The 57,671-nt window shown below is 40.5% G+C and carries 54 protein-coding genes and 1 tRNA gene (2 of these 55 running past the window's edge); 36 read left to right on the forward strand and 19 right to left on the reverse strand.

What is annotated here, in order from left to right; translation table 11 throughout:
* From asnS to FCR2A7T_RS01070, 3 genes are all read left to right on the forward strand, one after another.
* Window positions 1-366, forward strand: partial view of an asparagine--tRNA ligase gene (gene asnS / locus FCR2A7T_RS01060; protein ID WP_023569410.1) — the final stretch only. 1,068 nt of this gene lie to the left of the window's left edge; only the last 366 of its 1,434 coding nucleotides appear in the window; the start codon falls outside the window, past its left edge; its stop codon occupies window positions 364-366.
* A gap of 86 nt (window positions 367-452) precedes the next feature.
* Window positions 453-1,919 (forward strand): RNA polymerase factor sigma-54, encoded by a 1,467-nt coding sequence (rpoN, locus tag FCR2A7T_RS01065; RefSeq protein ID WP_023569411.1) that lies wholly within the window; start codon window positions 453-455, stop codon window positions 1,917-1,919.
* Window positions 1,920-2,080: 161 nt separating this feature from the next.
* Entirely contained in the window at window positions 2,081-2,695 is a 615-nt protein-coding gene (locus FCR2A7T_RS01070; RefSeq protein WP_023569412.1) for a hypothetical protein, read from the forward strand.
* On the opposite strand, the gene FCR2A7T_RS01075 is transcribed toward FCR2A7T_RS01070, so the two are convergent.
* From FCR2A7T_RS01075 to FCR2A7T_RS01095, 5 genes are all read right to left on the reverse strand, one after another.
* Window positions 2,690-3,370 (reverse strand): porin family protein, encoded by a 681-nt coding sequence (locus FCR2A7T_RS01075; protein ID WP_023569413.1) that lies wholly within the window; start codon window positions 3,368-3,370, stop codon window positions 2,690-2,692. The two genes, FCR2A7T_RS01070 and FCR2A7T_RS01075, sit on opposite strands and share 6 nt — an antisense overlap.
* A gap of 67 nt (window positions 3,371-3,437) precedes the next feature.
* Window positions 3,438-3,524 (reverse strand) — tRNA-Ser (locus FCR2A7T_RS01080).
* Window positions 3,525-3,585: 61 nt separating this feature from the next.
* Window positions 3,586-4,614: an asparaginase gene (locus FCR2A7T_RS01085; protein ID WP_035116801.1), complete on the reverse strand. Its 1,029-nt coding sequence runs from the start codon at window positions 4,612-4,614 to the stop codon at window positions 3,586-3,588.
* Window positions 4,604-5,740, reverse strand: a complete 1,137-nt coding sequence (locus tag FCR2A7T_RS01090; protein WP_023569415.1) for a 1-acyl-sn-glycerol-3-phosphate acyltransferase — start codon at window positions 5,738-5,740, stop codon at window positions 4,604-4,606. The genes FCR2A7T_RS01085 and FCR2A7T_RS01090 overlap by 11 nt, the downstream gene beginning before the upstream one ends.
* A gap of 63 nt (window positions 5,741-5,803) precedes the next feature.
* Window positions 5,804-6,571, reverse strand: a complete 768-nt coding sequence (locus FCR2A7T_RS01095) for a TatD family hydrolase (protein ID WP_023569416.1) — start codon at window positions 6,569-6,571, stop codon at window positions 5,804-5,806.
* A gap of 87 nt (window positions 6,572-6,658) precedes the next feature.
* Here FCR2A7T_RS01095 and FCR2A7T_RS01100 point away from each other — a divergent pair, with 87 nt between their 5' ends.
* Complete coding sequence (locus tag FCR2A7T_RS01100; protein ID WP_023569417.1) at window positions 6,659-7,096, forward strand: retropepsin-like aspartic protease; 438 nt, start codon at window positions 6,659-6,661, stop codon at window positions 7,094-7,096.
* A gap of 2 nt (window positions 7,097-7,098) precedes the next feature.
* Here FCR2A7T_RS01100 and FCR2A7T_RS01105 read toward each other — a convergent pair whose 3' ends face one another.
* Complete coding sequence (locus FCR2A7T_RS01105) at window positions 7,099-8,313, reverse strand: TCR/Tet family MFS transporter (protein ID WP_035116978.1); 1,215 nt, start codon at window positions 8,311-8,313, stop codon at window positions 7,099-7,101.
* Window positions 8,314-8,750: 437 nt separating this feature from the next.
* Here FCR2A7T_RS01105 and FCR2A7T_RS01110 point away from each other — a divergent pair, with 437 nt between their 5' ends.
* Window positions 8,751-10,154, forward strand: a complete 1,404-nt coding sequence (locus FCR2A7T_RS01110; protein WP_023569419.1) for an RCC1 domain-containing protein — start codon at window positions 8,751-8,753, stop codon at window positions 10,152-10,154.
* A gap of 42 nt (window positions 10,155-10,196) precedes the next feature.
* On the opposite strand, the gene FCR2A7T_RS01115 is transcribed toward FCR2A7T_RS01110, so the two are convergent.
* A complete protein-coding gene (locus FCR2A7T_RS01115) occupies window positions 10,197-10,604 on the reverse strand; it encodes a hypothetical protein (RefSeq protein WP_023569420.1) in 408 nt (135 codons plus the stop codon).
* Between the two features lie 138 nt (window positions 10,605-10,742).
* The gene (locus FCR2A7T_RS01120) at window positions 10,743-11,276 is read right to left on the reverse strand and encodes a hypothetical protein (protein ID WP_131473131.1); all 534 of its coding nucleotides are present in this window, start codon (window positions 11,274-11,276) and stop codon (window positions 10,743-10,745) included.
* Between the two features lie 266 nt (window positions 11,277-11,542).
* On the opposite strand from FCR2A7T_RS01120, the gene FCR2A7T_RS01125 reads away from it, so the two are divergent.
* Window positions 11,543-13,744, forward strand: coding sequence for a S8 family peptidase (locus tag FCR2A7T_RS01125; protein WP_023569422.1), 2,202 nt, complete (start codon window positions 11,543-11,545; stop codon window positions 13,742-13,744).
* A gap of 149 nt (window positions 13,745-13,893) precedes the next feature.
* Here the strand turns inward: FCR2A7T_RS01125 and odhB are convergent, their stop codons facing one another.
* Together odhB and FCR2A7T_RS01135 are read right to left on the reverse strand one after the other, a co-directional pair.
* Window positions 13,894-15,117 (reverse strand): 2-oxoglutarate dehydrogenase complex dihydrolipoyllysine-residue succinyltransferase, encoded by a 1,224-nt coding sequence (odhB, locus tag FCR2A7T_RS01130; protein ID WP_023569423.1) that lies wholly within the window; start codon window positions 15,115-15,117, stop codon window positions 13,894-13,896.
* A 53-nt stretch (window positions 15,118-15,170) separates the two neighbouring features.
* On the reverse strand, window positions 15,171-17,942 hold the full coding sequence (locus FCR2A7T_RS01135; protein WP_023569424.1) for a 2-oxoglutarate dehydrogenase E1 component: 2,772 nt from the start codon (window positions 17,940-17,942) through the stop codon (window positions 15,171-15,173).
* A 108-nt stretch (window positions 17,943-18,050) separates the two neighbouring features.
* Between FCR2A7T_RS01135 and FCR2A7T_RS01140 the strand changes: the two genes are divergently transcribed.
* Complete coding sequence (locus FCR2A7T_RS01140) at window positions 18,051-18,605, forward strand: hypothetical protein (RefSeq protein ID WP_023569425.1); 555 nt, start codon at window positions 18,051-18,053, stop codon at window positions 18,603-18,605.
* Here the strand turns inward: FCR2A7T_RS01140 and FCR2A7T_RS01145 are convergent.
* Both FCR2A7T_RS01145 and FCR2A7T_RS01150 read right to left on the reverse strand, forming a co-directional pair.
* Window positions 18,589-18,939 (reverse strand): hypothetical protein, encoded by a 351-nt coding sequence (locus FCR2A7T_RS01145; RefSeq protein ID WP_023569426.1) that lies wholly within the window; start codon window positions 18,937-18,939, stop codon window positions 18,589-18,591. The two genes, FCR2A7T_RS01140 and FCR2A7T_RS01145, sit on opposite strands and share 17 nt — an antisense overlap.
* Before the next feature lie 47 nt (window positions 18,940-18,986).
* Window positions 18,987-19,961 carry a polyprenyl synthetase family protein gene (locus FCR2A7T_RS01150; RefSeq protein WP_023569427.1) on the reverse strand — a complete coding sequence of 325 codons (975 nt, stop codon included), beginning with the start codon at window positions 19,959-19,961 and terminating at the stop codon, window positions 18,987-18,989.
* Window positions 19,962-20,105: 144 nt separating this feature from the next.
* Between FCR2A7T_RS01150 and FCR2A7T_RS01155 the strand changes: the two genes are divergently transcribed.
* The 5 genes from FCR2A7T_RS01155 to FCR2A7T_RS01175 all read left to right on the forward strand — a co-directional run bounded on the left by FCR2A7T_RS01155 (window position 20,106) and on the right by FCR2A7T_RS01175 (window position 27,555).
* On the forward strand, window positions 20,106-21,200 hold the full coding sequence (locus FCR2A7T_RS01155) for an MBL fold metallo-hydrolase (RefSeq protein WP_023569428.1): 1,095 nt from the start codon (window positions 20,106-20,108) through the stop codon (window positions 21,198-21,200).
* 142 nt (window positions 21,201-21,342) lie between these two features.
* A complete protein-coding gene (locus tag FCR2A7T_RS01160) occupies window positions 21,343-21,939 on the forward strand; it encodes a TetR/AcrR family transcriptional regulator (RefSeq protein WP_023569429.1) in 597 nt (198 codons plus the stop codon).
* 10 nt (window positions 21,940-21,949) lie between these two features.
* The gene (locus FCR2A7T_RS01165) at window positions 21,950-23,287 is read left to right on the forward strand and encodes a TolC family protein (protein ID WP_023569430.1); all 1,338 of its coding nucleotides are present in this window, start codon (window positions 21,950-21,952) and stop codon (window positions 23,285-23,287) included.
* Window positions 23,288-23,294: 7 nt separating this feature from the next.
* Window positions 23,295-24,368 carry an efflux RND transporter periplasmic adaptor subunit gene (locus FCR2A7T_RS01170; RefSeq protein WP_023569431.1) on the forward strand — a complete coding sequence of 358 codons (1,074 nt, stop codon included), beginning with the start codon at window positions 23,295-23,297 and terminating at the stop codon, window positions 24,366-24,368.
* A gap of 13 nt (window positions 24,369-24,381) precedes the next feature.
* Entirely contained in the window at window positions 24,382-27,555 is a 3,174-nt protein-coding gene (locus FCR2A7T_RS01175; RefSeq protein ID WP_035116804.1) for an efflux RND transporter permease subunit, read from the forward strand.
* 51 nt (window positions 27,556-27,606) lie between these two features.
* Here the strand turns inward: FCR2A7T_RS01175 and FCR2A7T_RS01180 are convergent, their stop codons facing one another.
* The 3 genes from FCR2A7T_RS01180 to FCR2A7T_RS01190 form a co-directional block, all read right to left on the reverse strand.
* Window positions 27,607-28,233, reverse strand: a complete 627-nt coding sequence (locus FCR2A7T_RS01180) for a dienelactone hydrolase family protein (RefSeq protein WP_023569433.1) — start codon at window positions 28,231-28,233, stop codon at window positions 27,607-27,609.
* A gap of 10 nt (window positions 28,234-28,243) precedes the next feature.
* Window positions 28,244-28,879 (reverse strand): phosphoribosyltransferase, encoded by a 636-nt coding sequence (locus tag FCR2A7T_RS01185; RefSeq protein WP_023569434.1) that lies wholly within the window; start codon window positions 28,877-28,879, stop codon window positions 28,244-28,246.
* A gap of 200 nt (window positions 28,880-29,079) precedes the next feature.
* The gene (locus FCR2A7T_RS01190; RefSeq protein ID WP_023569435.1) at window positions 29,080-29,427 is read right to left on the reverse strand and encodes a toxin-antitoxin system YwqK family antitoxin; all 348 of its coding nucleotides are present in this window, start codon (window positions 29,425-29,427) and stop codon (window positions 29,080-29,082) included.
* 211 nt (window positions 29,428-29,638) lie between these two features.
* On the opposite strand from FCR2A7T_RS01190, the gene aspS reads away from it, so the two are divergent.
* The 18 genes from aspS to FCR2A7T_RS01280 all read left to right on the forward strand — a co-directional run bounded on the left by aspS (window position 29,639) and on the right by FCR2A7T_RS01280 (window position 46,600).
* The gene (gene aspS, locus FCR2A7T_RS01195; RefSeq protein ID WP_023569436.1) at window positions 29,639-31,393 is read left to right on the forward strand and encodes an aspartate--tRNA ligase; all 1,755 of its coding nucleotides are present in this window, start codon (window positions 29,639-29,641) and stop codon (window positions 31,391-31,393) included.
* Between the two features lie 170 nt (window positions 31,394-31,563).
* On the forward strand, window positions 31,564-31,764 hold the full coding sequence (locus FCR2A7T_RS01200) for a cold-shock protein (protein WP_023569437.1): 201 nt from the start codon (window positions 31,564-31,566) through the stop codon (window positions 31,762-31,764).
* Window positions 31,765-31,995: 231 nt separating this feature from the next.
* A complete protein-coding gene (locus FCR2A7T_RS01205; RefSeq protein ID WP_023569438.1) occupies window positions 31,996-32,361 on the forward strand; it encodes an NADH-quinone oxidoreductase subunit A in 366 nt (121 codons plus the stop codon).
* 12 nt (window positions 32,362-32,373) lie between these two features.
* Window positions 32,374-32,925 (forward strand): NADH-quinone oxidoreductase subunit B, encoded by a 552-nt coding sequence (locus FCR2A7T_RS01210; protein ID WP_023569439.1) that lies wholly within the window; start codon window positions 32,374-32,376, stop codon window positions 32,923-32,925.
* Window position 32,926: 1 nt separating this feature from the next.
* Complete coding sequence (locus FCR2A7T_RS01215; RefSeq protein WP_023569440.1) at window positions 32,927-33,448, forward strand: NADH-quinone oxidoreductase subunit C; 522 nt, start codon at window positions 32,927-32,929, stop codon at window positions 33,446-33,448.
* Window positions 33,449-33,476: 28 nt separating this feature from the next.
* On the forward strand, window positions 33,477-34,712 hold the full coding sequence (locus FCR2A7T_RS01220; protein WP_023569441.1) for an NADH-quinone oxidoreductase subunit D: 1,236 nt from the start codon (window positions 33,477-33,479) through the stop codon (window positions 34,710-34,712).
* Window positions 34,713-34,717: 5 nt separating this feature from the next.
* Window positions 34,718-35,248: an NADH-quinone oxidoreductase subunit NuoE family protein gene (locus FCR2A7T_RS01225; protein WP_023569442.1), complete on the forward strand. Its 531-nt coding sequence runs from the start codon at window positions 34,718-34,720 to the stop codon at window positions 35,246-35,248.
* Between the two features lie 2 nt (window positions 35,249-35,250).
* Window positions 35,251-36,603 carry an NADH-quinone oxidoreductase subunit NuoF gene (gene nuoF, locus FCR2A7T_RS01230; RefSeq protein WP_023569443.1) on the forward strand — a complete coding sequence of 451 codons (1,353 nt, stop codon included), beginning with the start codon at window positions 35,251-35,253 and terminating at the stop codon, window positions 36,601-36,603.
* Between the two features lie 47 nt (window positions 36,604-36,650).
* Window positions 36,651-37,679 carry a 2Fe-2S iron-sulfur cluster-binding protein gene (locus FCR2A7T_RS01235; protein WP_023569444.1) on the forward strand — a complete coding sequence of 343 codons (1,029 nt, stop codon included), beginning with the start codon at window positions 36,651-36,653 and terminating at the stop codon, window positions 37,677-37,679.
* A 3-nt stretch (window positions 37,680-37,682) separates the two neighbouring features.
* Window positions 37,683-38,723, forward strand: a complete 1,041-nt coding sequence (nuoH, locus tag FCR2A7T_RS01240) for an NADH-quinone oxidoreductase subunit NuoH (protein ID WP_023569445.1) — start codon at window positions 37,683-37,685, stop codon at window positions 38,721-38,723.
* A 3-nt stretch (window positions 38,724-38,726) separates the two neighbouring features.
* Entirely contained in the window at window positions 38,727-39,269 is a 543-nt protein-coding gene (gene nuoI / locus FCR2A7T_RS01245) for an NADH-quinone oxidoreductase subunit NuoI (protein ID WP_023569446.1), read from the forward strand.
* A 2-nt stretch (window positions 39,270-39,271) separates the two neighbouring features.
* Window positions 39,272-39,781 (forward strand): NADH-quinone oxidoreductase subunit J family protein, encoded by a 510-nt coding sequence (locus FCR2A7T_RS01250; protein WP_023569447.1) that lies wholly within the window; start codon window positions 39,272-39,274, stop codon window positions 39,779-39,781.
* Between the two features lie 4 nt (window positions 39,782-39,785).
* Window positions 39,786-40,106: an NADH-quinone oxidoreductase subunit NuoK gene (gene nuoK, locus FCR2A7T_RS01255; protein WP_023569448.1), complete on the forward strand. Its 321-nt coding sequence runs from the start codon at window positions 39,786-39,788 to the stop codon at window positions 40,104-40,106.
* Window positions 40,107-40,112: 6 nt separating this feature from the next.
* A complete protein-coding gene (gene nuoL / locus FCR2A7T_RS01260) occupies window positions 40,113-41,999 on the forward strand; it encodes an NADH-quinone oxidoreductase subunit L (protein WP_023569449.1) in 1,887 nt (628 codons plus the stop codon).
* A gap of 12 nt (window positions 42,000-42,011) precedes the next feature.
* Window positions 42,012-43,445 carry a complex I subunit 4 family protein gene (locus FCR2A7T_RS01265; protein ID WP_023569450.1) on the forward strand — a complete coding sequence of 478 codons (1,434 nt, stop codon included), beginning with the start codon at window positions 42,012-42,014 and terminating at the stop codon, window positions 43,443-43,445.
* Window positions 43,446-43,460: 15 nt separating this feature from the next.
* The gene (locus tag FCR2A7T_RS01270) at window positions 43,461-44,828 is read left to right on the forward strand and encodes an NADH-quinone oxidoreductase subunit N (protein WP_023569451.1); all 1,368 of its coding nucleotides are present in this window, start codon (window positions 43,461-43,463) and stop codon (window positions 44,826-44,828) included.
* 78 nt (window positions 44,829-44,906) lie between these two features.
* A complete protein-coding gene (locus FCR2A7T_RS01275) occupies window positions 44,907-46,172 on the forward strand; it encodes a Y-family DNA polymerase (protein WP_023569452.1) in 1,266 nt (421 codons plus the stop codon).
* Entirely contained in the window at window positions 46,163-46,600 is a 438-nt protein-coding gene (locus FCR2A7T_RS01280; protein ID WP_035116816.1) for a LexA family protein, read from the forward strand. Before FCR2A7T_RS01275 ends, FCR2A7T_RS01280 begins: the two co-directional genes overlap by 10 nt.
* Here FCR2A7T_RS01280 and recJ read toward each other — a convergent pair whose 3' ends face one another.
* Genes recJ through FCR2A7T_RS01300 form a run of 4 tightly spaced genes read right to left on the reverse strand, consistent with a single transcriptional unit; the run spans window position 46,601 to window position 50,494 of the window.
* A complete protein-coding gene (gene recJ / locus FCR2A7T_RS01285) occupies window positions 46,601-48,289 on the reverse strand; it encodes a single-stranded-DNA-specific exonuclease RecJ (RefSeq protein WP_023569454.1) in 1,689 nt (562 codons plus the stop codon). It abuts the gene before it with no gap.
* Between the two features lie 56 nt (window positions 48,290-48,345).
* Window positions 48,346-48,771, reverse strand: a complete 426-nt coding sequence (locus FCR2A7T_RS01290; RefSeq protein WP_023569455.1) for an OsmC family protein — start codon at window positions 48,769-48,771, stop codon at window positions 48,346-48,348.
* A 28-nt stretch (window positions 48,772-48,799) separates the two neighbouring features.
* Window positions 48,800-49,477 carry a 16S rRNA (cytidine(1402)-2'-O)-methyltransferase gene (gene rsmI, locus FCR2A7T_RS01295; protein ID WP_023569456.1) on the reverse strand — a complete coding sequence of 226 codons (678 nt, stop codon included), beginning with the start codon at window positions 49,475-49,477 and terminating at the stop codon, window positions 48,800-48,802.
* On the reverse strand, window positions 49,478-50,494 hold the full coding sequence (locus tag FCR2A7T_RS01300) for a hypothetical protein (protein WP_023569457.1): 1,017 nt from the start codon (window positions 50,492-50,494) through the stop codon (window positions 49,478-49,480). It lies immediately after the preceding gene.
* Between the two features lie 100 nt (window positions 50,495-50,594).
* Here FCR2A7T_RS01300 and FCR2A7T_RS01305 point away from each other — a divergent pair, with 100 nt between their 5' ends.
* From FCR2A7T_RS01305 to FCR2A7T_RS01330, 6 genes are all read left to right on the forward strand, one after another.
* Window positions 50,595-51,218, forward strand: coding sequence for a thymidine kinase (locus FCR2A7T_RS01305; RefSeq protein ID WP_023569458.1), 624 nt, complete (start codon window positions 50,595-50,597; stop codon window positions 51,216-51,218).
* A gap of 3 nt (window positions 51,219-51,221) precedes the next feature.
* Window positions 51,222-53,657: a bifunctional UDP-N-acetylmuramoyl-tripeptide:D-alanyl-D-alanine ligase/alanine racemase gene (locus FCR2A7T_RS01310; protein ID WP_023569459.1), complete on the forward strand. Its 2,436-nt coding sequence runs from the start codon at window positions 51,222-51,224 to the stop codon at window positions 53,655-53,657.
* 84 nt (window positions 53,658-53,741) lie between these two features.
* On the forward strand, window positions 53,742-54,167 hold the full coding sequence (gene mscL / locus FCR2A7T_RS01315; protein WP_023569460.1) for a large-conductance mechanosensitive channel protein MscL: 426 nt from the start codon (window positions 53,742-53,744) through the stop codon (window positions 54,165-54,167).
* Window positions 54,168-54,323: 156 nt separating this feature from the next.
* Window positions 54,324-55,313 carry an aspartate-semialdehyde dehydrogenase gene (locus tag FCR2A7T_RS01320; protein WP_023569461.1) on the forward strand — a complete coding sequence of 330 codons (990 nt, stop codon included), beginning with the start codon at window positions 54,324-54,326 and terminating at the stop codon, window positions 55,311-55,313.
* 82 nt (window positions 55,314-55,395) lie between these two features.
* A complete protein-coding gene (locus FCR2A7T_RS01325) occupies window positions 55,396-55,746 on the forward strand; it encodes a hypothetical protein (RefSeq protein WP_023569462.1) in 351 nt (116 codons plus the stop codon).
* 54 nt (window positions 55,747-55,800) lie between these two features.
* Window positions 55,801-57,671 carry the 5' portion of a TonB-dependent receptor gene (locus FCR2A7T_RS01330; RefSeq protein ID WP_023569463.1) on the forward strand. Its footprint extends 334 nt past the window's final position, so the window shows 1,871 of its 2,205 coding nt (coding positions 1-1,871); the start codon lies at window positions 55,801-55,803; the stop codon falls past the right edge of the window.

The following is a 57,671-nucleotide window of genomic DNA, read 5'->3' on the forward strand; positions in this document are numbered from 1 at the left end:
GTGGAAAAACACTTCAAGTGTCCGGTAATTTTATTCGATTATCCGGCAAACATCAAAGCGTTTTACATGCGTTTGAACGAAGACGGGAAAACCGTACGTGCCATGGATATTCTTTTCCCAGGCATTGGAGAAATCGTTGGAGGTTCTCAAAGAGAAGAGCGTTACGACGTACTTTTGGAAAAAATGAAAGCATTGGGTATTGACGAAAAAGAATTGTACTGGTATTTAGACACAAGACGTTTCGGAAGTGCCGTTCACTCCGGATTCGGATTAGGTTTCGAGCGTTTAGTATTGTTCGTAACCGGCATGACCAACATCCGTGATGTGATTCCATTCCCTAGAACTCCGCAAAACGCCGAGTTTTAATAAAATTTAGTTTATAGTTTACAGTTCCAAGTTTCGAGTTTTTTAGTAACTTTAGACTTGGAACTTTTACATAAAATCCACTGTAAATGCTCAAACAGAATCTACAATTCAAGTTATCCCAAAAATTATCGCCCCAGCAAATCCAACTGATGAAGCTGATTCAATTGCCCACGCAGGCTTTTGAACAACGACTGAAAGAAGAATTGGTGGAAAATCCGGCATTGGAATCCGGAAAAGAAGATGCATTGGAAAACGACGATTACGAAGCGGAAAACGATTACGATGAGTATGATGATTTTGACAACGAACAAATTGACGCCGATGAGATCAACATCGATGAATACCTGAGCAACGACGAAACCCCGGATTACAAACTTCAGGCGAACAATTACAGCGACGACGATGAAGACCGAAGCTTGCCTTTCGCAGCACCGGTAAGTTTTCATCAGGATTTGATCAATCAGTTGAACACCTTTATCTTATCCGATGATGAGCGTGAAATCGCCGAATTCCTCGTAGGAAGCATTGACGACATGGGTTACATCCGCAGAACCGTTCAGGACATTGTGGACGACATGGCGTTTACCCAAGGTATTTATACCGACGAGAAAAACGTAGAGCGTATTTTACACATCATCCACCAACTGGAACCTACCGGTGTGGGCGCCCGTGACTTACAGGAATGTTTACTGTTGCAATTGCGTCACAAAACCCCAACCGATTCGGTGAGTTTGGCCATTGCGATTATCGAGCAGCAATTTGACGCCTTTACAAAAAAACACTACGATAAATTACTACAGAAATTTGATGTTTCTCAGGAACAGTTGCGCAAAGCCATTGACGAAATTGAAAAACTGAACCCGAAACCGGGTGGCTCATTCGAAAGCAGTTCCAAAACCGTGGAGCATGTGGTGCCTGATTTTTCGATTCGCGTAGTAGACGGCGAATTACAACTGACCTTAAACGGCAGAAATGCGCCGGAATTACATGTTTCCAAAGATTATCAGGAAATGCTGCAAACCTATAAGGATTCGAGAGAAAAATCGAATGCCCAAAAAGATGCGGTGCAATTTATCAAACAAAAACTAGATTCGGCCAAATGGTTTATTGATGCCATCAAACAGCGCAACGAAACGCTTTTGGTAACCATGAACGCCATTATGCATTACCAGCAGGAATATTTTATCGACGGCGACGAATCGAAGTTGAAACCAATGATTCTAAAAGATATTGCCGATATGATTGGTCTTGACATTTCGACGATTTCGCGTGTAGCCAACAGCAAGTATGTGGAAACGCCTTACGGCACAAAACTGATTAAGGAATTCTTCTCGGAAGCAATGAAAAACGACCAGGGCGAAGACGTTTCTACGATAGAAATCAAAAAAATACTGAAATCGGTAATTGAAGAAGAAGACAAGCAAAAACCGTTACCGGACGATAAATTAGCCGAAATCCTAAAAGAAAAAGGCTATCCGATTGCCCGACGCACCATTGCGAAATACCGTGAACTGATGGACATTCCGGTCGCACGCATGCGCAAGAAAATATAGGTAACCCGATAAAAAAAGACGAAAACCGTCCAGCCCTGATGGAAGTGGCATCCTTTTTTTGTTGGCTGAGGCTCTCGAAGCCAACAAAAAAAGATACAGCGTACAGCAGGAATTGCGAAACCAAAAAGACACCAAGCCACTCGCTTCAAAAAAACAACTAAATGGATTTAAAAAAAATACTTCCGTTTTTTTCCTATCTCTTTCATCCGTTGTTCATTTCGGTGTATGCGGCCTTGTTTTATTTTTTTGTCACCAAGGACTTTTTCTATCCCTACGAAATTTTCCTGATTTTGTTCCAGATTGCCATTCTAACCGTTTTTTTACCGATTTCAATGTATTTCCTTTTAAAATCTCTGGGATTGGCCAAATCCAGCATCATGCTGCACGAAAAAAAGGAACGGCGTTTACCGTTGGCTTTTCAGGCAATGTTTTATCTGGTATTGATTGAACACAGTTTTTCTACGGTAGTGGTTCCCGAACTGTATTATTTCTTTCTGGGAGCGTTAATCAGCACCATTTTAACGCTAATTCTTATTGTCCTTCATTTTAAAGCGAGCATCCATATGATTGCCATGACCGGCATGACGTTGTTCATTATCGCAATCTCGATGCATTACGGCATCCCTTTTGTGAGCCTGATTGCTTTCCTGATTATAATGGTTGGTTTTGTCGCCTCTTCCCGTTTGTACATGCAGGCGCATACAATGAAAGAACTATTGGTGGGAATTCTGGTGGGAACCCTTCCTCAGATTGCGCTTTGGCATTTTTGGCTATAAGATATAAAACATGAAGCCAATGTTCAGATCCGACAGTTTCGACCCGTTTTTAAATATTGGGTTTAGACCGTAATAAACATGAATATTCCAGGTATTGTAACCCGTGGAAACATACATCCCATATTGCCATTTATTGATATTATTGTCGACATTAGATGTTTCACTCCCAATAGAAGTCGACTCTAGTTTCAGATTGGTATTGAAAACATAACGCGCCTTAAGACCGGTATAAACCCTCCAAAACTTATGACTATCGTAGGTTGCATTTCGCCAACGAATTTCCAAAGGAACCTCAATACTGTGCGACACTATTCTGGTTTTAACATCCTCTGAAGGAACCGGAGGATTATCTGAAAAAAGATCGTTGGTACTGATAAACTGTTTAATATTATTATAAGAATAACCGATACCGGGAGCTATAGCCCAATGTCTGTTTTTGGAAATCGGAAAATCCCTCATAAAACCAGCCGAAATACTCGGAGAAAAAGAAAACTGTTTGAAACCGTCAGGACTGTTCTGAACCAGATTATAGCTTAAGGCTACATAAAACTGATCTTCTCTGAATAAAGAATCAACCACTTTTACATTTTCTGTCTTGGTTGCAGCACCAACCTCCTGAGCAAAAACATAATGAGGTACAATTACAAATAAAGTCAACAATAAAAACTTATGCATACTGTTTGATTTTCTCTACTAAGGTAATAAAAAAAGGCAATCCGCAGATTGCCTTTTTATTTTTTCGCAGAGAGGAAGGGATTCGAACCCTCGATACAGTTACCCATATACTAGCTTTCCAGGCTAGCTCCTTCAACCACTCGGACACCTCTCTAAATTGAGATTGCGAAATAACGACTTTATTTTGTTATTCTAAAGCTTTATTTCAAAAATTTTTAGGTCAATTCACCTTGAACCGCTGTTTCGAAAGCATTTTTAAAATCCGAAGAAGAAACCTGTTGCCCCAAAAGGTACATCAGTTTAGTAATTGCCGCTTCAGTGGTGATATCATGACCCGAAATCACACCGATTTTTTTCAGCTCCATCCCGGTTTCATATTTATTCATATTTACACTTCCGCCGGAACATTGCGTCACATTGATTACATGAAGCCCTTTGTTGATTGCTTTTTCCAGAATGGTTATAAACCAGTCTTCCGTTGGGGCGTTACCGGCGCCATACGTTTCCAATACGACACCTTTTAAATTCGGAATGTGCAAGATGGCATGCAAAACACTTTCGTTAATGCCCGGAAACATTTTTACCACTACCACATTATCATCAAAAGTTTTGTTGACTTTTAGTTTTTCTCCCGTTGTTTTCTTTAGCAACAAATCTGTATTTACTTTCAAATCCACACCTGATTCGGCTAATTCAGGATAATTGGGTGAGGAAAAAGCATTGAAATGTTCGGCGCTTATTTTAGTGGTACGGTTACCACGGTATAATTTGTATTCAAAATACAATCCGACTTCTGTAACGATAGGCTGGTTGTTGTTTTGGAGCGAGGCAATCTGAATCGCGGTAATCAGGTTTTCTTTGGCATCAGTACGCAAATCGCCAATCGGCAATTGAGACCCCGTAAATATGACCGGTTTGGTCAGATTCTCCAGCATAAAACTCAGTGCCGATGCAGAATACGACATCGTATCCGAACCGTGCAGCACTACAAATCCGTCAAAAAAATTGTAATTTTCTTCAACAGCTTCCGCTATGGCCACCCATTTATCGGGATTCATATTGGAAGAGTCAATCGGATCTTTAAACGAAAACGTTTCGATATCGCAATCCAGCAATTTTAATTCGGGGATATTGTGCAGTAATTCGTCGAAGTTGAATGCTTTCAGCACACCGGTTTCGAAATCTTTCACCATTCCGATTGTCCCACCCGTGTAAACCAACAGTATTTTCGGTTTATTCGACATTCTGATATTTCAATTTATTAACTACCGGATTGGCATACATCGCCAAAAAGCTTTCTTTCAAAGCATTCACTTCGCTTCCCAAACGCATTTCCAAGCGACGTTCGAAAAGTTGCTTTTCTTTCTCGGTATATTGATTTGAGAACTGATTGGTATTGTGAATCAAATCGTAGGCAATGAAATTCGTAGGCCATAACTTGTAGGTCGACAAAATAGAATCGTCAATTACCTGTGCCAAGGCCTGAATTTGTTTGTTATTATTGTCATTTTCAGACATAATCTTGTCCAATTCGGTATCCAAAACATCACCCACATGAATATGGATTCGCTTTTTCTGACCGATGATTCCACTGATTAACGTGATAAAATCCTCATTTTTTTCTTTAATGTAGATTTCATCATTGGCTTCCGCCATAAGTTGCGGCATTTTTAAAGCATCGGTGGGATCGTATTCGTAGGAAATGGAAACCGGAACAATTCTGATTTTCTTAAAATAATCCATCAGATTTTCTTCATCCGAAGCCATCGCCAACATTTTCAACACTCCTTGGTGGGTAGCATCATTCCCGTCTTTGGTTCTTCCTTCACGCTGTGCAATCCAAACCGAACGGTTTTCTTTGGAAAGCAAATGATAAATGAACTCCGACATTAGTTTCGAGCTTTGCAACAATTCCCTTGGCGACAAGCCACGGCGAACCAAAAAGTTTCTGTTAAGTTTAGAAAGCGTCAACAAAAAAGATTTCTGTACCAAATTATCCCCGATTGCCGAAGCTGTCATAACCAATCCGTGATCAAACAAACTCACATTCAGCAAGGAAGTATCCAAAATGATATCGCGGTGGTTGGAAATGAAAAGATACGAAGTGTTGGGCTCCAGTTTTTCAAAACCGGAAGTAGTCAATCCGTCCGAACTGCGTTCCAAAACGCGCTGGATGGACTGGTAAATGAAATTAACCTGAAAATCACGAATGGAATGTGTTCTTTTCAACTGTTCCATCCAAACTGATTCTTCCACATCGGGAAAAGTAAAACTCATCAGCGCTTTCATCATTGGATGATTGGCAACGCTTTGAATGGCTGTATTTACTTCGCTGTCATAAAACTGGCGAATCGAGTCGAACTTTGGCATTAGTTAATTTTTTAACAATTCACAAATGAACGAAATTTTTATGAATCAAAGGGCATTTCTTTGTTAAATCCCGAAAATTTCACGCGAATTTTCGGTTGTAATTCGGGCAATTTCGGCTACGGGCAATTGATAAATTTCAGAAAGCTTTTCGGCTACCAAGGTTACATAACTGCTTTCGTTGCGTTTTCCGCGGTACGGCACGGGCGCCAAATATGGCGAATCGGTTTCCAAAACGATGTGTTTAAGGTCGATTTGACGCAAAAACTGATCGATTTTTCCGTTTTTAAACGTTACCACTCCACCAATTCCCAATTTCATATTGTAGGAAATAGCTTGTAATGCCTGCTCGTACGTTCCCGAAAAACAATGAAAGATCCCAAATAAATCGTCGGATTTTTCCAACTCCAACACTTCAAAAATTTCGTCGAAAGCTTCACGACAATGAATGTTAATTGGTAATTTGTATTTTTTTGCCCATTGAATCTGTTTCTGAAACGCGATTTTCTGGATTTCTAAAGTCGTTTTATCCCAATACAAATCAATCCCGATTTCACCGATGGCGGTAAACTTACGCTTGGCCAATTCGGTTTCCACATGCGCCAGTTCGGCTTCGTAGTTTTCCTTTACATAACAAGGATGCAAACCCATCATCAGGAAAATATTGTCGGGATACTGTTGTTCCAAATCGTACATTTTCTGGGTATACGAGGCGTCGATTGCCGGAATAAAAAACCGTTTTACTCCATTATTTATGGCGCGTTCGATCATCTCGGTGCGGTCTTCGGCAAATTCTTCGGAATACAAATGGGTGTGGGTATCGGTAAAAATCATTTTCAGTAACTATATTTCAAAGCCGCAAAGTTACAAAGTTCCCTTTTGATAATCGGATAATTGGATAATTAAGATTATTTTTGAGTTATGGAAAACCTACACAAACTGCTAAAAAAGGAAGGCTACAAAAAAATAAAATTCAAAGTCTCCAAAACCCAACATCTTTTAATAAAAGCTAAAGTGAATGGCATTTTAGGGGATTTTATTCTAGACACGGGAGCCTCCAACAGTTGCATCGGTTTTGACAGTGTGGATTATTTCAATATTATCGCCAAAGATTCCCCCACCAAAGCCGCCGGAGCCGGGGGAACCGGAATGTACACCCAAATGGCAACCAACAACTTACTACAGCTCTCGCATTGGAAAACCACTGATTTTTCGTTGGTTATTTTCGACATGAGTCACGTGAATCTGGCCCTGCAGCAATACAATGCCAAAGCGGTTCATGGGATAATCGGGGCCGACATCCTGTTACAAGGAAAAGCAATTATTGATTATTACAATCATTATTTCTATTTAAAATAAAATCAGAAATTCTTTTTGAGGGTTCGATAGGCAATGACGCTGCTGGCAATCATTAAGATTCCTCCTAAAATAAAATGCGCTCCCGCAAACTTAAACGGTGCCTCATCGTGGGTGAAAAAGTAAAACGTATTCGCCATTAAAGGTGGCCCGATAATAGAAGTGGCGCTCATCAGACTGGCCAACATTCCCTGAATTTCGCCTTGTTCCGAAGCCGGAACCGTAGACGAAATCACTGATTGCAGTGCCGGTCCCGCAATTCCACCCAAGCAATACGGAATCAGAAACACAAACATCATCCAGCCCTGTGTGGCGAACGCAAAAAGAAACATTCCAACCGCATATAAAAACAATCCGACATAAATACTTTTACTGTTGCCCAATTTGGGATTAATCCATCGAATTAATCCGCCCTGCACAATACCGACCAATAAACCGATGACGCCCAACGAAATCCCCACCATCCTTTCGTTCCAATTAAAACGGTACATAGTGAAATAACTCCAGTTGCTCTGCACGGCATGTCCGCCGATGTACACCAATACCAAGGCGGCCACTAAACCAATTAGAGACGGGTATTTTTTCAGATTTAACAAAGCGCTTACCGGATTGGCACGTTTCCAACTGAAGTCTCTTCGATTGGCTTTAGATAAGGATTCCGGCAGAATGAAATACCCGTATAAAAAGTTTATAAAACAAAGGAAAGCAGCGGCGTAAAACGGAATACGCGACCCGTATTGCCCTAAAATCCCTCCGATTACCGGCCCGATGATAAATCCTAAACCGAAGGCTGCCCCAATCATTCCGAAATTTTTGGCGCGATTGGTTTCGTCACTCACATCCGCAATATAAGCGGTTGCCGTGGTAATGCTGGCACCTGTTAATCCAGCCAGAATTCTTCCGATAAACAACCAGGCAATTGTGGGCGCAAAAGCGAGCAAAAGATAATCCATGGCGAAAAAGAAAAGCGAAAATAAAATAATCGGTCGGCGTCCGAATTTATCGCTCAGATTGCCGATTAACGGCGCAAACAAAAACTGCGTCATTGCATAAGCAAAAGTCAGCCAGCCACCGTATTGGGAAGCCACGCTGATGTCGCCATGAATCAATTCGGCAATTAATTTCGGAATTACCGGAATGATGATACCCCATCCGATAATATCGATTAGCATGGTTATGAATATAAACCCTACAGCGGCCGATTTTTTGTTTGCTTTCATAAAAAATTTTAAAAAAGTAAACCTACAAAAAACTTGTCTGAAAACCGCCTGCTCGCTGTAAAATATGAATTCACCAAATGGCGGGGGAGTATTGGCATAGCAACTAAAATTACGAAACGATTGTTTTTTCATTTTCTCAACTATAAAATTTTTAAAACGTGTTTTTTGATTAAAAGCATTACTTACTTTTTTTGTCATTTCGAGGGACGAGAAATCACATCAAGTTATTCCGTTATGAGATTCCTCCTTCATCGGAATGACAAACGGGCTGAAAATACTTTTCAAAATATCACCAAATTTGGTGATTGTGTAGGTGTTTTTTTATGTTTAGGTTTGTGGACATAAAATTGCCCACCAAAATAACCCTATTATTTAAGCGTTAAGGAGAATTTTAATCCAACTTTACCATATAGAACCTGTCCTTGAATTAATTGTAAATGAAAGAAAAAACAATCAGCCTATTTTTAACCACAACTCTTATTCTCATTGTAGGTTTCACTAATAATGGCAACGCTCAAAAAATAGCCGCGGGATTCAATCATACTCTTTTTAGTTGTACGAGTGGAACACCCCAAGCTGTAGGTACTAATACCATTGGGCAACTTGGTATTGGGAACTATGTCAGCCATAGCACTCCTGTACAAGTATCCGGACTCAACGGAATAGTGGCAGTTGCGGCAGGCGATTTTCATTCACTTTTCCTCAAAAATGACGGAACCGTTTGGGCTGTGGGCGCTAATGGAAACGGACAACTGGGTGATGGAACTACTGAGAATAAATTAAGTCCAGTTCAAGTAGCAGGACTGACCGGAATTACAGCAATAGCAGCTGGCAGTAACTTTTCACTTTTCCTGAAGAATGATGGAACCGTTTGGGGCGTTGGAAATAACACCGGAGGTCAGTTGGGCGATGGAACCGATGCCAATAAAAGTACGCCTGTGCAGGCCATTGGGCTTACAGGAATTACCGCTATAAGTGCGGGTCAGTTTCATTCACTTTTCCTTAAAAATGACGGAACCGTTTGGGCTACAGGTGGCAATTATTACGGACAGATAGGTAATCACCCTTACGCTGGCAATTTAAGTCCGGTACAAATACTAGGGCTCAGCGGGATTACAGCTGTATCTGCAGGTGGAACACATTCACTCTTCCTGAAAAACAATGACACTGTTTGGGGAGTTGGATCTAATTACTATGGCCAACTTGGTAATGTAAGCGTAGGCAGTTATATTTATAATCCGTTTCAAATAACAGGTCTTAGCGGAATCACGCAACTATCAGCTGGATATCTTCATTCTCTTTTCCTCAAAAGTAATGGAACGGTTTTGGCATCGGGAACAAATACTTATGGGCAGCTTGGAGATGGTACTACAGTGGGCAAGAGCACACCTTTTGTTATACCCGGACTTACTGCAGTCATTGCAATTGATGCCGGGGTGCACAACTCTTTTTTCTTAAAGAGTAATACTACTGTTAGAGCGGTGGGTAATAATAATTCAGGTCAACTTTGTGACGGAACCACAATTGAAAGACATACTCCTGTTCTTGCAACTAATCTTTGTACAATTAATTTATCCGTAGAAGAAAACATCCTTGAAAACACAGTAGCCGTCTATCCAAATCCTTGCAATGAACAATTGTTTATAGATATAACCAGTATTAATGTAGATTGTACGAGCACCATTGCTGAACTACATAATATGCAAGGACAACTATTGTGGAGCGTAGCAGTAAAAACGCCTATTACTTCATTCCAGGTCGGTGATTTAAAGGAAGGAATTTATTTTATTAGTATAAAAAACACTAAAGGAACATTCGTAAAAAAAATAATTAAGGAGTAAACATAAAAAAATCCCGCTTAGTTTTAAGCGGGATTTTTTTTATTACAAAGTATTCCTATGCGCCGTAATGGCTGCTATAAAAACATCGACTTCGGCTATTTCTTTATTGAGGCGTTCCAGGTCGAGTTCATTTTCCAGTAAGGCCACTACACCATAACTTTCTCTTCGGTTTTCCAGCATGAACTTTTTGTATTCCAGGCGGTATTTCTTTTTCTCGTGCTCTTCTTTCGTTTTCCCCTCGGGTAAAATAGTGATGATAGATTCTTCTGCGGCAATTTCCGTAAGCACGCCTTGTAAAACCGCATCAATCTCTATGGATGTTTCGCTGTAGTTGGTACTAAAGCGTTCCTCGCCGATGCGTTTGTAAGTCAGGTTTGCTTTTTCTTTTGTTGCCCATGTTAATAATACATCGCAATCGGCTACTGTGGTAATTCTGTTTAATGAATACATAATGTTATTTTTTAAAAGTTCATATTATTCTTACGGTTTTCAAAAGTGATGCCAAAAAACAGAAAATCATTTTCCATTTGAAATTTTAACATTTTGTAAGAAAATATTTTATTTAAAAACATCTTGTACTCGATTGATTTACAGTTCGTTTTTACTTTCTTTTATTTTTTGCTCCAATTTATTTTTTAACATTTCGAGTTGTTCTTTTTTGAGCTGAAGCGACGCTACTGCATACAGATGATGCTTTTTTAGGATGTTCGTAGCTCTTATCCGAATATTTCTGATTAAAGTTGCCCTGTTTTCATATTCCTTTTGTTGCTCTAAAAACGCAGCGACCTCCAAAGCGGCAAAAGCTTCGGTTCGTATCTTTTCGATCTGATCGAGTTCTTTAGCAATCTTAAGCAGTTTGAGTTGTATCCCGGCATAGTCGTACTGCCATTTTTCCTGAAGCCGCTGCTGCTCGGCTTGGGTAATGGCGTGGCTTTCTTTGCAAACGCTTTTCTTTTCCTTTAAATGGGTCAGCACTTTCGTTAACTGTTCCGTGGCGGATAAAGGCAGCGCACGCTTTCCGGAAACATACATCGACCATTGTCCGTCGCCTATGCCTAACATAAGCGCGGTATCTTCGTGTGTTAAACCCAATATATTTTTATAAATGTTCTCTTTTTTCATTGGTTTGATTTTTTCAAAACAAAAACATTTCAAACAAAATCTGTTCCAGTTTTTCAAAAATTAAAATTTTCAAACGGTTTTGGTTTGAAAATTTTAAAAATTATTTTTTTGAAACAGGTTTTATTACGCACTGAAAAGATTTTTGAATATCACTAAATTTGGTGATTGTGTAGGTGTTTTTTTATGTTTAGGTTTGTGGAGATATTTAGACTAAAACTATATGTATTTACGAGTTATTTCCAACGTTAAATATAAATAACAAAAAAATGGCAGAAGATAACTTCCACTATCAAATTCCTGATAGAAATATCAGAAAGGAAAAATATGATAAATTTGGATTTTCACCCTCAGTCCAGAGAGTTAGTTATGCGGAACATGGCTCGACTTTAAAACAGCAAGCGACTACTTTTAAAGAAAAAGAATTTACAAAAAAAGACATTGCATACTCGAGTCAGCTTTTTATTCAAATTGAAACACCTGAAAAAGTTTCAGTAAAGAGTCAAAAACAAAAAATAGAAAATTTAGGTTTTGAATTATTTTCTTTTTCGGCAAATAATGAATCAATCGCAAATGCGATAATCACTAAAGAGAAATTTAATGAATTTGAACAAAGATTAGAAAACTATATCAACACTGAAGATCATGTTGGAAAAACTTACTTTGCTCCCATTGAGAGAATTTCTAGTATACCGCCAGAAAATAAAATTGATGATCAGATTAATTATGAGTCTGAGGACAGTATGGAAATTATCATTAATTTATATTCTACAATTAATCCTAAAGAATTATTAGCTATAAGTAATACGCTAGAAATAGATTTACGTAATTACACGAATGAAATATTGAAGAGGACATTTAAAAATGGAATAACATCATTATTCTGTAGTATTGCTCCTTTACATTTGACAAAAATAGCGGCAGAATTTTCAACTATTAAAGAAATAAATTTAAGCCAAACTTTTACAGTACCACAAGCCATTGAAGTTGACCCAATGCCAACTGATATAAAAATTAATTCAATACAGTCTTCTTCTACAATTTGCATTGTAGACTCTGGAATTTATCCAAATGAAATCCTTAAAAATTTCATTAAAGAACAAGTAGGTTATCCTAATCCCGCAGCAATTGATTTTGAATATAATCATGGAACATTTGTTGCAAGCAGGTGTATTTTTGGTGATGAAATAGATCATTGTTTAGCGACAAAAGAATTACATCCATATTGCAATGTTCTTGATTTATCGGTTTTTGGTATAAACTCTCTAAATCAAACTGTAGGACCTTCTGATTTCACCCTTAGATGCGCTATTGAAGATATTGTTCTAAAATATTATGAAACAATCAAAGTCTATAATCTTTCACTAGGAGTACCGGTTTCAATTCAGAATTACAAATTTTCAGACTTAGCCAAACTATTAGATTATTTAGCCAAAGAATATAAAGTTCTTTTTGTTGTTGCAGCCGGCAATATCAATAGACTTTTGGGTGATTATCCCGCACTACATTTTTCAAATCCAAATTCAAGAATTGGAAGTCCAGCGGAATCATTGTTAAGTTTAACAGTAGGTTCTGTAGTAAAGCATTCCACAACACACTCTTTGTCTGAAAATGGATTCATTTCTCCATTCTCTAGAAAAGGACCTGGTGCTGATAATGGAATTAAACCCGAAGTTGTAGCCCATGGAGGTAACTTAATTTCACCTTATGCCCAAATACCAAGAATTTCCACTTATGGAATTTCTAAATCAGGTCAAAACCTTTCTGCCGATGTTGGTACTAGTTTTGCTGCACCATTAATATCTCAATATGCTCAAAGGCTTTTTGATTTCTATCCTAGCAGTGACGCAAATTTAGTAAAAGCACTACTATGCCACTTTACAGAAAACAGAAACAAACCAGACGAATTACTCGATGATAACATTTACTATGTAGGCTTTGGAGAGCCTAATATTGAACTTGCATTAAGGTCAGCGAAAAATAACTCAGCTTATATTTACGAAGGATATTTAGACCAAGAAAATTATCAATTTATCACTTTTCATATTCCACAAAAATTTGCTGATACAACGGTTGATTCTAAACTTCGAATAAAAGTTACCATAACTTATGATCCAACTGTCAATCCAGATAATGAAAAAGAATATTCTGAGTCAAGAATATCAGCCACTCTAATTAAAAATAGCGTAAATGGGATGAAAGAAATATCATTATCTGATGAAAAATATAATTTACCTTGGAATCCAATCATACAATTTGAAAAATCTTTCACGAGAGGCTTTCTTGCTGGTGCATGGGAACTTCGGTTAAGACTTTACACGCGAGGAAAAACTAGTGAAAATTACCTTCAAAACTATGCCACAGTGATTGAAATTATTGATGATAATAAAACTATAGATGTTTATAATGACATAGAAAATGAATTCTCAGAAATTTACAATAAAATTGAAGTTTCTGTAGGCGCGGCATAAGCACTATCCAAAACAATGGTTTCAAATTAAATTTTAGTCTCAAGAATGGTTGAATAGTAAATTACTTAACTATTTCAAGTTAACTACTATTTATAAAAAATCCCGTTTAGAAACTAAACGGGATTTTCATTTTATATAACCCTAATCTACTAAAGCTCCAACGCTTTCTTAGGATTGTTATCCATCAAAATTTCTACTGGGTTTTCCAACGCTTCTTTCACCGCTACCAAGAATCCAACCGACTCACGTCCGTCGATGATTCGGTGATCGTACGATAACGCTACGTACATTACCGGAGCGATTACGATTTGTCCGTTTTTCACCACAGCTCTTTCCACTACATTGTGCATTCCTAAAATACCCGACTGTGGAGGATTGATAATTGGCGTAGACAACATCGAACCGAAAACACCACCATTTGAAATCGTGAAGGTTCCGCCTGTCATTTCGTCTACTGTGATTTGTCCGTCACGCGCACGGATTGCCAAACGTTTGATTTCCGCTTCAACGCCACGGAACGTTAAGTTTTCTGCATTACGTACTACCGGTACCATTAATCCTTTTGGTCCTGAAACCGCTACCGAAATATCACAGAAATCGTAAGAGATTTTCTCCTGACCGTCGATCATCGAGTTCACATCCGGATACAATTGTAAGGCACGGGTAACCGCTTTAGTAAAGAAGGACATAAAGCCTAATCCCATTTGGTGTTTTGCTTTAAACTCTTCTTTGTATTGGTCACGAATTGCGTAAATCGCACTCATGTCAACCTCATTGAACGTAGTCAACATTGCGGTTTCGTTTTTAGCGGCTACTAAACGCTCCGCTACTTTACGACGCAACATCGATAATTTTGTTCTTTCCGAACCGCGAGAACCTCCGGTTGGTGTGCCCATAGAAGGAACAGCATTAACTGCGTCTTCTTTAGTTACTCTTCCGCCTTTTCCGGTACCTACGATATCTGTTGGCTGGATGTTTTTCTCGTCTAATATTTTTCTTGCTGCCGGGGATGGCGCATTGGTGGCATATGTTGCTGCTGCTGGAGCCGGAGCTGCTTTTGGTGCCTCAGCTTTTGGAGCTTCCGCTGCTTTTTCTGCAACTACGGTTGCTGAGCCTGTCGAAGCATCCGGTTTTGCAGCACTGGTATCAATTAAACACACTACCTGACCTACCGCTACTGCATCGCCTTCTTCCGCTTTAAGCGTAATAATTCCGCTCGCTTCCGCTGGTAACTCTAAGGTAGCTTTATCAGAATCAACCTCCGCAATGGCTTGGTCTTTTTCTACATAATCTCCGTCTTTAACTAACCAAGTAGCAATTTCTACTTCTTTGATTGATTCTCCCGGTGAAGGGACTTTCATTTCTAAAATCATCGGTATATAATTTTATAGGTGTTGTTATTATCTGTTTTATCAAAAATACAATTTTATTGGAATAAATTCTTGTCAAAAACCATTGCAATGGCGGCCGCATGACGTTTTTTAGAACGTACATAACTTCCAGCTGCCGGTGCACTATACGCTTTAGGCGACGCCACTCTGAATTTCACTTCGTTAAAGTTCATCAGCATATAACCGTAAGCCCCCATGTTTCTTGGCTCTTCCTGTGCCCAAACGTAATCGTTCACGTTCGGATATTTGGCGATAATCGCTTTCATTTGCTCTACCGGTAACGGGAACAATTGCTCCACACGTACCAAGGCCACATCGTTTCTTCCGTTGGCTTCTCTTTCCGCTTTTACATCGTAGTAGAATTTACCGGTACAGAATACTAAGGTTTTCACTTCAGCTGCATTCACGTTTGGATCGTCAATTACTTCCTGGAATTGTCCGTTTGCGAATTCTTCGATAGAGGAAACCGCTTCCGGATGACGCAATAAACTCTTCGGTGTGAATACTACCAATGGTTTACGGAATTTCGTTACCAATTGTCTTCTCAACAAGTGGAAGAAGTTTGCCGGCGTAGTACAATCGGCTACATACATATTGTGGTTCGCACACAATTGTAAGAAACGCTCCATACGGGCCGAAGAGTGTTCTGCTCCTTGGTTTTCATACCCGTGCGGCAATAACATTACGATTCCGTTTTGGTTGTTCCATTTGTCTTCCGCTGCCGAAATGTATTGGTCGATCATAATTTGCGCTCCGTTTCCGAAATCTCCAAATTGTGCTTCCCAAATGGTTAAGGCATTCGGATTGGCTAAAGCATAGCCGTATTCGAATCCTAAAACGCCGTATTCCGACAAATGTGAGTTATAAATCGAGAAATTTCCTTTTTTGTTCGGAAGATGATTCAGCAAGATTACTTCTTCTTCTGATTCTTCCACTTTAATTACCGCGTGACGGTGTGAGAAAGTACCACGCTCTACGTCCTGACCGGAAATACGCACATCGTAACCTTCTGTCAATAACGAACCGTAGGCCAACATTTCTCCCATTGCCCAATCCAATTTATCGGATTCGAAGAACATTGCTTTTCGATCGCCGATTAATTTTGTGATTTTGCTGATGAATTTTTTATCCGATGGCAATTCGGTCACCACTTTAGCGATTTCCGTTAAGGTTGCCTTATCTACTTTTGTTTCAAACTTCTGAAGCATTACATCGGCTTCGGCCTGTTCAAAACCTTTCCATTCGTTTTGCATGAATGGCGTGATTACCGTTAAATCTCTTTTACGGGATTCCTCCAAACTTTGCTCCAGATTGGTTTTATATTCCGCTTCCAGTTGTGCCACGTAATTGCCGTCGATAGAACCTTCCGCTTTCAATTTCTCTGCATAAATATCTCTTGGATTTTTCTGTCTCGAAATCGCTTTGTATAATTTAGGTTGGGTAAAACGAGGTTCGTCCCCTTCGTTGTGCCCGTATTTTCTGTATCCTAACAAGTCGATGAACACGTCGGTGCCGAACTCCATTCGGTATTCCAACGCAAACAACATCGCGTGTACCACTGCTTCCGCATCGTCTGCATTTACATGCAACACCGGAGACAAGGTTACTTTAGCTACATCCGTACAATAAATTGAGGAACGGGCATCTAAATAATTGGTGGTAAATCCAACCTGATTGTTCAACACAACGTGAATGGTTCCATTGGTTTTGTAACCGTCCAGTTTGGCCATTTGGATAATTTCGTAAACGATACCCTGACCGGCTACGGCTGCATCTCCATGTACAGCAATTGGCAATACTTTTGATGGGTTTTCAGCATAGTATTTATCTTGTTTCGCACGGGCAATCCCTTCGATAACCGCTCCTACTGTTTCCAGGTGGGAAGGGTTCGGTGCTAAATTCACGTTGATTTTTTTACCGTTTTGCGTATGTCTGTCGGCCGTTAATCCCAAGTGGTATTTCACGTCACCATCAAACAAAGCATCGTCGTCGTAATCTTTTCCGTCAAATTCGGAGAAAATATCCTGAGTCGATTTTCCGAAAACATTCGCCAATACGTTCAAACGACCACGGTGCGCCATTCCCATTACGAATTGCTCGACGCCTTTGTCGGCAGCGGCTTCAATTAAGAAATCCAAAGCCGGGATAGCCGATTCGATTCCTTCTAACGAGAAACGTTTCTGACCTACATATTTGGTATGAAGGAAGTTCTCGAAAGAAACCGCTTCGTTTAATTTTTTAAGGATGCGTTTCTTCTGATCGTTATTGAAACTTGGAAGATTGTCGTTGATGTCCAATCGTTTCTGAATCCACTCGATTACTTTCGGGTCACGAATGTACATGTATTCGATTCCGATGGATTCGCAATACACTTTATTTAAGTGATTTAAGATATCCTGAAGCGAACAAGGGTTTAAGTTCACAATTCGAGCCGCATCGAAAACCGTATTCAAATCGGAAGACGACAACCCGAAATTCTCGATGGATAAATCCGGAGAATAGGTTCTTCGCTCACGAACCGGGTTGGTTTTGGTAAAAAGGTGACCGCGGGTTCTGTAACCATCAATCAGCTTTAAAACATTAAATTCTTTTTGTAATTTTTCTGAAACGGCCGAACAATCTCCTCCTCCGGCAGCCATGGTTGTAAGTTCTTCAACCGGTCCGCCGCCAAATTCATTCGCAAAATCAAATCCTTGGAAAAAACTCCTCCAACTCGGTTCTACGCTATCGGGATTTTGTAAATATTGATCGTATAAATCGGCAAAAAAAGCCGTGTGTGCTGCGTTTAAAAAGGAAAACCTATCCATAATTCTGTCGAATGACGATTTTGGGTTAAAAAAATTTTACGCAAAAGTACAACACTTTATAATAATCTTCTAATGTTTTTCATACTTTTATCTCATAAAATATTCCGAATGATGAAGTTAAAAACAAACATCTGCAATTTTTTAACAATAGTTTTGAGTTGTCTGCTTTTTTTAACAATAACTTCTCCAATAAAGGCTCAGAATCAGAGCAATTCGCAACAAAAAAATGAATTTTGGAGAAACGTTCAATTTGGTGGCGGATTGGGTTTAGGTATTGGAAGCGGTTATACCAATATCATGGTGGCGCCCAGCGGAATTTACAATATAAACCCATACGTGTCAATGGGTTTAGGAATACAATACAGCTATGTAAAACAATCCGATTTGTTTGATTCCCACATTTACGGCGGAAGCCTTATCAGTCTTTTTAACCCGATTCCTGAAGTACAACTGTCTGCCGAGCTGGAACAGCTTCGCGTGAACAATACTTTTACCGAAGCAACCCCAAAAATTAAAGATAATTTCTGGAACACTGCTTTGTTTTTAGGGGCTGGCTATCGGAATCAAAACGTAACCATAGGATTGCGCTACAACATCCTATACCGTGAATCTAATTATGTGTACAGTCAGGGATGGATGCCGTTTGTTAGAGTCTATTTCTAAACCAGACTTTCTGCCATTCCCTTTTTAAAACCAGAAACGTAACCTGCTCTGAAAGTTCAACCAGATCAGAACCGTCCAGTTTTTTGATTTGCTCCTCAGACACATCAATAATATATAATAAATTGAGGTATTCGGCGAACTTGAACTGAATCAGCCGGTAGATTTTCTCGTGCAGCTGGATTTTTAAATCGATGGGCGAAATGGACGTTTCAAACGCCACACTTTCATTGGCATAATTAAAATCTTTGTTGATTTGCTCTACCAACTTCACATACAGCTCCTCTTTCTGCGCTTCAGAAAGTAATAAATCGGTATTTTGAGGTGCGATGTACATTTGAGGTTAGAAGTTAGAAGTTAGAAAATTATCGATTTTACAGCACATTACACATTTCTGCGCATCAAATTTTCACCAAACGCCTTTAACATGACTTTTTTAGAAGCTTCGATGCCCATTTTTTCCAACATTTCAAAAGCTTTAAACGTATATTCTTTAATCGCTTGTTGGGTTGCTTCGCTGGCTCCGGTCTGATTGAAAATTGTTTTTACAGCGGCTATTTTTTCATCATTTTGCGTTAACTGAACAGCAAACAAATGTTTCAGTTGTTCTTTTTCTTCAGCATTGGCAAATTCCATGGCTTTTAAATAAAGGTACGTTTTTTTGTTTTCGATAATGTCACCTCCGACTTGTTTTCCAAAAGTTTCCGGATCACCGAAAGCATCGAGATAATCATCCTGCAATTGGAAAGCGATGCCGAGATTCAAGCCGAAATCGTAAATCAGATTCGCATTTTCCTCAGACGTTTCTGCCACAATTGCGCCCATTTTCATGGCAGCGCCGACTAAAACAGCGGTTTTGTATTCAATCATTTTCAGGTATTCCGGAATGGTCACGTCGTTACGTTGTTCGAAATCGACATCCCATTGCTGCCCTTCGCATACTTCCAAAGCCGTTTTACTGAATAGTTTGGCTAACGATTGGAAAATTACCGGCTCGTATTGCTCAAAATATTGGTAAGCCAAAATCAGCATCGCATCTCCCGACAAAATTCCTGTATTCACATCCCACTTTTCGTGTACGGTTTCGTTTCCGCGGCGCAACGGCGCATCGTCCATAATATCATCGTGAATCAACGAGAAATTATGAAAAACCTCCACCGCAGTAGCTGCTGCCAAGGCTTTTTTATAATCGGTGTTGAAAATTTCCGCCGTCATTAAGGTCAAAACGGGACGCATTCGTTTTCCGCCAAGAGACAAAATGTAAGCAATAGGTTCGTACAGGTTTTTAGGTTCTCTTTCTATGGAAATTGCCGAAAAATGGCTGGTGATAAACGACTGGTATTCTGAAATGGAATGCATGACACTAATTTTTTGCTAAAGTACTCCAAATTAAACCGTTTTTCAAAAAAGTGAATTTGTTAATTTTAACTTAAAACTTTGGAAACTTTTTTAGTGTTAAAAGTTTCCGTTTTACATTTGTACCGAAATTTAATAGCAGTTATAATGATTACAGCACTTATATTTATCTTAGCATCAACGCTTTCCGCATTCCTGTTTATGAAACAGGCGCAATTTGGAAAAACTCCGAAAGGGGAACGTTTGAAAAGAATTAAAGTATCCGTGAATTATTCCAACGGCGCATTTCAAAATCAAAGTCCGACGCCCGATTTAACCGAAGGCGCGAATTTTTATTCCGTGGCCAAAGAATTTCTTTTCACCAAAAAAGAGCGAAACAAACCATCCGAAGCAATCATTTCACTGAAAACCGATTTGTTGCAGTTGGATCCGGAAAAAGACGTTATGGTTTGGTTTGGCCACTCCTCCTATTTCATGCAGATTGACGGAAAGAAAATTTTGGTCGACCCGGTTCTTAGCGGATCTGCTTCACCGATTTCTTTTACCACGAAAGCATTTAAAGGCAGCAACAACTATTCGGCAGAAGATATTCCTGCCATCGACTACCTTTTCATCACCCACGACCATTGGGATCATTTGGATTACAAAACCGTTAAAAAACTGCAATCCCGAACTGGGAAAGTAATTTGCGGGTTGGGAACCGGAGCGCATTTGGAACATTGGGGATTCACAAAAGATCAGATTATCGAGAAAGACTGGCACGAAACGATTCGTTTGGACATGGGCTTTTCGGTAACTACCGTTCCGGCAAGACATTTTTCGGGTCGCGGATTCAAACGCAATCAGTCGCTTTGGATGTCGTACGCCTTACAAACCCCATCATTAAATATTTACATTGGCGGCGACAGTGGTTACGATGCGCACTATGCAAAAGCCGGAGAAGCATTAGGTCCATTCGACATCGCTATATTGGAAAACGGACAGTATGACAAAAGCTGGAAATACATCCACATGCACCCGGAAGAAGTCCTTAGAGCAGCAAAAGATTTAAAAGCAAAGCAGCTGTTTCCGGTTCATTCCGGGAAATTTGCTTTGGCCAATCACGATTGGGACGAACCGCTTAAAAGAATATGGTCTTTAAGCAAAGTAACGGATACCGCATTAATAACACCCCGAATTGGAGAAATTGTATACTTAAAACAACAACAAAAATTCACAAAATGGTGGGAGTTTACCAATTAAAGTTGAACTTGATATATCAAAATTCGTTCTGAACCCACTATCTTCAAGACTTAAACCGAATGTTAAATAATTGTGAAAACCAAGGAAACTATTTTTGTGTTAAAAGTTTCCGAAGTAAATTTGCACAGAATTTATAAAAATTATGAAAGAGAAAATAATGCGTAAAGCAAGCGACATGTTCTTAAAACTTGGTTTTAAGAGTGTTACCATGGATGACATCGCAGGCGAAATGTGTATTTCCAAGAAAACCATCTATAAATATTTCTGCAATAAAGAAGTACTGGTGGAAGAAACCACCGAAAGAATTCACAATGATGTTCATGAAAAAATAGAAAGTATTGTCGCTAAAAACTACAATGCTGTCGAAGAAAATTTTGAAGTTAGAAAGATGTTTAAGGAAATGTTTAAATCCTATGATACATCCCCGGTGTATCAGCTGAAAAAACATTATCCGGCGATTTACGAGAAAATCATTACCGAAGAAGTTCAGGCCTGTAGCGTGTTTTTTGAACAGAATATCCTTAAAGGCATTGAAGAAGGCCTGTACCGGAAAGATCTCGATATAAAAACGGCTGTTCAATTTTACTACACCATCATTTTCAGCATCAACGAGAACACAATTTATGAAAAAGAAGCACAAGCACTGGAATTACAAGCTTTAGAATACCACACCAGAGCCATCGCTACTCCAAAAGGCATTACCGAACTAGAAAAACAATTGCAAAATCCTAATATATAACCATTCATCAATGAAAAAAATAACATTCATACTCCTGTTTCTTTCCGGCTTGTCTGTGAGTGCGCAGGAAATTAAAACACTCACTTTAAAAGATGCCTTGCAGTATGCACTGGAAAACAAATCCGATGCCAAAAAAGCAAAACTGAGTGTTGAAAACAGTAACCATCAAATCGCTGAAGTGCGATCCAGAGCGTTACCGCAAGTAAACCTTAATGGAGGATTGACGTATAATCCTATTTTACAGCAAAGTGCCTTACCCGGTGAAATTTTCGGACAGCCCGGAGCGGTAGTTTTAGTGCCTTTCGGACAAAAATGGAACAGTACGGCAACCGCGACATTAACGCAAAACCTTTTTGACCAATCGGTATTTACAGGTTTAAAAGCGGCAAAAACCACTAGAGAGTTCTACATCATCAACCAACAATTAACCGAGGAACAGCTGATTGAAAAAGTAGCCGGAAGTTATTATCAGGTGTATGTATACAAACAAAAGCTCGCCAATGCAGAAAGCAATCTTGCCAACACGAAAAAAGTACGTGACATCATCAAAGGACAATTTGACAACGGTTTGGCCAAAAAAATTGATTTGGACCGTATTTCGGTAAAGGTAAGCAACATGGAATCAGCACGCCAACAATTAATCAATGCAGTACAATTACAGGAAAACACCTTGAAATTTTTTATCGGAATGCCGATGGAACAAGCCATTCAATTGCCTGAAAACACCATTGAAGTAACCGCTGAAGCTTTTACTGAAAAAGTAGAAATGAGCAAAAGAACCGAATTGGCATTGCTTAAAAAACAAGAACAACTATACCGTTTTCAGAAAAAATCCTATTTAGCGGAGTATTATCCAACACTTTCACTGAATGCCAATTACGGTTACCAAGGTTTGGGTAAAGAATTCCCTTGGGGCGCTAAACCGGCAGACGGTGTGTATTGGACCGACTTCTCCTCTATCGGATTAAACATGAGAATTAATGTATTCAACGGTTTTTCTACCCGTTCTAAAGTCCGCCAGGCTGAAGTTAGCTTAAAGAAAACGGAAGAAGACATTAAAGACACGGAATTGGCCTTAAACTATGGTTTTGAAAATGCTAAGACACAAATCAACAACAGCGTAATCAATATTAAAACGCAAAAAGAAAACGCAAATCTGGCACAGGAAGTTTTAAACAATACCAAAAACAATTACATCAACGGATTGGCTTCTTTAACCGAATTATTAGATGCCGAAACCGCTTTAACAGAAGCCCAGAACAACTACACAACAGCACAATTGGAATACAAATTGGCAGAAATACAAATCATCAAATCAAAAGGAGAATTAAAAAATTTAGTAAACTAATCATCACATGAACAAAAAAATAATCACAGTCATAATCATATTAGCATCCTTAGGACTAATCGGATTTATTTTAAGTAAAAACAAAGCAAGTAACGAGGCAAAAACCGCTGTTGTTGCTGAAACCAATGCAACCGTTGTGGTTAAAACCGATACCGTAAAAACCGAAATCGTTTCTCAGGACTTTCTTGCGAACGGGACCTTTGCACCGTCTCAGGAGTTGAATTTTTCGGCTGAAAAATCCGGAAAAGTAATCAGTGTTCTGGTAAAAGAAGGTGACCGTGTAAGCGCCGGACAAACCCTTGCCGTAGTTCGTGGTGATGTTATCAATGTGGAAGCCCAAACCGCAAATGCCAACTATCAAACAGCTTTAAACGATTACAACCGTTTCGAGAGCGCCTTTAAAACCGGTGGTGTAACCAAACAACAACTGGATCAGGCAAAAATGAACATGATTAACGCCAAATCGCGCATGACACAAGCCAACATTAATGTAGGCGACACAAGAATTAAAGCGCCATTTAGCGGAATCATCAACAAAAAATACATCGAAGTGGGAACCATCTTAAGCGGAATGCCTCCTACACAAATGTTTGAAATCGTAAACGTTTCCAAATTGAAACTAAATGTTACCGTAAGCGAAAATCAAATTGCAGGTTTAAAAATCGGTTCGCCAATTAAAGTTAAAGCCAGTGTTTATCCGGATAAGGAATTTAACGGAAAAGTTACCTTCATCGCTCCGAAAGCCGACGCCAGTTTAAACTTCCCGGTAGAAATTGAAATCAGCAACAATGCCGCAAGCGAATTAAAAGCGGGTATGTACGGAACTGCTGAATTCTCTTCTGCGGAAACCAGCAAAACTCCGCTAATGATTGTTCCGCGTACTGCTTTCGTTGGAAGTGTGAATGCCAACCAGATTTTCGTAATGGAAAAAGACGGCACAGCGAAACTAAAAACCGTAACCGCAGGCAGAATTTTAGGTGAAAAGGTAGAAATTCTTAACGGATTGGCGAATGGCGACATCGTAATTACCAGCGGACAAATCAACTTAAATGACGGAACAAAAGTTACGGTAATTAAATAAGCATCAGTCAACTATGAAATTAGCAGAGATATCTATTAAACGTCCGTCACTGGTCGTGGTATTGTTCACAATACTAACGCTGGGAGGATTGTTCAGCTACAGCCTTTTGGGCTACGAATTGATCCCGAAATTCGAACAAAATGTAATCAGTATTGCTACCATTTATCCGGGCGCTTCGCCAAGTGAGGTGGAAAATACGGTGACTAAAAAAATAGAAGACGCGATTGCTTCGATGGAAAACATCAAAAAAATCGATTCCAAATCCTATGAAAGTTTATCAACTGTTGCGGTACAGTTAACCAGTAACGCCGATGCAGATGTTGCTCTAAATGATGCCCAACGTAAAATCAATGCCGTAATCAGTGATTTACCGGACGACGCGAAACAACCTTCGTTAAGTAAATTCTCGTTGAGTGACTTGCCGATTATGACCATTGGTGCCAACGCAAAAATGGATGAGGCGGAGTTTTTCGACTTAATCGACAAAAAAATCAAACCAATCCTTTCCCGTGTAAACGGTGTGGCACAAGTTAACCTGATTGGCGGACAGGAACGTGAAATTCAGGTAAACATGGACGCTGATAAAATGAAAGGTTTCGGATTATCAGTACCACAAGTTCAACAAGCGGTTCTGGCTTCCAATTTGGATTTCCCTACCGGAAACATTCAAACCAGAGATCAGAAAATTCTAATCCGTTTGGCCGGAAAATATAAAAACGTAGACGAATTGCGTAATCTGGTAATTGCCAGTAAAAACGGAATTCAGGTGCGTTTAATGGACGTGGCCGATGTTCAGGATGCCCAAAAAGACGTGGAGAAAATCGCCCGTGTGGATCAGAAAAACGCGATCGTTTTACAAATCGTTAAACAATCCGATGCGAATGCGGTGGATGTAAGTGAGCACGTTCAGAAATTAATCGAAGATTTAAAAACCGATTACAAAAAAGAACAACTGCAATTAGACATTGCCAACGACAGTTCGGTATTTACCTTAATGGCGGCCGATTCGGTAATTCACGATTTAATTTTAGCCGTTTTATTGGTGGCTTTGGTAATGTTGTTCTTCCTGCACAGTGTGCGTAACTCTTTAATCGTAATGGTTTCGATTCCGGCTTCCCTAATTGCAACCTTTATCGGATTCTTATTATTGGATTATACTTTAAACTTAATGAGTTTATTAGGACTTTCATTGGTAGTAGGAATCTTGGTGGATGACGCGATTGTGGTTTTGGAGAACATTTACAGGCACATGGAGATGGGGAAAAACCGTGTCCGAGCCGCGTATGATGCAACTGCCGAAATTGGTGGTACCGTAACTTCGATTACCTTGGTAATTGTGGTGGTATTCCTTCCGATTGCAATGAGTACCGGATTGGTGTCTAACATCATTACGCAATTCTGTGTCACCGTAGTAATCTCAACGTTATTATCCTTATTATCCTCCTTTACCATTGTGCCTTGGTTGTCCTCACGTTTTGGTAAATTGGAACATATCGAAGGGAAAAACCTTTTCGGAAGAATTATTTTAGGTTTTGAAGCGCAATTAACCCGCTTTACCAACTGGGTAAGTGATATTTTAGTATGGGCTTTGGCCAATAAAATCAAAACCATTATTGTGGTTGTGGTATTGTTCTTCAGCTCCTTATACATGGTTGTCGGAGGTTATGTGGGAGGTGAATTCTTCGCGCGTTCCGATGCCGGAGAGTTCTTAGTGCAGATTGAAATGCCGAAAGACGCTTCCTTGGAACAAACCAACTTCATGACCCAAAAAGCGGAAGCTTTCCTTAAAAAACAGGAAGATGTAACCAATCTGATTACGACGGTCGGACAAACTTCTGAAGGATTCTCCGGAACGCAGGCTACCGCTTACAAATCGGAAATCCGTGTGAAAATGGTTTCTCAGGACGAACGTGAAGACGACTCGTATGTGTATGCAGCGAAAATCAAACGTAAATTACAACAGGAATTGGTGGGTGCAAAAGTAAAAACCGTGGGGATGAGTATCATGGGAACTGCTGAAGAAGCGCCGTTAGCCTTGGTCGTTACCGGAACAACTTTAGACAGTGCGATGGTATTCGCGAAAGCTGCCGAAAAAGAATTGTACACGATTGCCGGAGCCTCCGAAATTAAACTTTCCGTAGAAACCGGAAACCCGGAAGTAAACGTTCAGATCGACCGTGATAAAATGGCCGCTTTAGGTTTGAATTTACAAACGGTGGGATTAACGATGCAAACCGCGTTCAGTGGTAATACCGATGGGAAATTCCGTGCCGGTGAATACGAATACGACATTAATTTACGCTACAATTCCTTCAACCGAAAAAACATTGAAGACGTAAGTAACCTAATTTTTGTAAACGACAAAGGCGAACAGATCAAACTGTCGCAATTTGCCAGCATTAAAGAAGGATCCGGACCGAGTCAGCTCGAGCGACGCGACAAAACGGCTTCGGTAACAATCAAAGGGCAAACCGTAGGACGTCCTACTGGAACGGTTGCGGCAGAATGGCAGGCTAAATTTGAAAAACTGCACAAACCAACCGGCGTAAATTACGTTTGGGGTGGAGACATGGAAAACCAGACGGAAGGTTTCGGTACGTTAGGATTTGCTTTATTGGCTGCGATTATCTTGGTTTACTTAGTAATGGTAGCGTTGTACGACAGTTATGTGCACCCGTTTGTGGTATTGTTTGCCGTACCGTTATCGTTTATCGGAGCCTTGCTGGCGCTTGGTTTAACGAACAACTCGTTAAATATATTTACCATTTTGGGTATTATCATGCTAATCGGATTGGTGTGTAAGAACGCGATTATGTTAGTCGACTTTACCAACCAGCGTCGTGCGGCAGGTGAAACTGTTCACACGGCTTTAATTCAGGCGAACCACGCACGTTTGCGTCCGATTTTAATGACCACCATTGCGATGGTATTCGGTATGTTACCGATTGCCTTAGCTTCTGGTGCCGGTGCCGAATGGAAAAACGGATTGGCCTGGGTTATCATCGGAGGATTGATTTCTTCGTTGTTCTTAACCTTGGTTATCGTACCGGTTATTTATGATATCATGGAAAAAATCGTTCATAAATTCACCAAAGGAAAAGCAACCGATTACGGAGCTTTAATGGTAGAAGCCTACGAACACAAAGAATTAAGTGAAGACGGATTCAATCCGAAACACGAGATGTAATTGATTAATTTAATTTGTTGAAGAACCGCTGCAGTGATGTGGCGGTTTTTTTTATGCTTTAAGATAATGTTCAAACCAGGACACCGCCAAATCGGCAACCTGTTCCATCGCACCGGGTTCTTCGAAAAGATGAGTCGCGCCATCTACGATTTCAAATTGGCGGATACAGGATAGATTTTCATAGGCAAACTGATTTAGGTCAATCACTTCTGAATCGCGTCCGCCCACAATTAATAACGTAGGCGCGGTAACAGATGGCAACACAGTAAAGGCCAAATCCGGACGACCGCCACGGGAAACGACCGCTTTTATCATCGGTCCGAAATAAGCCGCGGCTCCCAACGCCGATGCCGCTCCCGTACTGGCGCCGAAATAACCGATTGGCAATGCTTTCGCAACTTCTGTCTTTTGCAGCCATTGGGTAACTTCAATCAGCCGTTGGGTAAGCAATTCGATATCAAATCGTTTTTCATAGTCCTGATCTTCTTCTTCCGTGAGCAAATCAAACAACAAACTTCCCATGCCATGCTTGCGGATAAACTGTGCGACAAAGGTATTTCGCGTACTGAATCGGCTGCTCCCGCTACCGTGTGAAAAAACTACGATTCCGAAAGCCCCGCCCGGAATAATCAAATCGCCTTTTAAAGTCACCGAAGCCAACCGAATGTCTGTTTCCATCTTCCCTTTTTTAATATAAATGTTTTGCATCGTTAAGTAACCGAATTACTTCCTCATCTTCCACCTGATTAAAAACTTCGTAAAAAGCGCCTACCGCTTCAAAATAATAGGGCGCAATCAGAAAAACAAATTCATCTGCTTTTTGTCGGAACACTTCCACATTATCAGAAGGCACCACGGGTACGGCTACGATAATTTTTCCGGCATTCTTTTTACGCAACATTGCAATACTCACCAAAACGGTACTTCCCGTTGCGATGCCGTCGTCCACCACGATAACGCTTTTACCTTCCAGATCCGGAAATGCAGCATTGCCCATATAAAGCAACTGTTTTTCCAACAATACTTTTCGTAATCGTACTATTTCGTTTTCAATATAATCTTCGGGCAATTGGATATGCTCGTTAATGATTACAGAATCCAAAGAAACCGAACCTACCGCATATTCTTTATTGGCCGGATGCCCTATTTTTTTGGAAAGCAAAATGCCTAAGGGAAGTTGCAATCGTTTCGCAATTTCATACCCCACCGGAACACCGCCCCTAGGAATGGCAAGCACCACGGCATCAGTAGCTTTATATCGGAGTAATTTTTCAGAGAGTAATTTCCCTGCTTCGGTTCGGTTGGCAAACACATCGGATTCCATAAGACAATTTTAAAACAAACTATAAAGTTACTGAAAATCAATACTTTAATAATCATATTGTCGCAAAAGAAATTCAATAAAATTTGAGAATAATGCATAAAAAAATGGCTGTCACTACGCTGTAACAGCCATTCCCCTTTAAAGATACCGATTCTATAATCAGTACACAGTATTATTCTTTTTTGGAAACCAAACCGTGATTAATTTCTGTGTACTAAAGCATCTTTAGACCATGTTTTAACATCCGAGATTTTACTTTTTGTATAATCTACTTCTGCTAACGTTGCATTATTCCAAAAAAACCATTTCCCGGTTTTCATGCCGTCTGCATATTCTCCCATAGATTGTTTTGATCCGTCTTCGTTAAAGGCAACCCATTTTCCGTGCAGTTTTCCATCTTTATAGAAACCTTCCTGTTTTACCTGACCGTTATCATAGTAATAGGTAGCTTTTACCATTTTACCAACAATCTCATATTTAGGTTCGATATTTTGCGCGAATACTACTCCTGTAAACAATAACAATCCTGCAATTAAATTCTTTTTCATAGCGTTTGTGTTTTAATAGGTTAACAATAACAGTATCGAAATTACAATATATTTTACATTAAAAAAACTTTTACTTAACAATTTGGTAACATTGATGCAAAACTTAACACAACAAAGTAAAATCTTACAGATTTAAAATTATGCTTTTAATTAAAAAGCTAGGTTTCAAAGTCGGAAAATAAAACTTAAATTTGCTACAAATTTTATAATAATGTACAGAAGTCATAACTGTGGAGCTTTAAACGTTTCACACATCAATACCGAAGTTACCCTAGCCGGTTGGGTACAAAAATCACGCGATAAAGGATTCATGATTTGGGTGGATCTGCGTGACCGTTACGGCATTACGCAATTAATTTTCGACGAAAGCCGTACCGACAAAGCTGTTTTCGAAGCTGCCAAATCCCTTGGTCGTGAATTTGTGATTCAGGTAAAAGGAACAGTTATCGAACGCGAATCGAAAAACCCGAACATGGCTACCGGCGATATCGAAATTTTGGTTTCACAACTGACAATCTTAAACGAAGCGATTACACCACCGTTCACCATTGAAGATGAAACGGATGGCGGAGAAGACATTCGTATGAAATACCGTTACTTAGACATCCGAAGAAATCCGGTAAAAAACAGCTTATTGTTCCGTCATAAAGTAGCGCAGGAAGTTCGCAATTATCTTTCGGCTCAAGATTTCTGTGAAGTCGAAACCCCTTATTTAATCAAATCCACTCCGGAAGGCGCGCGTGATTTTGTGGTGCCTTCGCGTATGAATCCGGGTCAGTTTTACGCCTTGCCGCAATCGCCGCAAACCTTCAAACAATTATTGATGGTAGGCGGCATGGACAAATATTTCCAGATTGTGAAATGTTTCCGTGATGAAGATTTACGTGCCGATCGTCAGCCGGAATTCACCCAAATCGACTGCGAAATGGCGTTTGTGGAACAGGAAGACATTCTGAATGTTTTTGAAGGATTGACCCGACATCTATTAAAAGAAATTAAAGGCATTGAAGTAGAGAAATTCCCAAGAATGACCTACGAACATGCCATGAAAACCTACGGTAACGACAAACCGGACATCCGTTTCGGAATGGAATTCGGCGAACTGAATGCAGTCGCGCAACATAAAGATTTTGGTGTATTTAATTCGGCAGAATTGGTGGTCGGAATTGCGGTTCCGGGCGGAGCTTCCTACACAAGAAAAGAAATCGATGCTTTTATTGACTGGGTTAAACGACCTCAAATCGGAGCTTCCGGAATGGTCTATTGCAAATTGGAGGCCGACGGCAGTTTAAAATCATCGGTAGATAAATTCTACGATCAGGAAGACTTAAAAAAATGGGCAGAAGCTACAGGTGCGAAACAAGGCGATATCATTTTCGTTTTATCCGGACCGGCAAACAAAACCAGATCGCAATTAAGCGCACTGCGTATGGAAGTGGCCACCCGTTTAGGTTTACGCAAACCGGACGAATTTGCACCGCTTTGGGTGGTGGATTTCCCTTTATTGGAATTCGACGAAGAAAGCGGACGTTACCACGCCATGCATCATCCGTTTACCTCACCGAAACCAGAGGATATTGCCTTATTGGCTACCAATCCGGGGGCTGTAAGAGCCAATGCTTATGATATGGTTTTGAACGGAAACGAAATTGGCGGAGGATCGATTCGTATCCACGACAAGGAAACACAACAGTTGATGTTCAAATATTTAGGGTTTACCGAAGAAGAAGCCAAAAACCAATTCGGCTTCTTAATGGATGCCTTCCAATTCGGAGCACCACCACACGGAGGTTTGGCCTTTGGTTTGGATCGTCTGGTAGCCATTTTGGGCGGACAGGAAACCATCAGAGATTTCATTGCCTTCCCGAAAAACAACTCCGGAAGAGATGTGATGATTGATGCACCATCCATGATTGACAATTCCCAATTGGAGGAACTCTCGATAAAACTCAACGTAAAACAATAATCAGAAAGCGGCCACAGGTCGCTTTTTTTTTGATTATTTAATATTTATTTAACTTTTATTTGAAGTTTTCAATACTTAAACACTTTTTTTAAAAATTTTTTATCAAAAACTTGTTTGCTTTAGAAAAAATTATATCTTTGGATTATTATTAATTATTTTTTTATTACAGAATGCGAACAGGAAAAGTAAAATTCTTTATTGAATCAAAAGGTTACGGATTCATTACTGACGATGAAACAGGTAATGACATCTTCGTTCATGCAACAGGTCTTAAAGCGGAAGGTTTAAGCGAAGGAACGAGAGTATCTTACGTAGAAGAAGAAGGAAGAAAAGGTAAAGTAGCTGCTGATGTAGCTGTTATCGAAGACTAATATATATTATTTTTTGATTACCTAGAAGGCTAACCGCTCCAAATTGGAGCGGTTTTTTTATATAAGAATTTTCAGAAAAACACTAACAACGGCGTGTTAATTATTTGGAATTAGTCTAAATATGTTTTACATTTATAAGCACGATAACGCCAAAATCATTAAAAAATTACGTTGCGTTTAAAGTTAAGGAATGTATATTTGTGAATTCTTTCATAAAAAAGAGACTAAGCCATGCATACAAACCAAATCGATTACATTCCTATTGCAATGCAATTACTTCTGGCTGTGGGATTTGTGGTAACTACCATCATAATTTCCGGCTTTTTAGGACCGAAAAGACATTCGAAGAACAAAGACAAAAACTTTGAGTGTGGAATCGAGTCAGTGGGTAATGCCCGAATTCCATTCTCAGTAAAATATTTCTTGGTTGCCATTCTTTTCGTGCTTTTCGACGTGGAAGTAATTTTCATGTACCCTTGGGCCGTAAATTTCAGAGAAATGGGCTGGGACGGATTAGCCAAAATGGGCATCTTTATGACACTTCTGGTTATTGGTTTCTACTATGTAATCAAGAAGAAAGGTTTAGAATGGGAATAAAAATTTAAGACGATGAGCGATTCACCAAAATACAATACGGTAGCGGCTCCGGAAGGATATGCCGGAGAAGGTTTTTTTGCTACCAAATTAAGCGATGTGGTTGGTCTTGCAAGAGCCAACTCCCTTTGGCCTTTACCTTTTGCCACTTCTTGTTGTGGAATTGAATTCATGGCTACCATGGCTTCACATTACGACGTAGCCCGTTTCGGATCCGAGCGTATGAGTTTCTCTCCGCGTCAGGCCGATATGTTACTGGTAATGGGAACCATCGCTAAAAAAATGGCCCCAATTTTACGTGAAGTTTACGAACAGATGTCAGAGCCCAAATGGGTTATCGCTGTAGGAGCTTGTGCTTCTTCCGGTGGTGTTTTCGACACCTATTCCGTACTTCAGGGAATTGACAAAGTAATTCCGGTAGACGTTTACGTTCCGGGTTGCCCGCCAAGACCGGAGCAAATTCTGGACGGTATCATGAAATTACAGGAAATTGTAAAAAATGAATCCGTACGAAGAAGAAGTTCCGACGAATACAACGATTTATTAGGTTCTTATAACATCAAATAAAATGGCTTTAGAAACCTCAGTAATACAAAATAAACTTATTGAAAACTTCGGATTAAAAGTATCCGATTTTGTTCAAATCCACGATATTTTTACTTTCGAAGTAACGCCGGAAGCCATCGTAGAAGTAATGCAGTTTTTAAAAGACGACGCAACACTTCGTTTCAATTTCCTAACCGATGTTTGCGGTATTCACTACCCGGATTATGAGGTAAGCCGTCAGTTCGCTGTGGTATACCACATGCACAATTGGGTAGACAATGTCCGCATCCGCATCAAATGTTACTTAAACGCTGAAAATCCGGAAATCGACACCGTTTCGAATTTATTCTTAAGCGCCAACTGGCAGGAAAGAGAAACGTATGATTTCTTCGGAATCATCTTCAAAGGGCATCCACAGTTAAAACGTATTTTAAATATGGATGAAATGACGTCTTTCCCAATGCGTAAGGAATTCCCATTGGAAGACGGCGGAAGAACAGACAAAGACGACCGCTTCTTCGGAAGAACAACACAAAACTGTTAATAGAACCCTGAAATACTTTTAAAGCACAATGTCAGACCTATTATTATCACCGGAAAAGCGTTACGCTAACATCATCGAACAAAGAAGAAACGAAGATGGCAGCGAGCTTTCTATTCTGAATTTAGGACCAACGCACCCTGCCACCCACGGAATTTTCCAAAACATCCTTTTAATGGATGGGGAACGTATCGTAGACGGAGAAGGAACCGTAGGCTACATCCACAGAGCTTTCGAAAAAATTGCCGAAAACCGACCGTTTTACCAAATTACTGTGTTAACCGACCGTATGAACTATTGTTCGGCGCCGATTAACAACATGGGTTGGTGGATGACGCTGGAAAAAGCATTAGGGGTTGAAGTTCCAAAACGTGTACAATACCTTCGTGTTATTATAATGGAATTAGCCCGTATTGCCGATCACATTATCTGTAACTCGGTTTTAGGGGTAGATACCGGAGCCTTGACAGGTTTCTTATACGTATTCCAGTTCCGTGAAAAAATCTACGAAATCTACGAAGAAATTTGTGGCGCCCGCTTGACAACCAACATGGGACGTATCGGTGGATTCGAAAGAGAATGGAGTCCGGCAGTTTGGGAAAAACTGAACAAATTTCTTGAAGAGTTCCCTCCTATCTGGCAAGAATTCGAAAATTTATTGACCCGTAACCGTATTTTCATGGATCGTACTATTAATGTAGGTGCGATTTCAGCCGATAAAGCCATTAGCTACGGATTCACAGGACCAAACTTACGTGCGGCCGGTGTGGATTATGATGTTCGTATCATGCAACCGTATTCTTCGTATGAAGATTTCGACTTTAATATTCCGGTTGGAAAATCAGGAGACACTTACGACCGCTTCTGCGTGCGTAACCAGGAAGTTTGGGAAAGTTTAAGCATCATCAAACAGGCCTTGGCTAAAATGCCGGAAGGTCCATACCATGCAGATGTTCCGGATTACTACCTTCCTCCGAAAGACGACGTTTACACAACAATGGAATCGTTGATCTGGCACTTTAAAATTGTAATGGGTGAAGTACCGGTGCCGTTAACCGAAGTATACCATCCGGTAGAAGGCGGTAACGGGGAATTAGGTTTCTACTTGATTACCGACGGAAGCCGTACACCATATAGACTACATTTCAGAAGACCTTGTTTTATATATTATCAGGCATTTAACGATATGGTAAAAGGCCAAATGCTATCCGATGCGATTGCAACCCTTTCCAGTCTTAACGTAATTGCCGGTGAATTAGACGCATAATGATTATGGAAAAATATACCTACAAACAAGACATAAACATGACGCCGGAACTGATGGCCCGCATTAACGTGCTGTTGAGTCATTATCCGGAAGACAAGAAAAAATCGGCTTTACTACCAGTATTGCATGAAGTGCAAGATGCTCATGACAACTGGTTGAGCTACGAATTACAGGAAAAAGTTGCCGAAATTTTAAACATACAACCGGTAGAGGTTTTCGAAGTGGTTACCTTTTATACCATGTTCAACCAAAAACCCATCGGAAAATACATGTTCGAGTTCTGCCGCACTTCTTGCTGTATGATTCGCGGTGCCGAAGACATGATGGATTATACCTGTCAGAAACTAGGCATCAAAGAAGGGGAAACCACAGTAGACGGAATGTTTACCGTAGTGGGTGTAGAATGTTTAGGTGCTTGCGGTTATGCGCCGATGATGCAGTTAGGCGATTACTACAAAGAACACCTTACAAAAGAGAAAATCGACGAAATCATCACCGATTGCAGAGCGGGCAAAGTAATTTTACACGATAAATAGTCATGGGAAGAAAGATATTATTAGACAAGATAAATATTCCGGGGATCAAAACCTACGAAGTCTATCGCGCTAACGGTGGCTATGCTTCTGTGGAGAAAGCATTGAAAACATTAACTCCGGATGAAGTAACTGAGGAAGTAAAAACATCTGGCCTTCGCGGTCGTGGTGGTGCCGGTTTCCCAATGGGACTGAAATGGAGTTTTATTGATAAAAAATCAGGTAAACCAAGACATTTGGTTTGCAATGCCGACGAATCCGAGCCAGGAACGTTCAAGGATCGTTTCTTAATGGAATACATTCCGCATTTGTTAATCGAAGGAATGATTACCTCAAGTTATGCCTTAGGCGCTAATTTGTCGTACATCTACATTCGTGGCGAATACATGTGGGTGTTTAAAATTCTGGAAAGAGCCATCAAAGAAGCCTATGCGGCGGGTTGGTTAGGAAAAAATATTTTAGGAACCGATTTCTCCTTGGATTTGCACGTGCACTGTGGTGCCGGAGCGTACATCTGTGGTGAGGAAACGGCCTTAATCGAATCCTTGGAAGGAAAAAGAGGTAACCCAAGAATCAAACCACCATTCCCGGCGGTTAGTGGTTTGTGGGCGAATCCAACGGTGGTAAACAACGTAGAATCGATTTCTGCGGTACCGTGGATTGTTATGAATTCCGGAGAAGAATATGCAAAAATCGGAATCGGACGTTCAACCGGAACCAAATTGATTTCGGCATCAGGCCACATCAAAAACCCGGGTGTTTACGAAATTGAATTGGGCTTATCGGTAGAAGAATTCATGAACTCCGACGAATATTTGGGCGGAATGATGAACGAAAGACCGCTGAAAGCATTGGTACCTGGAGGTTCTTCAGTGCCAATTTTACCGGCAAATTTAATTTACAAAACCGCAGCCGGGGAAAATCGCCTGATGACCTACGAATCGCTAAGCGACGGCGGATTCGCAACAGGATCCATGTTGGGTTCAGGAGGTTTCATCGTTTACAACGACACGGCTTGTATCGTTAGAAATACTTGGAATTTTTCCCGTTTCTACCACCACGAATCGTGCGGACAATGTACGCCATGCCGCGAAGGAACCGGTTGGTTGGAAAAAGTGTTACACCGAATCGAGCACGGTCACGGAAGAATGGAAGACATCGATTTGCTTTGGGATATTCAAAGTAAAATTGAAGGAAACACCATCTGTCCTTTAGGTGACGCGGCTTCATGGCCGGTAGCAGCAGCGATCCGTCACTTCCGAGAAGAATTTGAATACCATGTTCGCTTCCCGGAAAGAATAAAAAACAGAGATCACTTTGTGAATGAACCTTTTGAAAAAGTAAGAAACTTAGTTTAAAGTTATACGTTGAAGCCCCAAAATCTTCAACAACAAACAAAATAGTTATGAAAGTTACTATAGACGGACACGAAATAGAAGTAGAACCAGGAACCACCATCCTGCAGGCTGCCCGAATGATTGGAGGCGAAGTTGTTCCTCCGGCAATGTGCTACTACTCCAAATTAAAAGGCAGTGGCGGAAAATGCCGTTGTTGTTTAGTGGAAGTATCCAAAGGAAGTGAAGCCGACCCAAGACCCATGCCAAAATTAATGGCATCGTGTGTTACCGGCTGTATGGACGGTATGGAAGTAAACAGTTCTGCATCACCAAGAGTGGAAGAAGCCCGAAAATCGGTTACCGAATTCTTGTTAATCAATCACCCGTTAGATTGCCCGGTTTGCGATCAGGCCGGAGAATGCGATTTGCAGAATTTAAGTTTCCAACACGGAAAATCGGAAACGCGCTTCATCGAAGAAAAAAGAACGTTTGAACCGGAAGATATCGGGGATAAGATTCAGTTACACATGAACCGTTGCATTTTGTGCCAGCGTTGTGTTCAGGTTGCGGATCAGTTAACTGACGGACGTGTTCACGGGGTTATGAACCGAGGGGACCACGCACAGATTTCTACGTGTATTTCTACTGCGATTGACAACGAATTCTCCGGAAACATGATTGACGTTTGTCCGGTAGGTGCTTTAACCGATAAGACATTCCGATTCAAATCGAGAGTTTGGTTTAACAAACCGTACAACGCCCACAGAGATTGTGATAAATGTTGCGGAAAAACAACCGTTTGGATGTTTGGTGACGAAATTCAAAGGGTAACGGCTCGTAAAGACGAATTCCATGAAGTGGAAGACTTCATCTGTAACACCTGTCGTTTTGACAAAAAAGACGTTAAAGACTGGGTAATCGAAGGTCCTCGTAAATTCGAGAAGTTCTCGGTTATCAACAGAAATAAATACGCTATCCACCCTCCAAAAGTGGAAATCCAAACAGAAGCTCAAATCTTATTAGGCCGCGAGCAGGATATGAAGAAAATCAGTATGGTGGATGTTCCTTTAAAAACTAACGGTAATTCTAAATCATAAAACATGGAGAGTACAATTATCATAGAAAAAGGAATTTTCATCGTAATTATTTTTGCCCTTACCATGGTTATGGCCATGTATTCCACATGGGCAGAACGTAAAGTAGCAGCGTGGCTTCAGGATCGTATCGGTCCGAACAGAGCAGGACCGCTTGGTTTATTACAACCGCTTGCCGATGGTTTAAAATTATTTTCCAAAGAAGAATTCATCCCAGATACAAAAAACAAATTTTTATTCCTTGCCGGTCCTGCCATTTCAATGAGTGTGGCATTAATGACCAGCGCGGTTATTCCGTGGGGAGACAAATTACAAATTGGTGGAAGAGATGTAATACTTCAGGCCACTGATATTGATGTAGCGCTATTATACATCTTTGGAGTATTATCCATAGGCGTTTACGGAATCATGATCGGAGGTTGGGCATCCAACAATAAATTCTCGTTAATGAGTGCAATGCGTGCCGGTTCCCAAATGATTTCGTATGAAGTTGCGATGGGACTTGCGGTCATTGCTTTAGTAATGATGTCAGGTACGTTGAGTTTAAGAGAAATCGCGGCACAACAATCCGGTATGAACTGGAATGTTTTCTACCAACCGGTAGGATTCATTATCTTCTTGGTGTGTTCTTTTGCGGAAACCAACAGAACACCTTTCGATTTAGCAGAATGTGAGGCCGAACTTATCGGAGGATACCACACGGAATATTCTTCCATGAAAATGGGATTCTATTTGTTCGCCGAATACGCTTCCATGTTTATTTCATCTACAATTTTAGCCGTTTTATATTTTGGAGCTTACAATTATCCGGGAATAGAATGGGCGGTTGAAAACTGGGGCGTAAACATTGCCAACAGTATAGGAATAGCGGTTTTATTTGTAAAAATCTGTTTCTTCATCTTCTTCTACATGTGGGTACGATGGACGATTCCACGTTTCCGTTACGATCAATTGATGAATTTAGGATGGAAAATGCTGATTCCGATCGCCATTGCCAACATAGTTATCACCGGAATAGTAATTTTACTGGCCGATAAATTTTTATAAGAAATGTCACTAGATACAATTTCATTATCAGGAAAAAAAATGGAGGTTTCCAACAAAAAGATGTCTTTTTGGGAAAGCCTTTATTTAGTAGCGATAGTTAAAGGATTATTTATTACGATTCGTCACTTATTCACACGAAAAGTAACCATTAAATATCCAGAACAAAAACGCCCGTTAAGCCCGGTATACCGTGGTCAGCACATGCTGAAGCGCGACGATCAGGGAAGAGAAAACTGTACGGCTTGCGGACTTTGTGCCGTAGCTTGTCCTGCGGAAGCCATCACCATGAAGGCTGCCGAGAGAAAACCGGGAGAAGAGAAACTGTACAGAGAAGAAAAATATGCCGAAATCTACGAAATCAATATGTTGCGTTGCATTTTCTGCGGATTGTGCGAAGAAGCATGTCCGAAAGACGCCATCTATTTAACCGAATCCAAAGTAATGGTAGCCTCTGCTAGCAAACGTGAAGATTTCATTTACGGAAAAGACAAATTAGTAATGCCGTTAGAAATGGCGTTACGTAACAGTAAAAACAAAGTAAGTTAATCATGGGAGAAATTCTATTTTACATCTTAGCGTCAATCACCTTGGGAACCGCTTTGTTAACTATTTTAACTAGGAATCCTATTCACAGTGCCATTTATCTGGTAATCTGTTTCTTTTCCATTGCAGGACATTATTTGTTATTAAACGCGCAGTTTTTAGCACTTGTTCATGTTATTGTTTATTCAGGTGCCATCATGATTTTGATGTTGTTCACCATCATGTTGATGAACCTTAATAAGGAAGATGAAACGCATAAATCCATTGCCTCAAAAATTGCCGCCACCATTGCTTTCTGCTTGGTAGGTATCGTTTTATTAGCTGGTTTATTGAGAACAAAACCGGTAGTGGAAAGTTATTTCCAATCGGGAGAAGATTTCCAATCAATTAAGGTATTGGGTAAAGTATTATTGAACGAATATATGGTACCGTTTGAATTTGCTTCCGTTTTATTATTGGTAGCGATGATTGGAGCCGTATTAATTTCGAAAAAAGACAAACAAAAAGAAGCATAATTATATGGAAACTATTTTAAAGGAAATTGGAGTAGAAACCTACTTATACTTATCGGCTTTATTGTTCAGCATTGGGGTGTTCGGAATTTTATTGCGAAGAAACGCCATCATCATGTTCATGTCGATTGAAATCATGCTGAACGCCGTTAACCTGATGTTGGTAGCCTTTTCTACCTTCCACCAGGATGCTTCGGGACAGGTTTTCGTATTTTTCTCAATGGCGGTAGCCGCTGCGGAAGTTGCCGTAGGTTTAGCAATTTTGGTTTCTATTTTCAGAAATCACGGATCGATTGATATTGACAATTTAAAAAACTTAAAAGGATAACCCCTAATGGAGACAGGATTAGTTTTACTCTTATTATTGGCCCCATTTGTTGGGTTTCTATCGAATATATTTTTAGGAAAACAGCTTGGTAAAAACGGTTCCGGATATTTGGGAACGTTGGCGGTTATTGTTTCTTTCGTTATAACAACCATCGCATTTTTACAGGTAAGCGAAACCAAACAGGCTATTACCATTCACTTATTCGACTGGATAGCGTTAGAAAATTTCAGCGTTAATTTTGATATCTTATTAGACCAGTTATCGTTGTTGTGGTTGATGTTCGTAACCGGAATCGGTTCGTTGATTCACATCTACTCGATCAGCTACATGCATGACGACGAAAACATGCACAAGTTCTTCGCTTATCTGAATTTGTTCATTTTCTTCATGATTACTTTGGTAGTCGGAAGCAACTTGTTAATCATGTTCATCGGCTGGGAAGGCGTTGGATTGTGTTCCTACCTGTTAATCGGCTTCTGGTATAAAAACCAGGATTACAACGATGCAGCCAAGAAAGCCTTTATCATGAATCGTATCGGGGATTTAGGTTTCCTTATCGGAATCTTCATCATCGGCTACGTATTCAACACCTTGGATTTCATGACGATCAAACAGGAAATCATGGCAGGTCACGCCACTGCTAATTTAGCATGGATAGGCGTTGCTACATTATGTTTGTTCATTGGAGCTTGTGGTAAATCAGCACAAATTCCGTTATACACCTGGTTGCCGGATGCGATGGCAGGACCGACACCGGTTTCGGCTTTAATCCACGCAGCAACGATGGTAACCGCGGGTATCTTCATGATCACGCGTTTAAACTTCCTTTTCGATCTTACGCCGGATGTACAAACCGTTATTGCAACAGTGGGTGTAGCAACTTCGGTATTAGCCGCTTCCATCGGTTTAATGCAAAACGACATTAAAAAAGTGTTGGCATATTCCACAGTTTCTCAGTTAGGATTGATGTTTCTGGCTTTAGGTCTTGGCGCGTACGAAGTGGCCGTTTTCCACGTAATCACACACGCTTTCTTTAAAGCTTGTTTATTCCTTGGTTCGGGTTCTGTAATTCACGCTTTACACGGTGAACAGGATATGAGAAGAATGGGTGGCTTGAAAGGCGTAATGAAAATCACCTTCGCTACCTTCTTAATTGCAACTTTAGCGATTTCAGGAATCCCTCCGTTTGCCGGTTTCTTCTCTAAAGATGAAATCCTAATGGTGGCTTTCCATAAAGACAAAGTCCTTTGGATATTGGCAGCCATTGCTTCTATTATGACCGCTTTCTACATGTTCCGTTTGTTATACCTGACATTCTTCAAAGAATTCAGAGGAACCGAAGAACAAAAACATCATTTACATGAAAGTCCTGCGTTAATTACTTTCCCTTTGATTGTATTAGGAATCCTTTCTGCTATTGGAGGTGCGTTAAGTTTACCGGGCAACAGTTGGTTAAACCACTACTTACAGCCGGTTTTCGCGCACAAAGCACATGCAGAACATCATTTAGATAATACTGCGTATATGTTAATGGGACTTGCAGTAGTAGGGGCTTTAGTGGGTATTGCAATCGCTTATTCGAAATACATCAAAAAAGGAGAAGTTCCTGCCGAAGACGATCAAATCACCGGATTCGCCAATGTGGTGTACCAAAAATACCATGTGGATGAAAGTTATATGAGAATTTTTGTAAACCCAATTTACGCTATTTCGAAATTCTCCCGTGATTATATCGAAACAGGACTTTCCAACATCGTTTTCGGTTTCGGAAATGTGGCAGAAGAACTGTCTGTACAAGGTAAAAAACTGCAAAACGGAAACATCGGTTTCTATTTGTTTGCCTTTGTATTCGGACTGTGTTCGGTAGTGTTTTATTTATTCTTCTTACGATAATCTATACATATAATGGACGTAACTATAGTACTTATTCTATTATTAATCGGAGCCTTAGCAACGTATTTCTCCGGAAACGCGTTAGCTTCCAAAGTTGCCCTGTTTTTCAGTGTGGCCGCTTTAGGTGCTTCTCTTATGATTTTAAATCAGTTCAATCAGGGTATCGACAGCAGTTTTTCTGCGGTTTGGATGAAGAACCCCAATATTTTATTTTCCCTTAAAGTAGACGGATTGGCGATTGCCATGATGCTTTTAACGACACTATTGATGCCGTTAATCATTTTGTCTTCTTTCGGAAACAACTTCAACAATCCTAAGAACTTCTACGCTTTAGTATTGTTCATGGCGTTTGCGATGGTGGGCACATTTTTAGCTTCCGACGGATTCTTATACTACATTTTCTGGGAATTGTCCTTGATTCCAATCTATTTCATCGCCTTGATTTGGGGTAACGATGATATGGTAGAACGCAGAAAAGCAGTAATTAAATTCTTCATCTATACCTTTGTAGGTTCATTATTCATGTTGGCTGCCTTCATTTATATGTACCAAAAAGAAGGTAGTTTCCAATTGGATAAATTGTATGCTTTGGAATTATCGTCTAAAGAAGAATTCTGGATTTTCATGGCCTTCTTTATGGCGTATGCGATTAAAATTCCGCTTATTCCTTTCCACACTTGGCAGGCAAACGTGTACCAAAAAGCACCGACTGTCGGAACCATGCTTTTATCCGGTATCATGCTGAAAATGGGATTGTACTCGGTAATCCGTTGGCAATTGCCTATCGCTCCAAATGCGGCTAAAGAATTGCAATACATCATCATCGGATTGAGTATTGCCGGCGTTATCTACGGTTCAATCGTAGCGTTGAAACAAAAAGACTTAAAGAAATTATTGGCGTATTCATCCTTAGCTCACGTTGGCTTAATCGCTGCGGGTTGTTACACTTTAACAGTGGACGGTCTTCGCGGTGCTGTTTTACAAATGATCGCCCACGGATTTGTAATTGTTGGTTTGTTCTTCGCTGCTGAAATTATCTTCAGACGTTACGAAACGAGAGCGATCAGCGACATGGGCGGTATCCGTCAGCAAACACCGAAATTCGCATCGATGTTCATGATTTTGGTATTGGCTTCTGTTGCTTTACCGGGAACTTTCAACTTTGTGGGTGAGTTTACCGTTTTATACAGTTTATTCACCAAAAATTTGGCTTTCGCTGTTTTGGGCGGAACTACCATAATATTAGGAGCGTTCTATATGTTGAAAATGTTCCAAAATGTAATGTTAGGTGAAACCAATGCAAAACCATTTGCAGACGTGAACCTAACGGAAGGTATCGTAATGGTAGTAATTATCGGTTTCTTATTGTTCTTCGGATTGTTCCCGAAACCAATTATCGAATTAATCACGCCAAGTATCCAAGAGATTTTAGTACACATCAAATAAATTTAGTCAAAGAGAATGAATACTTTAATAGCAATTGCAGTATTGGGCGTTATTTGCCTTTTAGCTGAAATTTTCAACTTAAGAAAAGCCATTGTACCTGTAACGATTGTTGGGTTATTGGCCATTTTAGGTATGACGGTGACTGAATTTGGTACAACCGGAAGCTACTACAATAACATGATTAAAGTGAATAACTTCACGGTAGCCTTTTCAAGTTTATTTATTGTACTAACAATATTTTTGGTTACGCTGAGTCATAATTTTTATCAAGAACAGGTCACTAAAATCTCCGATTTCATTTCCATCAAATTGTTTCTTTTAGCAGGGGCGGTTTCTATGGTTTCTTTCGGAAACTTAGCTATGTTTTTCCTTGGAATCGAAGTGCTTTCCATCGCCTTATACATTTTGGCTGGAAGCGACCGTTTGAACATGAAGAGTAACGAAGCCGGTATGAAATATTTCCTTATGGGTTCTTTCGCATCGGGAATTATTCTTTTCGGAATCGCATTGATTTACGGCGCCGTAGGATCGTTCGACATGGACATGATTTACGAAGCTTCCAATTCAGCTACAACAGTAGATTGGTTCTACATCGGTGTTTCGATGATTACTGTCGGAATGTTGTTTAAAATCGCAACCGTTCCGTTCCATTTCTGGGCTCCGGACGTTTATGAAGGCGCACCGGCTTTGACAACGGCTACCATGAGTACCCTGGCAAAAGTTACGGCAATGGCGACGTTCTTCAAACTGAATGTATCCATGAATGGTAACATGAAATTCGAATACGAATTGGTAATTGTAATCGTTTCGATTGCGTCAATGACCGTAGGTAATATTATGGCTTTGCGTCAGAATAACATCAAAAGAATGTTGGCGTTCTCCGGTATTTCCCACGCCGGATTTATGGTAATGGCCCTTCTGAATTTAGAAAACGCTGCCGGAAGTTTGTTCTACTACACGGTAGCCTACGGTTTAGCAGGTATTGCAGCTTTCACCGTAATTATGTATGCTTGCAAAGGAAAAAACAACGAAGAACTTGAAAACTTTAACGGATTAGGAAAAAGAAGCCCACTAATGGCAATGATTTTAACGGCAGCGTTATTTTCTATGGCCGGCATCCCGATTTTCTCCGGATTCTTCGCGAAATTCTTCATCCTGAACAATACTTTACAAGCGGGTTGGTTAATTTTAGTAATTGCCGGAGTAATCAACTCTATGATTGCTGTGTATTATTATTTCAAAGTAATCAGTGCGATGTACACTAAAGAGGCTACTGAAGAAGCACAAAAAGTACCGTTCGAATTCTATATCGTAGCCGTTGTGGCCATGGGATTGAATATCGCTATCGGTTTGTTCCCATCGGCATTGATGGACTTGTTCTAACAACAACTTTTTAAAAATAGAAAAAGGCTGTTCATAAGTTTGAGCAGCCTTTTTTCATTTTCTCCGTACCTTTGCGTTATGTATGCACTGGTCGATTGCAATAATTTTTACGCTTCCTGCGAACGGGTTTTTCAGCCGCAATTCGCAGGTAAACCTATTGTGATTTTATCCAACAACGACGGCTGCATCATCTCGCGCAGTGAAGAAGCCAAAGCCCTCGGCATTCCCATGGGCGCACCGGAATTTCAGGTTCGCGAGCAATTGCAAAAAAACAACATCAACGTCTTTTCTTCAAATTACACCTTATACGGCGACCTCAGCGGGCGTGTGATGAACATCCTGCGACAATTCACCCCCAACGTGGAAGATTACAGCATTGATGAAGCCTTTCTGAATTTCGAAGGTGTTTCGATTGAAGATTACCATGACTACGGACTCCAAATACGAAAACGCATTCTGAAGTGGCTGGGCCTACCCGTTTGTGTGGGGATTGCGCCTACCAAAGCCTTGTCAAAAGTAGCCAACCGTATCGCAAAAAAATTCCCGGAAAAAACCGGTGGCGTTCACGTAATCGATACGGATGAAAAACGCATCAAAGCACTCAAGTGGACCAAAATCGGGGATGTTTGGGGCATCGGGTATCGGTTAACCAAAAAAATGAAGGCGATGAACATCAACACCGCTTATGATTTCATCCAACCACAATATGAAAATTTCATCAAACGCGAGATGGGAGTGATTGGACTCCGCTTAAGAAGTGAATTGGAAGGCAAACCCGTATTGGAACTCGAAGAAGCGTTGGAAACCAAGAAAAGTATTGCCATCACCAGAAGTTTTAAAACCAAACTGTCCCATTTGGATGATTTAAAAGAACGCGTTTCCACTTTTGCAACGGTCTGCGCCGAAAAACTCCGCAAACAAAACTCGTGTTGTTACAGCGTTAACGTTTTTCTGGCAAAAGACCCGCATAAAACCACCGGAAGAACCTATTTCAGTCGGACAGAAACTTTGCCATTTGCAACAAATTCGAATCTGACGATTAGTACGTTGGCCATCGAAATGTTGGGTAAAATATACGAACCAAATCAGGTGTATATGAAAGCCGGCGTCATCGTAACGCAACTTATTCCGCAGGATCAGAAACAGCTGCATCTGTTCGAAGAAGAAAATCCGAAGCATCAGAAACTTATGGAAGTCATCGATCAGTTTCATAAAAAAACCGGCGAACGCAAAATCCGTTTGGGCAATCAGGATTTACAGCACACCTGGATTATGAAACAGAATCATTTGTCTCCAAATTTCACCACAAACCTCAACGATATCATCACCGTAAAATGTCATTAGCCAAACCAAAACTGACGTTTTTCCAGCCGGATTTCAGCAATCCGACGGAACTTCCTTTTATCGAAAGCGGTATCAAAGCCGGTTTCCCCTCGCCTGCTGCCGATTTTGACGGAACAAAAATCAGTCTGGATGCGATGCTCATCAAAAATAAGGAAGCGACTTTTTATGCCCGGGCCAGTGGCAATTCGATGACCGGTGCCGGAATTGACGATGGTGACATTTTGGTGATTGACCGAAGTCTCGAACCCCTGAATAATAAAATTGCGGTTTGTTTCATCGACGGCGATTTCACCGTGAAACGCATTTCTATCGAAAAAGATTGCGTATATCTGGTTCCCGAAAACAACAACTATCAACCCATTAAAGTAACCGAAGAAAATCAGTTACTCATTTGGGGGATTGTGACTTTTGTAGTAAAAAGCATTTAATCACTGAATATCGCGAAGACGAAGTTGCAACGTAACATTGCCGTTCCACTCGTTTTCTTCAACCGAAAAGACCGCATCAAAAGGATTTCGATTCTCGGTTAGTTCTTTTTTGTTACCCAAACCAAAGCCGATAGCACCAAAACTATCCGAATTGTTCTGCTTGACATAGAGTTTCAGATGTTCTTCACCTGCACCGATTTTTTTTCCGTAACCGGTATCTTTCAGATTTTTAGCTAAAAAAACCGGCGTCATGTTTTGCGGTCCGAAAGGTTCAAATTGCTTTAGAATCCGCATAAATTTGGGATTGATTTCCGACAACTGTACCTCAGCATCAATCGAAATTTCAGGAGTTAACAAATCGGGATGAATCGTATCGGAAACTGTTTGCTCAAAAGCCGCTTTGAATTTCTCATAATTCTCTTCTTTCAACGTCATTCCTGCGGCATACATGTGTCCGCCAAACTGTTCCAAATGTTCCGAACACGCTTCCAAGGCATTGTACACGTCGAAATCTTTCACCGAACGTGCCGAAGCCGCCAGTTTATCACCACTTTTGGTAAAGACAAGCGTTGGACGATAATACGTTTCCGTCAACCTTGAAGCCACAATTCCGATAACACCTTTGTGCCAATCTTCCTGATAAACGACTGTGGTAAATCTATTTTCTTCGTTGTTTTGAATGATTTGCTGTAAAGCTTCAACAGTAATTTGTTTGTCAAGATCCTTTCGGTCGGCGTTGAAAAGTTCAATCTGGGAAGCAAACTCTTCGGCTTGTTCCAGATTGAATTCCGTTAGCAGTTCCACCGCATAATTGCCGTGTTTGATTCTTCCGGCGGCATTAATACGCGGCGCAATAATGAAAACCACATCGGTAATGGTCAACACATTACGTTTTAAATTCTGAATCAGCGCTTTAATTCCCGGACGCGGATTGGAATTAATTACTTCCAGTCCAAATTTCGCCAGCACACGGTTTTCGCCCGTAATCGGAACAATATCCGCAGCAATTGCCGTGGCGACCAAATCTAAATAAGGGATTAAATCGTCAATCGTTTGGTTCCGGTTTTGCGCCAAGGCCTGAATCAATTTGAAGCCAACGCCGCAACCGCACAATTCATCGTAAGGATAAGTACAATCATCGCGTTTCGGATCCAAAACCGCAACAGCATCCGGCAAAACATCGCCCGGACGGTGGTGGTCGCAAATGATAAAATCGATGTTTTTGGCTTTCGCATACGCAATATGGTCGATGGATTTGATGCCACAGTCTAACGCAATAATCAGTGAAAATCCGTTGTCATCAGCAAAGTCGATGCCTTTATAAGAGATACCGTACCCTTCGTCGTAACGATCTGGAATATAGGTCGCCACATTCGGGTAAAAACTTCTAAGATACGAAGACATCAGGGAAACTGCCGTAGTGCCGTCGACATCATAATCGCCGAAAACCAGAATATTTTCATCGTTCGCGATGGCTTTTTCGATGCGTTCCACAGCTTTGTCCATGTCTTTCATCAGATACGGATCGTGTAAATCGGTTAGGCTCGGACGGAAAAACTGTCGGGCCTGTTCATAGGTTTCGATGCCGCGTTGCACTAAAAGTTGTGCAGTAAGTGCATCGATATTTAACTCAGATTGTAACCGATTGGTCTTTTCCGAATCGGGGGATGGTTTAAGTGTCCAGCGCATAATGTGTGATTTTGGATTATAAAAAATTAAAAAAATGGCTTATATATTTAATACAACTACGTTGTGTGGTAGTGGATTTTTGTTTCTACTTTAGCAAACTGACGGAACATTTCCATCACGCCACAATATTTGTCTACGGATAAATTTACCGCTCTTTCGAGTTTCTTTTCGTCGAGATTTTTACCGTAAAAATGGTAATCCACTCGTACAGTATGGTAGGTTTTCGGATGTTCTTCGGTTAAATCGCCTTCGGTTTCGATTTTAAAATCATCCACGTCCAGCTTCATTTTTTCCATCAGAGAAGCTACATCCAATCCGGTGCAGCCCGCCAACGACGATAACATCATGGCTTTTGGCCGAAGTCCGCTTCCCTCGCCTCCGTTTTCCGGTCCGGCATCCATCAGAAAGGTATCGCCACTTGGATTGTCCGATTCAAATTTCATTTTTCCTTTCCAGGAAGTCAGTACTTTATGTGTGTCCATATAACTTTAAAGATAAAAATAGAAGATATTATTTAACCGATTTACCACCCACAATCACCACAATTTCTCCTTTTGGCGGTTTGGCTTCGAAATGTTTCAATACTTCTTCGGCGGTTCCGCGTACGGTTTCCTCGTGTAATTTTGACAATTCTCTTGACACGGAAACTTGTCTGTCGGCACCAAAATACTGAACAAATTCCGCTAAGGTCTTGACTAATTTGTGTGGGGAGACGTATAAAATCATCGTTCGGGTTTCTTCAGCTAACGCCAAATAGCGCGTCTGACGTCCTTTTTTATCGGGAAGAAAACCCTCGAAAACAAATTTATCGTTGGGCAAACCACTGTTTACCAAAGCCGGTACGAAAGCAGTAGCTCCCGGTAGACATTCCACTTCTACGCCGTTTTCCACACAAGCTCTGGTCAGCAAAAACCCCGGATCGGAAATGGCAGGAGTTCCCGCATCAGAAATCAGGGCGATGTTTTCCCCAGCTTGCAAACGTTTTACAATGTTCTCCACTGTTTTGTGTTCGTTGTGCATGTGATGGCTTTGCATGTGCGTGGCAATCTCGAAATGCTTTAATAATTTTCCGCTGTTACGGGTATCTTCGGCTAAAATCAGGTCGACTTCCTTCAATACTTTTATCGCTCTGAAGGTCATATCGTCCAGGTTTCCAATCGGTGTGGGTACTAAATACAATTTTCCCATTTAGGCGAATTTTTTCTCTACCAATTCCATAAAACGCGAACTGAATTCGTCTTTTCCGTCCCAATTGTTATAGTCGGGTTTCACCAAATCTTCGATGAAGTTTTTGGCTTCCTCCAGTGTATTAAAGGAATTTAATTGCGATAAAACGCGATTTAAATCTTCGCCACTGCCATCGAAAAGGTATTTTTCAAACGTAATTCTGTCGTTCAGACCCAAGGTAATGGTTTTGTTGAATTTATCGTTTAGTGATAAGGCTTTGTACTCGGCTTTTTCCGCCTCGATTTCTTTTCGGATGGTTTCCAAAGGGCGTGCATTGGATGCTTTCTCTTCCAAAACTTCCTCTTTTACGGGTTCTTCGACAACTTCTGCTACTTTATCAAACGTAATTTCCGCCACTTTCTCCACTTCCTTCGGAACGTCATTCACTTTCACGAATTCCGGTTCCTTATAAGCGTTCCCTAACAAATCTTCAAACGAAATTTGTTGGGTTTCAGGTTTCTTCTCTTCTTTTATCGGCGTAACGGCTTCTTCCATTACCGGTTCGAAAAGAGGTGCAACAACAACTTCTTCTTCCGGAGTTTCGGCAACAGGTTCTTCCGGTGCAATTTCAGCTGCTTCTTCCTCTACAATCAGTTCTTCTTCAGCCAAAACAACTGCTTCCTCCTCTTCTACTTCCTCTTCAGCAACATCCACCTGTCCTACTAATATTTTTTCATCCGCTACCGGAATTTCTTCTGCAATCTCAGAAACCACTACTGCAACCGGTTTTACTGCTGCTTTAATTTCAGCTGTAACTTCCTCTTTTTCTCCATAAGCCTGTTCAATTTTAGCGTCTAACTCTTCGTGCGTTAAAGTAGGTTTTAAGGCTTCAAAATTTTCTTCGTAAAAACGTAAAATCGATAATTTCTCATATAATTTCTGTGCTTCCTGATGCAGCTGAATCACATCTTCTTTGTTTTTCAGCTTTAAAATTCGGTGTGCAATACTGATTAATTCGGCTTCTAATTTTTTCTTCATAACTTTTGAATTTATATGGAGTAAAGCAATGGTTTTTTAATAAATTTGTTTCAATTACAAATCTAAACAGAAAATTTCTGTTACGTCTGAAAATTACAAAATGTTTCTCGAAAATACAGTAAATCATAAAGAACAATTTGGATGGATTGAAGTCATTTGCGGCTCGATGTTTTCCGGCAAAACCGAAGAACTGATTCGTCGTCTAAAAAGGGCACAATTCGCCAAACAGCGCGTGGAAATTTTCAAGCCGGCGATTGACACCCGTTACCATGACGAAATGGTAGTATCGCACGATGCCAATGAAATCCGTTCGACCCCGGTTCCCGCTGCCGCCAACATCCGCATTCTTGCCGATGGTTGCGATGTGATTGGTATTGATGAGGCCCAGTTTTTTGACGACGAGATTGTAACGGTTTGCAATGATTTGGCCAATTCCGGTGTTCGGGTGATTGTTGCCGGTTTGGACATGGATTTTAAAGGGAATCCTTTTGGACCGATGCCGGCTTTAATGGCTACTGCCGAATACGTTACCAAAGTACACGCCGTTTGTACCCGAACGGGCAATCTGGCGCATTTCAGTTTCCGAAAAGCCAATAACGACAATCTGGTATTATTGGGCGAAACCGAAGAATATGAACCACTGAGCCGTGCCGCCTACTACAACGCGATGAGAGCAACACAGGACAACGAAGACACTTCCGAAAACAACAAAAATAAAGCGTAAATTTTGAGTTTACCCATACAAAATATCATCCCCGTCATTCACGCCAAATGGTTCGGGAGCGACGAAACCTGCCTGATCGATAACGTTTCTATCGACAGCCGTTCGCTACAAAACAACAATGGAACGCTATTTTTCGCATTGGTGGGACAGCATCACGACGGCCATCAGTACATTTCCGAATTAATTGCAACCGGTGTGCAACATTTTGTGGTCAGTCGCGTCCCCGAAAAACTTTCCGATAAAGCTAATTTCCTGCTGGTAAACAACACGCTTGAAGCCTTACAACAATTTGCCGCTTATTACCGAAAACAATTTGACTTTCCCATCATAGGAATCACGGGAAGCAACGGGAAAACCATCGTAAAAGAATGGTTGAATTTCCTGTTGAGCCCGGAATACAACATCATCCGAAGTCCGAAAAGCTACAACTCGCAAGTGGGTGTTCCGCTTTCCGTAATCGGGATTAACGAACGACACAATCTGGGCATTTTCGAAGCCGGAATTTCTCTGGTAGGCGAAATGGAAAAACTGAGTGCGATTATTCAACCAACGCTTGGGATTTTAACCAACATCGGTTCGGCACACAACGAAGGTTTTGCCTCTGAAGAAGAAAAAATTAGTGAAAAACTGAAATTATTTAAGGATGCCGAAGCAGTCATTCTCAGAAAAAACGTGAAAGTTGAAGCCCTACTGTCTCCTTCCCAAAAAACCTTTACGTGGAACTATAACGATGCTTCCGCCGATGTTTCCATTTCCAAAAAAGGAGCTTCCGTATTGGAAATCACACAAAAAGATCATCGCTTTTCCGTCGAAATTCCGTTTCACGATAAAGCGTCCGAGGAAAATACTATTACCTGTTTAATGGTGTTGCTGCATTTCGGATATGACCAAAAAACCATACAGGAACGCATCGCCAATTTGTATCCTGTAGAAATGCGTTTGCAGGTGAAAAACGGCAACAACAACTGCACGATTATCGACGACAGTTACAGTTCGGATTATCAATCGCTGAAAATTGCATTGGATTTTCTGGAACAACATAAAACCCATCAAAAGAAAACGGTTATTCTTTCGGATATTTTTCAAAGCGGCTTTCCCGTGGAAGAATTGTATGCGAAAGTATTCCGATTGCTGACCCACAATAAAATCGATACCGTTATCGGAATTGGTGAAAGCATCGGAACGTATTTAAAAGACTATCCGAATTTCAAATCGTTTGCCACTACGCATGACTTTTTATCGCAATTCAACAGCGAGCATTTTTCCAACGAAACCATTCTGATTAAAGGGGCGCGCAGTTTTCAGTTTGAGGAAATCGTCGTGGTTTTGGAAGAGAAAACCCATGAAACGGTTTTGGAAATCAACCTGAATGCCATCAGTCACAATCTGAATTATTACAAATCGAAACTAAAACCTTCCACTAAAATGATGGTAATGGTGAAAGCGTTCGGGTACGGAAGCGGCAGTTTTGAAATTGCGAAATTGTTGGCGCATCATAAAGTCGATTATCTGGGTGTGGCTTTCGCCGATGAAGGTATTGCGCTTCGTAACGCAGGAATCACGATGCCGATTATTGTAATGAATCCGGAAAACACGGCCTTTTCGGCTATGGTGGCTTACAATCTGGAACCGGAAATTTACTCGGCTTCCGTACTGAAGAAATTTATTGTATTGGCGCAACAGAAAAACCTGTCCGATTATCCGATTCACCTTAAACTCGACACTGGCATGCACCGATTGGGATTTGAAGGGAAAGATCTGGACGAATTAATCGGTTTGCTGAAAAACAACAACTTCGTTTCAGTAAAAAGCATTTTCTCGCATTTATCGTCGAGTGATGTTCCGGAATTCCGTGATTTTACCTTGGAACAGATTCAAAAATTCGATTCGTGGTCTTCACTACTGATAAAAGAACTGAATATTGCTCCTATTCGCCACATTTTAAACACATCGGGGATTTACAGCTTTGCCGAACATCAGTTTGACATGGTGCGTTTGGGCATTGGTTTGTATGGCGTGGGCAACGATCCGGAAGAAATGACCCATTTGGAAAATGTTGGGACACTGAAAACCATCATTCTTCAGATAAAAGAAATTGCCGTGGGTGAAAGTGTCGGTTACAGCCGAAAATTCAGAGCCACTGTTCCTACCCGAACTGCTACTATTCCCATCGGTTATGCAGATGGAATCCCGAGAAGCTGGGGGAACGAAAAAGGCTATGTTACAATCAATCATCAGAAAGCGCGTATTGTGGGTAACATTTGTATGGACATGCTGATGATTGACGTCACCAACATTGATTGTCGTGAAGGCGATACCGTAATTGTTTTCGGAAAATCGCCGCGCGTTACCGAATTGGCGGATGTCGTTGGCACCATCGCTTATGAGATTTTAACCAGCATTTCGCATCGGGTAAAACGGGTTTTTTACAAGGAATAAGCCACTTTTTTCATTCAAATGTTAAAATGTAACCTAAATTTTACTAATTTAGTGTGAAACGAATTTTAACTAAAATCATATTCTATGGGATTTATTTCGGAATTTAAGGAGTTTGCCATGAAAGGCAACTTGGTAGACATGGCGATTGCCTTCGTAATGGGGGGAGCATTTGGTAAAGTAGTTACTGCTTTCGTTGAAAAAATGTTTGCGCCAATCATCGGATTAATCATGGGAGGCATTGACCTTAACGACAAAAAATTTGTATTAAAAGACGGTGCTGCCGAAATTAAAGATGCAACAGGAGCTGTGGTTACTCCCGCGGTAACAGAAGTAGCTATCGAATGGGGAACATTCCTTACGGCTCTAATCGATTTTATCATTGTAGCCTTTGTAATGTTTATGATTATCAAAGCGATGAACAAAATGAAAAAACCGGAACCGGCTCCTGCACCATCAGGTCCTACCCAGGAAGAATTGTTAACCCAAATTCGCGATTTACTTAAAAAATAATCCGCTACACTCATATTCTAACTTAAACCATTCGCTGCGGTGAATGGTTTTTCTGTTTTATAAATAATTCATGGGATCTCTTTTTTTATCATTTTTTAACAGCTTTATTAATTACTTTTGTGGTACTAAATAAAACTAAAAAACACACACATTAAAATGAAAGTAGCCGTTGTTGGAGCCACCGGAATGGTGGGCGAAGTAATGCTTAAGGTTTTAGCGGAACGCAACTTCCCGATTACCGAGTTAATTCCCGTAGCCTCTGAAAAATCTGTTGGAAAAGAAATCGAATTCAAAGGAAACAAATACAAAGTGGTTGGCATGCAAACTGCCGTTGATATGAAAGCGGACATTGCGGTGTTTTCTGCCGGAGGCGATACTTCGAAAGAATGGGCTCCAAAATTTGCAGCTGCGGGTACAACGGTAATCGACAATTCTTCGGCCTGGAGAATGGATCCGACCAAAAAATTAGTGGTCCCGGAAATCAATGCATCAATATTGACAAAAGACGATAAAATCATTGCCAATCCAAACTGTTCGACGATTCAAATGGTAATGGCTTTGGCGCCTTTGCATAAAAAATACGACATCAAACGAATTATTGTTTCCACTTACCAATCCATTACGGGAACGGGAGTAAAAGCGGTTCGTCAGTTGGAAAACGAATATGCGGGCATTCAAGGAGAAATGGCTTATAAATATCCGATTCACCGCAATGCTATTCCGCAATGTGATGTTTTTGAGGAAAATGGCTATACTAAAGAAGAAATGAAACTGGTTCGTGAAACCCAAAAAATATTAGAAGACAAAACCATTGCCGTAACGGCTACAGCGGTTCGTGTTCCGGTAGTCGGAGGACATAGCGAAGCGGTGAATGTGGAATTTGAAAACGATTTCGAGGTTAGCGAAGTACGCTCTATTTTGCACAATACTCCAGGAATTACTGTTCAGGACAATATCGACACGTTTACGTATCCGATGCCTTTGTATGCGGAAGGCAAAAACGATGTTTTCGTAGGCAGAATTCGCCGTGATGAAAGTCAGCCCAACACCCTAAACATGTGGATTGTTGCTGATAATTTACGCAAAGGTGCTGCTACCAATGCCGTTCAGATTGCAGAATATCTTGTGGAGAACAAATTGGTATAATACCGATAAAAATAATTACAGAAATCCGTTTAGCGTAAAAGTTAAACGGATTTTTCTTTTGGCTTTACTATCTTTGTAGGGCATGAACAAAAAACTGCAACATCTCAGCCTTGCTTTACTGATTACAATACTGTTCGCATTATTGTTTCAATCAGCGCATTCGTATGAGCATTTGGCAAAGCAGTTTTCGGAAAAACACTGCGACCACAAATACAATTCGTCCAAAACCGAATTCTCACACAGTCACCATAATTTTGATGATTGTTTTACCTGTGAGTTTTCGTTCAGCAATTATATTCCGGTTCAGTTTTTCTCTTTTGCGTTTGTAAAAAATCAGATTTCCAAAACCCTGATTTTTTCGATTACCGAAAAACCGCTTGTTTTTTCAGGCCATTTCGTCCCGCTTCGGGGACCTCCTTGTTGTATTGGATAATTTTTCTGCCGTTTTTTCGGCGTAACATTTTATACAATATTTCAATCTTAACTTATGAAATCATTTTTAACAGCCCTATTCATAGGGTTTTCGATATTTGCCATTGGGCAAAACACCCTTCGTGGTACTGTTTCAGACCACAACAACAAACCTATTGAAAGTGTAACCGTTTCGATCCCGGAACTGCACAAAGAAACCGTTTCGGACGCCAATGGTACTTATCAGTTTACCGATTTACCCAGCGGAACGTTCAGCATCTCTTTCTCGGCAATAAGCTATACCAACAAAACCGTTAGGGTTTCGCTTGATCAGAAAGAAACCGATTTGAATGTTATTTTGGAAGAAGCCACCACCCACATGGACGAAATGATTATTTCCACGGTTTTCAACAAACTGCAATCGCAAAATGTAATGAAAGTGGAACATCAGTCGGTCAAACAATTGCAGCAGAAAGGAGCGGCAACCTTAGTGGAAGGATTGGCGACCATCCCCGGCGTGGCACAAATTTCTACGGGAACATCGATTGGGAAACCGGTAATTCGTGGTTTGAGCGGCAATCGGGTCTTAGTTTATTCTCAGGGCGTCCGATTAGAAAACCAACAATTTGGCGAAGAACACGGCTTGGGCATGAGTGATGCCGGTGTTGAAAGTGTCGAAGTCATCAAAGGACCAGCCTCGTTATTATACGGTTCGGATGCGTTGGGTGGCGTGTTGTATTTTAATCCGGAGAAATTTGCCAAACCAAACGCTTTCATGGGCAATTTCAATCAGAAATTATTTTCGAATACACAGGGAAGCAATTCCACTTTTGGTATCAAATCCTCCTCTGAAAAATGGAAATTACTCACAAGAGCGAGTTATTCCACCCATGCGGATTATAAAATTCCGTCGGGCGAAAAAGTGACCAACACGCGTTTTATCGAAAAAGATTATAAAATCGGAATTGGATATTCAGACACTTATTACAACTCTGAATTCCGATATACTTACAACAATCTAAATATCGGCTTACCGGAAACAGATCTTGAAAACACCAATTTCAGAACACCCTTGTATCCGAAACAGGACATCGACAATCACATGTTGAGCTGGCATCAGAAATTTTTCTTCCGAAATTCGAAACTGGAAGCCGATTTGGGATATACCTACAACAATCGCAAAGAATTGGAAGCTTTGGATGAAATCGCTTTGCACATGAAACTGAAAACGGCGAGCTACAATGTGAAATACTACCTTCCAAAATCCGGGAATCTGGAAACGATTATCGGAATTCAGGGCTTGCATCAGACAAATGAGAACAACGGTGCCGAATTGTTAATTCCAAACGCCACTACCAACGATATTGGCGGTTTGATTACCTCCAATTACGAATGGAAATCGCATACGCTACAAGCCGGAATTCGCTATGACCGCAGAGCAATCCGCTCGGAAACACACGGAATTTCCGGTGAAGAAGGGTATTTTAAAGCCATCGACAAAACGTTTGAAAGCTTTAATACTTCGTTGGGTTACAAAACCAAATTACGTGAGAATCTGACCCTTCGACTAAACATGGCAACAGGTTTCCGTGCTCCGAATTTAGCCGAACTTACTTCCAACGGCGTTCATGAAGGAAGTAACCGTTATGAAATTGGAAATGCTGATTTAAAAAACGAACAAAACCTTCAAACCGATTTAAATCTGGAATACGGTAACGCGCATTTTGAGTTTTTTGCTAATGGTTTCTACAATCATATCAACAATTACATTTTCCTTTCACCTACCGGAACCAGCATCGATGGGAACAACGTGTTTGATTACGTTCAGGATAATGCAGCCTTATACGGCGGGGAAATCGGTATTCATTACCATCCGCATCCTTTGGACTGGCTTCATTTTACGAGCAGTTTTGAAAGTGTCACCGGTAAAAAAGACACGGGCGAATA

It is taken from the genome of Flavobacterium cauense R2A-7, assembly GCF_000498475.1.
Lineage (GTDB): Bacteria > Bacteroidota > Bacteroidia > Flavobacteriales > Flavobacteriaceae > Flavobacterium > Flavobacterium cauense.

Excerpts from the sequence above, each read along its gene's own strand:
- FCR2A7T_RS01070 (WP_023569412.1), top strand. The coding sequence starts at position 2,081 with ATGGATTTAAAAAAAATACTTCCGTTTTTTTCCTATCTCTTTCATCCG.
- FCR2A7T_RS01325 (WP_023569462.1), top strand. The coding sequence starts at position 55,396 with ATGAACAAAAAACTGCAACATCTCAGCCTTGCTTTACTGATTACAATA.
- FCR2A7T_RS01160 (WP_023569429.1), top strand. The coding sequence starts at position 21,343 with ATGAAAGAGAAAATAATGCGTAAAGCAAGCGACATGTTCTTAAAACTT.
- FCR2A7T_RS01170 (WP_023569431.1), top strand. The coding sequence starts at position 23,295 with ATGAACAAAAAAATAATCACAGTCATAATCATATTAGCATCCTTAGGA.
- FCR2A7T_RS01270 (WP_023569451.1), top strand. The coding sequence starts at position 43,461 with ATGAATACTTTAATAGCAATTGCAGTATTGGGCGTTATTTGCCTTTTA.
- recJ (WP_023569454.1), bottom strand. The coding sequence starts at position 48,289 with ATGCGCTGGACACTTAAACCATCCCCCGATTCGGAAAAGACCAATCGG.
- FCR2A7T_RS01205 (WP_023569438.1), top strand. The coding sequence starts at position 31,996 with ATGCATACAAACCAAATCGATTACATTCCTATTGCAATGCAATTACTT.
- FCR2A7T_RS01210 (WP_023569439.1), top strand. The coding sequence starts at position 32,374 with ATGAGCGATTCACCAAAATACAATACGGTAGCGGCTCCGGAAGGATAT.
- FCR2A7T_RS01185 (WP_023569434.1), bottom strand. The coding sequence starts at position 28,879 with ATGGAATCCGATGTGTTTGCCAACCGAACCGAAGCAGGGAAATTACTC.
- FCR2A7T_RS01305 (WP_023569458.1), top strand. The coding sequence starts at position 50,595 with ATGTTTCTCGAAAATACAGTAAATCATAAAGAACAATTTGGATGGATT.
- FCR2A7T_RS01280 (WP_035116816.1), top strand. The coding sequence starts at position 46,163 with ATGTCATTAGCCAAACCAAAACTGACGTTTTTCCAGCCGGATTTCAGC.
- FCR2A7T_RS01155 (WP_023569428.1), top strand. The coding sequence starts at position 20,106 with ATGATTACAGCACTTATATTTATCTTAGCATCAACGCTTTCCGCATTC.
- FCR2A7T_RS01075 (WP_023569413.1), bottom strand. The coding sequence starts at position 3,370 with ATGCATAAGTTTTTATTGTTGACTTTATTTGTAATTGTACCTCATTAT.
- FCR2A7T_RS01300 (WP_023569457.1), bottom strand. The coding sequence starts at position 50,494 with ATGAAGAAAAAATTAGAAGCCGAATTAATCAGTATTGCACACCGAATT.
- FCR2A7T_RS01190 (WP_023569435.1), bottom strand. The coding sequence starts at position 29,427 with ATGAAAAAGAATTTAATTGCAGGATTGTTATTGTTTACAGGAGTAGTA.
- rpoN (WP_023569411.1), top strand. The coding sequence starts at position 453 with ATGCTCAAACAGAATCTACAATTCAAGTTATCCCAAAAATTATCGCCC.
- FCR2A7T_RS01220 (WP_023569441.1), top strand. The coding sequence starts at position 33,477 with ATGTCAGACCTATTATTATCACCGGAAAAGCGTTACGCTAACATCATC.
- FCR2A7T_RS01100 (WP_023569417.1), top strand. The coding sequence starts at position 6,659 with ATGGAAAACCTACACAAACTGCTAAAAAAGGAAGGCTACAAAAAAATA.
- FCR2A7T_RS01140 (WP_023569425.1), top strand. The coding sequence starts at position 18,051 with ATGATGAAGTTAAAAACAAACATCTGCAATTTTTTAACAATAGTTTTG.
- FCR2A7T_RS01320 (WP_023569461.1), top strand. The coding sequence starts at position 54,324 with ATGAAAGTAGCCGTTGTTGGAGCCACCGGAATGGTGGGCGAAGTAATG.
- FCR2A7T_RS01095 (WP_023569416.1), bottom strand. The coding sequence starts at position 6,571 with ATGATTTTTACCGATACCCACACCCATTTGTATTCCGAAGAATTTGCC.
- FCR2A7T_RS01290 (WP_023569455.1), bottom strand. The coding sequence starts at position 48,771 with ATGGACACACATAAAGTACTGACTTCCTGGAAAGGAAAAATGAAATTT.
- FCR2A7T_RS01225 (WP_023569442.1), top strand. The coding sequence starts at position 34,718 with ATGGAAAAATATACCTACAAACAAGACATAAACATGACGCCGGAACTG.
- FCR2A7T_RS01110 (WP_023569419.1), top strand. The coding sequence starts at position 8,751 with ATGAAAGAAAAAACAATCAGCCTATTTTTAACCACAACTCTTATTCTC.
- rsmI (WP_023569456.1), bottom strand. The coding sequence starts at position 49,477 with ATGGGAAAATTGTATTTAGTACCCACACCGATTGGAAACCTGGACGAT.
- FCR2A7T_RS01120 (WP_131473131.1), bottom strand. The coding sequence starts at position 11,276 with ATGAAAAAAGAGAACATTTATAAAAATATATTGGGTTTAACACACGAA.
- mscL (WP_023569460.1), top strand. The coding sequence starts at position 53,742 with ATGGGATTTATTTCGGAATTTAAGGAGTTTGCCATGAAAGGCAACTTG.
- FCR2A7T_RS01125 (WP_023569422.1), top strand. The coding sequence starts at position 11,543 with ATGGCAGAAGATAACTTCCACTATCAAATTCCTGATAGAAATATCAGA.
- FCR2A7T_RS01175 (WP_035116804.1), top strand. The coding sequence starts at position 24,382 with ATGAAATTAGCAGAGATATCTATTAAACGTCCGTCACTGGTCGTGGTA.
- FCR2A7T_RS01135 (WP_023569424.1), bottom strand. The coding sequence starts at position 17,942 with ATGGATAGGTTTTCCTTTTTAAACGCAGCACACACGGCTTTTTTTGCC.
- FCR2A7T_RS01265 (WP_023569450.1), top strand. The coding sequence starts at position 42,012 with ATGGACGTAACTATAGTACTTATTCTATTATTAATCGGAGCCTTAGCA.
- nuoI (WP_023569446.1), top strand. The coding sequence starts at position 38,727 with ATGTCACTAGATACAATTTCATTATCAGGAAAAAAAATGGAGGTTTCC.
- nuoF (WP_023569443.1), top strand. The coding sequence starts at position 35,251 with ATGGGAAGAAAGATATTATTAGACAAGATAAATATTCCGGGGATCAAA.
- FCR2A7T_RS01085 (WP_035116801.1), bottom strand. The coding sequence starts at position 4,614 with ATGTCGAATAAACCGAAAATACTGTTGGTTTACACGGGTGGGACAATC.
- FCR2A7T_RS01090 (WP_023569415.1), bottom strand. The coding sequence starts at position 5,740 with ATGCCAAAGTTCGACTCGATTCGCCAGTTTTATGACAGCGAAGTAAAT.
- nuoH (WP_023569445.1), top strand. The coding sequence starts at position 37,683 with ATGGAGAGTACAATTATCATAGAAAAAGGAATTTTCATCGTAATTATT.
- FCR2A7T_RS01200 (WP_023569437.1), top strand. The coding sequence starts at position 31,564 with ATGCGAACAGGAAAAGTAAAATTCTTTATTGAATCAAAAGGTTACGGA.
- odhB (WP_023569423.1), bottom strand. The coding sequence starts at position 15,117 with ATGATTTTAGAAATGAAAGTCCCTTCACCGGGAGAATCAATCAAAGAA.
- FCR2A7T_RS01150 (WP_023569427.1), bottom strand. The coding sequence starts at position 19,961 with ATGCATTCCATTTCAGAATACCAGTCGTTTATCACCAGCCATTTTTCG.
- FCR2A7T_RS01115 (WP_023569420.1), bottom strand. The coding sequence starts at position 10,604 with ATGTATTCATTAAACAGAATTACCACAGTAGCCGATTGCGATGTATTA.
- aspS (WP_023569436.1), top strand. The coding sequence starts at position 29,639 with ATGTACAGAAGTCATAACTGTGGAGCTTTAAACGTTTCACACATCAAT.
- FCR2A7T_RS01145 (WP_023569426.1), bottom strand. The coding sequence starts at position 18,939 with ATGTACATCGCACCTCAAAATACCGATTTATTACTTTCTGAAGCGCAG.
- nuoL (WP_023569449.1), top strand. The coding sequence starts at position 40,113 with ATGGAGACAGGATTAGTTTTACTCTTATTATTGGCCCCATTTGTTGGG.
- FCR2A7T_RS01180 (WP_023569433.1), bottom strand. The coding sequence starts at position 28,233 with ATGGAAACAGACATTCGGTTGGCTTCGGTGACTTTAAAAGGCGATTTG.
- FCR2A7T_RS01215 (WP_023569440.1), top strand. The coding sequence starts at position 32,927 with ATGGCTTTAGAAACCTCAGTAATACAAAATAAACTTATTGAAAACTTC.
- FCR2A7T_RS01250 (WP_023569447.1), top strand. The coding sequence starts at position 39,272 with ATGGGAGAAATTCTATTTTACATCTTAGCGTCAATCACCTTGGGAACC.
- nuoK (WP_023569448.1), top strand. The coding sequence starts at position 39,786 with ATGGAAACTATTTTAAAGGAAATTGGAGTAGAAACCTACTTATACTTA.
- FCR2A7T_RS01165 (WP_023569430.1), top strand. The coding sequence starts at position 21,950 with ATGAAAAAAATAACATTCATACTCCTGTTTCTTTCCGGCTTGTCTGTG.
- FCR2A7T_RS01275 (WP_023569452.1), top strand. The coding sequence starts at position 44,907 with ATGTATGCACTGGTCGATTGCAATAATTTTTACGCTTCCTGCGAACGG.
- FCR2A7T_RS01105 (WP_035116978.1), bottom strand. The coding sequence starts at position 8,313 with ATGAAAGCAAACAAAAAATCGGCCGCTGTAGGGTTTATATTCATAACC.
- FCR2A7T_RS01235 (WP_023569444.1), top strand. The coding sequence starts at position 36,651 with ATGAAAGTTACTATAGACGGACACGAAATAGAAGTAGAACCAGGAACC.